The following is a 57,671-nucleotide window of genomic DNA, read 5'->3' as shown; positions in this document are numbered from 1 at the left end:
GCGAAGGCGGCCTCGACGGTGTCGCCGTCCGCGACGGTGGTCCCGGCGAGATCGAGGCAGGCGACGGTGATCGGCTCTGCTTCGTTCACGCCGGGGCCTGTCGCCGGCGTGTCAGTTGTCGGACGACGTGGCCTCGGTCCACAGGTCCAGCTCGGCGCGGTCCTGCTGGAGCTTGCGCCAGACGGCGAAGCCACCGAGTGCGACGACGGCGAGGACGAGCAGCTTCTTCACGGTGGGACCCCTTCACCTTCGACTATCAAGTCAGAGCCCGGGAACGGCTCATCAGTGTCTGATTCCCCCAGGCTCTCCGCAGCCTAGCAACCGCGGCCGGGCGATCAGCACCTAAGGGCCCCTCACGGACGGCACATTCGAAGAAGCCTCGCATTTCACCCTCTCGTCGGAACGCCGGAACGGCCGCATAATCCGGGTGGACGACCTTCGGGAGTGCCGATGGCAGAAGACGACTTCCGGCGCTGGGAGCGCGAACTGGAGCCGGACGCCCCTGACGAGGGGTCGTCCGGGGCTCGCGGGCTGGTGCTGGTCGCGGGGCTGACCGCCACGGCCTGCGCGGCCGTGATCGCGTTGGGCGACGTGCCGCTCGGCACGGCCGGGCTGGTGCTCTCGTCGGTCATTCTGCTGCTGTGGCGCATCGGAATGTGATCCGCCATCATCTCGGCATGGATCTGCGCGGAGCGAACGTCCTGCTGACCGGCGCGACCGGCGGAATCGGCCAGGCGCTGGCGAGGGCCCTCGCGGGTCGCGGCGTCCGGCTGGTGCTGACGGGGCGCCGGGCCGACGTCCTGGAACCGCTGGCAGAGCGGCTCGGCGGCCGCGCCATCGTCGCCGACCTGGCTGATCGGGCGACGGCCGAGAGCCTCCTGGACGAGGCGGGCCGGGTGGACGTGCTGGTCGCGAACGCGGCGCTGCCGGCGTCCGGGCTGCTCTCGGAGTACTCGATCGGGGAGATCGACCGGGCGCTGGACGTGAACCTTCGGGCGCCGATCGTGATGGCGAAGCTCGCCGCCGCGCAGATGGCCGATCGTGGCCGCGGCCACCTGGTCTTCGTATCGTCACTGTCCGGTAAGACGGCATCCGGGCACGCTTCCCTCTACAACGCGACGAAGTTCGGTATGCGGGGATTCGCCCTGGCCCTGCGTGAGGACCTGCGCCCGCACGGCGTCGGCGTCTCGACGGTCTTCCCCGGCTTCATCCGGGACGCGGGCATGTTCGCCGAGGCCGGGGTGACCCTGCCCAGGGGGGTCGGGACGCGGTCGCCCCGGGACGTGGCGCGCGCGACCGTCCGGGCCGTCGAGCGCGACATCGCGGAGATCGACGTGGCGCCGCTCGGGCTGAGGATCGGCGCGCGGATCGGCGGGGTCGCGCCGGTCCTGTCGGCCGCCGTGCAGCGGCGCGCGGGCGGGCACCGGATCTCGCAGGGCCTCGCGGACGGGCAGCGCGGCAAGCGGTAGCGACAAATCGGGATCTTCCGGCGATAATCCGGGCGGGCCCGCTTGATCAGCGGGACGAGCCGGCGCAGCGCCCGGGCCGTACCCCGCCCGCCGCACGCGCCCCCGCGCGAGGAGGGTCTGCGCATGTGGACGGGCAGGAATATCGTGATCGGGACGGCCGCCGCGGCCACCCTGACGCTGGTGGCGGTGCCCGCGCGGGCGGCCGAACCGGCGGACGCGACCGTGGTGCCGGTGCAGGTCACCGGCGACCCAGCGAAACGCTTCAACCTGGTGGTACTGGGGGACGGCTATACGGCGGCGGACATGCCGAAGTTCCGCGCGCACCTTGCCAAGCACCTCAACGACCTGTGGACGATCGAGCCGTTCAAGTCGTATCGCAGCTACATCAACGTGTACGCGGTGGAGATTCCGTCAGGTGAGTCCGGCGTGAGCTGTGACGCGGCGTTGTCCTCACCGCGCCGCAACACTCCATTGAGTATGGCCTTCTGGAGCGGCTGCAGAGATGACGGCATTCAGCGTCTCCTTGTCATGAACTCTGCGGCCGCCAAGACATATGCGGACCTCGTCCAAGGCACGACTGTAGGAAACCGTCAGATCCTCGCGCTCGCTAACAGCGACACCTACGGCGGCGCAGGCGGCGCCTATGCGACGGCGTCCGGTGGGAACGCGATGTCGGCTCTCATAGCGCCGCACGAACTCGGCCACTCGCTGGGTGGGCTGGACGACGAGTACGACTACTACCAGCGGGGCGTCCCGGGCGGGACGTACACCGGTCCTGAGCCCGGCTCCATCCACCACACGCTTCTGACCGAAGACGCGATGAAGGCGCAGAAGCAGAAGTGGTGGCGATGGCTCGGCGAGCGGAGCGAGGCCGGGGGCACCATCGGACGGTACGAGGGTGGCCTCTACTCAAGTAAGGGCGTGTGGAGGCCGAGCCAGCACTCGATGATGAAAACGCTCGGCTACTACTACGACCAGGTCGCCCGAGAACGGATGACCCAGCGGATCTCAGGCAAGGTCAACCTCGTCCAGGCGAACACACCCACGAATGCCCCGGTGGGCGACGACCGTGTGCTGTGGGTCGAAACGATGCATCCGACCGGCCACTCGTTGTCCGTCGCATGGACGGTCGATGGGAAGGCCGTCGGCCGGGGCGCGAACCTTGACCTGTCCAGGCTGCACCTACGGAAGGGCAAGCACACGGTCGAGGCGACGGTCACCGACCCCACCGGCTTCGTCCGGGACCCTGCCGTCCGGTCATCCGCCGCGCTCACGCAGGTGCGTACCTGGACGGTCGACACCGGCATGACCACCTCACCCGAGAACGTGCCTGCCGACTTCAGCTCGTCCACTCCAATCGACAAGCCCGTGGGAGGCGATTCCGTCGTCTACGTGGAGACGACCCACCCGGTGCAGAGCGCGCCGAAGGTGAAATGGGTGCTGGACGGGCGGCCTGTACGCGGTAGTGACCGAGACATCGATCTCGGACGGTTCCGCTTGGCGAAGGGCACGCACACGCTCGTCGCACGGGTCGGCTCCAAGACCCGCACCTGGACGATCGACGCGCAGGCGCCGACAGTGGCGTACGAGCTGTCCAAGGCAGCACAGAGCCAGGTTCGTCCTGGACGGACGCCCGAGTACGTCTTCGACGGGCCCTTCGCCATGCGGCTCACCGGCGCGGACGACCGTCCAGGCGTGGTCGTCTCGGAGTTCCGCGTGGACGGCGACGGCTGGTTCAACTACTTCGGCTGGCCGACCGACTCGTCCGCTCCCTGGCTGTTCACTGAGAACGGCACGGTCATCGACAGCCTCACCTACGGCAAGCTCGGGAAAGGCCGCCACACCATCGAGTACCGCGCGATCGACCCGGCGGGCAACGTCGGCAAGCCTGGCAGGTTCATCGCCACTCTCCGCTGACCCCTGGCACCCGACCATCTCACCGCACTCTGCTACCGGCCATCGGGCCTCTTCCACGCGACCCACCGTCCCCCGCGCCCGGCGACGACATCGTCGGCACCGCACGACCATGGCCGCCTGGAAGCGCACCGCCGCCTGCCGACCTGGTCCCCCAACTCGGGGCCAGGTCGGCCCGGCCTCGATCAGCGGCGGGGCAAGCTGGGTGCGGGTCGGGTGATGAGGTACCAGGTTCCGGCCTTGAGGACGACGCCGAGGGGAGACGATCGGCGACTGATCGGGGCGGGATCGTCCAGTGTCCCGGTCAACTGACGCTGCCAGAGGGCCTCGAACTGGCGTCGGGGATTTTCAACGTTCAGGGGCAGGCTTCACGGCAGGTTCCGGAGCGTGGGTGGTGGCGCCGGCGTCGAGCAGGGGCGTGGGGGCGGCGGCGTCAGGCAGGGGCGCGGCGGCGGGAGCCGGGGAGCGGCGCGCGGTGGCGAGGACGGAGCCGCCGAGGATCAGCACGAAGGACGCGATGATCGTCCCGGTGAGGGGCTCGCCGAGCAGGACGACGCCGGCCGCGACCGCCACGGCCGGGTTCACGTAGGTGAACACCATGCCCCGGGAGGTGCCGACCTCCCGGATGAGCTCGAAGAACACGATGAACGCCAGCGCCGTGCAGACCAGGCCGAGGGTGATGAGCGCGGCGAGGACGCGCCCGCCGGGCATGGCGCTCGGCCAGGTGGCGATCGCCGGACCGGTGTAGGCGAGCGCGGCGATCGCCAGCGAGAACGCGGCCATCTGGAGGCTCGGGAGGTCCTGGAGGCGCCGGGTGGCGATCATCGGGGCGATGGCGTACCCGACCGCGACCAGCATGACCTCGCCGATCGCCCAGGTGCTGCCGCCGCCGAGGTGCGGCCCGGCGAGCACGCCGACGCCCGCCAGGCCGACCAGCAGCCCCGCCCACCGGAGCGGTCCGAGCCGCTCGGCGTCCCCGGTGAGCCGGGCGAGCACCACGCCGATGATCGGGACGGCGGCGATGAGCAGCCCCGTCATGGAGCTGGTCAGCCGGTTCTCGGCGTCCGACAGCAGCGCCCACGGGCCGAGGATCTCCACGGCGGTGAACAGCAGGAGCGGGCGCCAGTGCCGGCGGACCACGTCCAGCCGCCCGGCCCTGACCGCCAGCGGCAGCAGGATGAGCGCGCCGAGCGCCGTGCGGGTGAACACCACCATGGGGACCGAGACGCTCTCGACCGCCACCTTGATCAGCAGATAGGGGATGCCCCACAGCACGCCCATCAGCGCGAACAGCATCCAGCCGCGGCGACTCAACCCGACCTCCGTTCTCGACCGCCCCCGCCCGGGCCGCCTTCCGCCCCCGAGACCTTCGCGGGGCCGGGCACGTTGGCGATCGGCGCGGGCACCCGGGGTCCGACCCGGGACGGACGTTCAGAATGAGGGTCGGCGAGATGTGCTGTCTTGAACGCTGTTGCGGTAAACGCCCGGGGTGACGCCCAGCACGCGCCGGAACCAGCGGGTGAGATGCGCCTGGTCGGCGAACCCGACGAGCGTCGCCGCCTCGGCCGGACGGTGTCCCGCGTCCAGCAGCGCCCGGGCCCGGGCGACCCGGTGCTGGGCGAGCCACGCGTAGGGCGGCATGCCCATCGCGTCCCGGAAGGCGCGCAGCAGCTGGTAGCGCGACAACCCCAGGTCGGTGGCGACTTCGGCGAGCGTCGGCGGGGCGACCAGCTCGTCGGACAGGCGGTTCGCGACCGTCCTCGCGATGCGTCCGGCTTCGGCCCCGCGGTGGGCCGGGACCGCCTTGGGGCCGGACGCCGCATGCCGCCGGACGAGCGCGCCCAGCACGCCGAGCAGCCGCGACTCGCCCTCGAGCGGGTCGGACCCGAGCCTCAGGGCGTGGTGGGCGAGGCGCAGCGCCTCGCCGAGCCCCCGGTCATCGATGATCGGGTTCGTGAAGTGCGGTTCGGCCGGGACCGGGCCGGGCTCCGCGGTCGTCGCCGCGCCCAGCAGTTCGGCGGCGGGATAGAGGCACAGGTACGCGAACCCCTCTGGGCGCGCCGGACCGCCGGTGTGCGCCTCGCCCGGCTCGACCACGACGACGCTGCCGGCCGCCGAGTAGATCCTCTCGCCCCGGTAGAGCATGGTCTCCGTGCCGTCGACGGTGACGCCGATGGCGTACTCGTCGTGGGTGTGCGGCGCGTAGTGGCGGCTGCCGATGCGGGCCGTCAGCAGATCGAGCGGCGCGCCCTGGATGCCGCCCACTCGCGTCCACAGCGTCCGGTCGACTCCGCGGGCGCCGGGCGGGACCCCGCCGTCCGGACGCCGGTCAGGCCGAGAAGACGTGCCGGAGCCGCCAGCGGTCCTCGTCACGGCCGAGCTCCACGACGGCCACGCCATCCGCGCCGGTGACCCGGAACCGGTAGACCCTGCCCTCCCGGGCCGATCCGTAGGTCTTCAGCACCGCGTCGACCGCGTAGCGCGTCCCCCGCCACTCGTACGCGGTGAGCCGCCCCGCCGGGTCGTGCTCGGCTCGGACCGGCTCGTTCAGCAACTGCCCCATGCGGGGAGAGTAGCACGCGTTCGAACAAATGTTCGCAGGTCGGAGAGGCCTTCCCGCGCGGCCGGGCACCGCCTCCGGGCCGATCGGGGCGCGAAATCCACCGTGCCGCCGGGCGTGGCGCACCGCTCGCCTCCATGGCGCCGAGCCGAATCACGCGGGTCATGAACAGACCAACGGCAATCACCCCCGACCTCATCCCGATCACGCAGTCGCCACCCGCCGGCCCCGCGAGAAACCCCCTCGACGCCGTCGCCGACGCTCGGCGATTCCGAGCCCGCCGAGCAGCGGCCAGGAGAGTGTGGAGCCGTTACGACTGCCGCGCCATGATCGGGCGCGCCGCCGTGTCCGGCGAGGCCTCCAAGGGGAGTTGTCCACAGGTTGTGGGTAACCGTCGCACACACCTCCCTCATCGTCGCAGCAGGGCGTTCCGGGGTCGCGTCCACAGGCGGATCCCCAGAACAGCCGGGCTTTCCACGGTCCGGACGGCGCATCGGCCGCCGCCCTTCTCATCCTGGCCGAGGTCGCGCGTCCGTCCACAGAATCCACAACCTGTGGATAACTCTCGTGCACAACCTGGGTACGACCGCGCGGATCCGCGTCCACATTCTTCCCCAGCCCGCCCCCAACCCGCGTGCTCAGTTGTCCACGTCGTGGAAAAGCCGCTGACCAGCGGAAGAACCCCCTCTGCGCCGACCTTCTCCACACCCCGTTCACACCCTGTGGGCGAATTCTCTCCACAGCCCCACCGCACCGGTGGACAGAGTTGCCCACAACAATCCCCAACCGCGTCCCCAACGTCGCCCCCCACCAGGGGCGACACGAGGGTGAACGTCCTCCCGGCCCCACACCGGCCGCCGGCCCGGCGGTCGCACGCGGGACGATCAACATCGAGTGGCCCCACGCCAGGGCCCTCACCCGCGCGGGTCCGGTCAGCGCGCGTCTCCGGTCGATGAAGCCGGACCGTCGACGGGGACGGCGGCTTCGAGGTCGGCCAGGCGGCCGAGGTCGTCGGCCAGCTCGGACGGGTCGGCCGGCCCGATCGCGCGGGCCTCGGCCACGAGGGCGCGGACGAGAGGCCATTCCTCCAGGTGGGCGGCCGCGTCGGCGCGCAGGACCAGAGCTTTCAGACGCTCGGACGGGGACAGCGCCTCACCGGAGCGCAGGAGCCGGTCGAGGATCCGGGAAGCGGCGAGGTGGTCCCCCTTCGACTCGCCCAGGAGCGCGGCCATGTGGAATGCCCGGGCCACCTTCTCCTCCGGGATGGGCGCGTGCCGCGTGTCGTCCGAGATGGCCTGGCCGATGCGGAGCTGGAGCCCGTCCGGGTCGCTGAGCAGGAACTGCCGGACGCCGTACGACATGTCCCGCAACGCGCTCAGCCGAGGAAGCCCCCGGGTCGGGACCCGGCCGAGGGCCTCGCGGAGCCCGCCGCGAAATGCCTCATACAGGTCGTCCACCTCCGTCGTGGTGATGTAGCACATGTTCATGGACGCGGCCGGATCGTGCTTCTTCCACCCGAAGAACTGCAGTTCGACGTCGCCGCGCCGGACCGCGAGGTACGGGTTGGGACGCGTCTGCCAGGTGGTCTGCTCGAATCCGAGCGCCCGGTAGAAGTCCCAGGTCGACTGGATCGACCGGCACGGAAAGATCGGAATCGCCTTCTCACCCATGGTCGGGAGCGTAGAAAAGACAAGGGAGTTTAGTCAAGTTTGACTACATGCGATCCTGGTGACGATGAGCTGGTCGCCAGGCGCGAACCGCCGAGGTGGGGAATGATGTGCGTCATCGCGATCATGCGCCCGCCGCCCATGGGCGCACTTCACGGCGCGGGGACCGGAGGAGTCCACGAAGATCGGTCTCACCGTCCGGCGGGCGCCACTCCCGGGAGTGGCGACATCCCATCGCCAGAGTTTTCCACAGGCTGTGGAAAGGGAGGCATTCGTGGACTTCAACGAGCACACTGCGACGCGGGCCGTCCAGGACAGTTTCCGCGACACTCCCGACCCGCGACTCCGCGAACTGCTGGAGGCGCTCACCCGCCACCTGCACGCGTTCGTAGGCGAGGTGCGGCCGTCGATCCACGAGTGGGAAAAGGCGATCGGCTTCCTCACTGCGGTCGGCCAGACCTGTACCGACACCCGCCAGGAGTTCGTCCTACTGTCCGACGTCCTGGGCGTCTCCATGCTGGTGGAGACGCTGAACGAGAACGAGGAAGGGACAGAGAGCACCGTCCTGGGCCCGTTCCACATGGTCGAGTCGCCCCCGCGCACGCTCGGCGACAGCATCGACCTCGTCGGTGAGGCACCGCCGTGCGTGGTGGCTGGTCGTGTCCTGAGCAGCGACGGGACGCCCCTGCCTGACGCGGAGGTGGACGTCTGGCAGTGCAACGACAAGGGGTTCTACGACGTCCAGCAACCGGGGATCCAACCGTCCGGGAACGGGCGTGGCCTTTTCCACACCGACTCCGAGGGCCGGTTCCGGTTCCGGACCGTCCTGCCCAGCCATTACCCGATCCCGACGGACGGCCCGATCGGACGGTTCCTGGAGGCCACCGGACGCCATCCCTACCGGCCGGCGCACATCCATTTCATCGTGCGCGCGGGCGGCCACACCCCACTGACCACCCACGTCTTCGTGGCTGGAAGTCCCTACCTGGACTCGGACGCGGTCTTCGCGGTCAAACAGAGCCTCATCGTCGATTTCACCGAGTCGGACGACGAGGAGGCGGCCGCCCGGAACGGCGTCCAAGCCCCATTCCGCCACGCCGAGTTCGATCTCATCCTGAGCCGAGACCCCGTGTGACCTGCCCCGCGCGTCTCGGCATCGCCGCGCGCCACGGGTCAGCCGCATGATCGCGACTCATGCCCGGCGATGTGACAGGGTTCGAGTCGAACACCGCCCTCACCTCCATCGCCAACTCCGCAAAAGTTATCCACAGTCTGTGGAGAACTGCCCTTCTTATCTGGATAACCGTCTCCGGGCCGCGTAGCCCTCGTTCCGCAAGGCGCCCGTGCCGCCGCCCGTATCGGCCATTGAGAAGCCCGCCTGACCAGCGCCTTCCAGCCCCGTCGCGCGCACCATCGCCCATGCGCCGCCGGCCTCCGCCAATCGGAACCCACGTTTTGCCCCATCCCAGGCCAAGAGAGCATCACCCATGGTTTGCGACGGACCGCGCATTGGGGACTTTCAGGGCATCCCGACAGATCGCGCGGGTGGTCGGCACGCCGGGAACCGCCTCAACACAGCGACCACGCATCCTCCTGCTCCCGGCAGCAGGGGACACAACGGGGGAAAACATGAGCGACCTGATCGCCGTCGCCTACGACGACCTGCCTCACGCCGAGCAGGCGCGCGAGAAGCTGGTCCAGTTGCACAAGGAGCACATCATCGAGCTGGCCGACGTCGTCATCGTCGAGCGCAAGCAGGACGGCAAGATCAAGCTCCATCAGGCTCGCAACCTCGTCGCGGGCGGCGCCCTCGGCGGCGCCGCGTGGGGCGGGCTGATCGGGCTCATCTTCTTCATGCCGCTGCTCGGCATGGCCATCGGCGGCGCCACCGGGGCGGCCATGGGCTCCGCGGCCGACACGGGCATCGACGACGACTTCATGCGCAACCTCGGCGACCAGCTGCCGCCCGGCGCCGCGGCCGTGTTCGTCCTGATCGACAAGCGCAATCCCGAGAAGGCCGTCCCGGAGATGGCACCGCTGGGCGGCAGGCTCATCCAGACCTCGCTGTCCCCCGAGCAGGAGGAGCACCTGCGCGAGGCCGTCAAGGCCGCTCGCGCGCCCCAGCCCGCCTGAGAATCCGATCCGGCGGCGGCAGGCCCGCTCGCCGGCACGGGGCCATGCCACGCCGAACAGAGGCCGGTTTCGAGCCACTCGAAACCGGCCTCTGGCCGAGCAAGACCCGTAAAGGCCGCCGCCTGGCGACAAAGGCTGATGGGCGAACTGATCCGCACTAGCCTCGTCGCGTGAGTGATGACGTCCAGCAGGTTCAGCCGCTCGACTCTGGGATAGCCGAAGAGTGGATACGCAAGACAGATGAGCCGGACCTGCGCGCGGTCTCGGCCTCCAGACTTCGAGCCGGCCCGCTGTGGAACGTCAGCGCTTTGGTCATGGAGTTCATCCGTACCGACCCTCTCGAATCCGAACTGCGCCGCCGGATCGCAGACGCGCTTAACGGCGTCAGCGGCGTCACCAGTGTCGAGGAGGAGGACCGGGAAGTGTGGACAGTGACCGGCACTCCAACGGGCAAAGCGCTGGTAGAAGCAGTAGCCCGGGTAGTGGACGACCTAGCACCGCAGACTCGCGACGCTCTCTAGCCCACGTCACCACGACGCCCATCTCCAGGCGGGCTCGTGACGTTGATCGGGAAATTGCGGGTGTGGCAGGCTCACGCAATGATTGTCGAGCTGGCTCCCGGCTTTCTGAACTGGGACGAGGTGGACCCTTCCCGCCATCCGTTCGACCGCCCGTCCGCGGCGCGGGTGGTGAGGTCTCTCGGTCCGGCCCAACGTGTCCCCCGCCGTCCCGACGTGCCCCTCACCGACCCCGCGATGAGCGAGTGGGCAGACGGAGAGGCCGAGATGTGGGCTACCGCGATGTCGCACGCCCTGGCCGAGCGCTACGGCCGCTGGGCCGTCGGCTGGCGCTGGGCCCACGCCGAAGGTGACTTCGACGGCGGGCCCGTAGGCAGCTGGTGCTGTCCGCGGGACTCGGTCACCACACCCGAGGAGACCCTGACCCGTGTGGTCGCGGCACTGTGCGAGTGGCGCGGGTGGCTGGAGCGCCTTGCCGGCTGGTTCGAGACCTACCCGCTGGAGCCGGCCACGGCCGCGGACCAGCGGGTCCTGTGGGAGCGGGCGACCCGCAACCTGATCGATCAGGTCGTTGATCAGACCGGCTGCGGAAGCGGCTGGTACGGGCACTGCCACCAGGTCCTCACCTGGTTCCTCAGCCGCTGGCATGTGGCGGCCGGCGTCGCGAAGGAGATGGTCGACCAGGCGATCGGTGGCCGCTTCGACAGCTGGACCAGCCCCGACACGGTCCTGGTCGACGACGTCGCGGAGCGACTCGCCCTGTCGGTACGTCCTGACGTCGCCCTGAACCCCGCCGAAGCCGCACCGGACCATCTGGAACGCTGGCTAGCGGTACGTGCCTCCGTGCCCTGGCAGGACGCCGCAGAGAGCGGCTCCGACGAGCCGGTGACGCCGTCCCGAGATGGCGCCGCGGAGAGCATCCACGCCTTCGACGGTGCCATAGACCCAGCCCGTGCCGAAGGGCTCCTGACCGCTCTGGAACGGGCCCGGGCGGACGCGGCGCAGGACGCACCCCTCACTCTCGAACGGCTGTGCGACTGGCAGCAGCGCGTCCTCGGAGTGCCGCAGCCACCCCTGTTCCGGAACTCGGTCGCTTTCGCCAAAGGGGGACGGGAACGCTACGGCATCGCCCCTGACACTCCCGCCCGCCTCGAAGCCTGCCTCGCAGAGAGCGCGTCCGACGGCCGGCGGCCGCTTCCCCTGATCGCCCGCGCGGCACGCGCCTACCTCGACGTCTGCTTCTTCCACCCCTTCGATGACGGCAACGCCCGTGCCGGTTTCCTCACCCTCATCTTCGTCCTCGCCCGCGAAGGCGTCGCACTCGACGACGTGAGGCTGCTCCGGCGCGTCAGCTTCCAAGCCGACAGCCCTCAAGACCCGCTGACCCTCATCCGGTACATCGATCTCCACCTCGCGCAGACCCGGCAGAGGGCCGCGTCCCATGGCCGGGCCACGGACTGAACAAGGAAGGTGCCCCGGCCGTCGAGCGGGAGTACGCCCGGCGGCAACGCCGCGACCTCACGAAGTCAGGGTCGTTCAGGGCCTGCGGTCGTGGAAGGTGCGGCGCAGGTCGCTCACCCAGGCGTCGGGGTTCTCCCAGGGAATGAAGTGGCCGCCATGGTCATGGGCGTTGACATTGACGTGGTTGAACCAACCGGCCTGCGGACCTGCCTTGAACGCCTGGACGCGCTCGTCTGCGGTGTGGATGCCGGGCGGGTTCTCGTACGTGACGAAGGTGAGCCCGACCGGGGCCTGCACGACCGGGGTGCGGTCGTGGGCAGGGGCCCAGGGGTAGCGGTTGGCGTTGGCGTAGTACCGCATCGACGTGGCGATGGAGTTGTTCACCCAGTAGATCGTGGCGTGGGTGAGCAGGTCGTCCTTGGTGAAGACGGACTCGACGTCGCCGCCGTTGTCGCTCCAGGCGCGCCAGCGCTCCAGCAGCCAGGCGAGCAGTCCGGCGGGTGAGTCGCTCAGCCCGTGGGCCAGGGTGGCGCCGTCGAGCATGTGCACGGTCAGGTGGGACGCCGACCGGTGGTCCAGCTCGATGATGCGGGCCCGGACGTCGTCGGGCTGGTCGTCGCTAAGGGGCCGGTTCCGGGTGAAGCTCCAGGCGCGGGGCCCGTTGAAGAAGTCGAGCGGCAGCCCGGAGCCGATGTGGATGCCGTACAGCTCGCCGGCGTACTTGTGGCCGAGCTGGCTGGTGACGATCCCGCCGATGTCGCAGCCCCCGGCGGCGTACTTCTCGTATCCCAGGGTCTCGGTCATCAGGGTGTGCCAAAGGTCGGAGACCTTCCAGAAGTTGACGTCCGGGAAGCCGGTGAGGGGGCCGGGGAAACCGAAGCCGGGCAGGGACGGCACGATGACGTCGAACGCGTCGGCGGGGTCACCGCCGAACGCGGCCGGGTCGGCGAGCGGGTCGATCACCTTCGACCAGTGCCAGAACGTCCACGGCCAGCCGTGGGTGAGGATCAGCGGGATCGGGCGGGGCCCGCGGCCGGGCTTGCGCATGAAGTGCACCGGGACACCGGCGACGCTCACCTGGTAGTGCTCGTAGGCGTTGATGGCGGCCTCGGCCTTGCGCCAGTCGTAGCCGTCCCGCCAGTAGGCGACCAGCCCGCGGAGGTAGCCGTCCGGGACGCCGTAGGACCAGTCCTCGTTCCCCTCGTCCAGCGGCGGCCGGGTCAGCGTGAGACGGGTGCGCAGGTCATCGAGGACCTCGTCGGACACATGGATCGGCGTGGGCTCCAGAGGGAAGGCGTGCGGGCTGGTCATCACGTGGTTCCTTACTGGGTGAGAGAAGTGCCGTCGGCCCTCGGCAACGGGCCGGGGCCGCCGTCCCCTGGCGCGGCCGTCAGCGGCTGGGGACCGGCGCCTGCCGGTCGATCTCACGGCACAGAACAGTGATCACGTCATCGAAGACGGCGGCGCCGTGCTTCCGGATGAGAACACCGTAGAGGTCCTTGCGGCTGGCCTCCCTGACCACCCAGCTGAGGGTGGCGTGATGAACCCGGCGACCAGCGGCCAGATCGTCGTACGCGTCGCGCGCGACCCTCATCAACTCCGGACAGGCCGCAGACTCCGCCAGAATCATGCGCATCGCATCGGGGAGATTCATGCGAGGATTCTAGGTCCAGCCGGCACCACCGACATATGCCCCAGCCGCGCCCGACCGAGGATGCGCCAAGCTCACCAGCAACCGTTGAGCCTGGCGAAGCAGCCACCTGCCCAGCAACCGCAACCGACAGGGGGGCGTGGGGGCGAAGCCCCCACATCGGGGGTCCGGGGGTCGCCCCCCGGGCAGAACGACGAAGGAGTGGCGGGGAAGAAACCCGAAGGGCTTCGACCACACCACTCCCAACTCCGAAGTGGGCCTAGGTGGACTTGAACCACCGGCCTCATCCTTATCAGGGATGCGCTCTAACCGACTGAGCTATAGGCCCGGAGTGTGCCGCCGCCCCTGGCGGCGCAACGAGAGGTTACCCCATCTAGGCGGGCAACCGGAAATCGATAACCGGGGGCGGCGGGCAGGGCTACTCGGCTTCCTTGAGGGTGACCTCGACGCCGCCCACGAGGTCGGCGGCGAGGTTGTAGATGACGGAGCCGACCGTCGAGAGGGCGGTGATGAGCAGGACGTTCAGGGCGCCGACGAGGACGGTGTAACCGAAGACGCGGACGAAGGAGAACCAGCTTCCGGCGTCGACGCCGCCGGTGGTCTCGCCCTGCTCCTTGGTGAGGCTGTTGACGGTGTCGCTGATCGCGTCGAAGACGCCGAGCCCGGACAGGATCACGTACAGGACGATGACGGCGACCAGCAGGACGACGAAGCAGACCAGCGACATGACGAAGCTGAACTTCATCACCGACCAGGGTTCGAGCCTGGCGAGCTGGAGCTGGGCCTTGCGCGCGGGCTTGCCGGGCGCGGGCTTGGACGCGGCGCCGGCCGGGGCCATCGCGGTGGACGGACGGTCCTTGAGGACGGTGCCGGCGAAGCCGCGCCCACCCGACCCGGACGAGCCGGACGAGTTGCCGGAGGGCCCGCTAGCCGAATTGAACCCCTTGCCGGGACTGTCCGTACGTCCTGCCGAGACCGAACCGGACGGCTCGGCGGGTTTGGCCCAGCCCGCCGAGCCGGAGCCGCCCCCAGGGCTTGAGGCGGGACCGGCCGGGGCGCCTGCGGCGCCGCCGACCGGAGGCGCCGGCTTGGCGGCCGGCTTGGGCGGTTCGGCCGTGTCCTTGACCGGGGCGATCTCGGGTGTGCCGGCCGCCTTGGCCGGGGCGTCGTCGATCTGGGTGAGATCGGACCGCGTCTCGTCGGCCTTGCCCGCCGGGTCCGTCGCGCCGGTGTCGATGTCGACGGTGGTCTCGTCCCGCCCGGACTTGGCGGACGCGGCGGCCACCGTCTTGCCCGGCTTCCCCCTGGGCTTGCCGGTGGACTTGGCGGGGCCGGGCTTGGCGCCGGGTTTCCGGTCGCCGCCCTTGCCGGCGGCGCCGGCCCCGTCGTTGTCCTGGCCGGGCTCGGTGCTCACGTGTCCTCCTGGCCTAGTGGCTCGGTGAGGGTGCAGGATACGTCACTCACCGTCGCCCCCTTCGGCTTCGTCAGAGTCCTCCATGGACTCTACGTTCCTCGCGATGGCCACCACGCTGTCCCCGTCGGCGAGATTCATCAGACGGACGCCCATGGTCTGCCTGCCGGACTGCTTGATCTCGGCGGCGGTGGTACGGATCACGCCACCGTTCGACGTCATCGCGAACACCTCGTCGTCCAGGCCGACCATCAGGGCCCCGACCAACATCCCGCGAGATTCCACGATCTTAGCGGTGAGAACGCCCTTACCCCCACGTCCCTGCAGCGGGTACTGGTCCACCGGGGTGCGCTTGGCGTAGCCGCCCCGGGTGGCCACCAGGACGTCCTGCGAGGTGTCCTGCACGACGAGCATGTTGAGGACCTCCTGGTCCTCCTCGAACCGCATGCCGATGACGCCGGAGGTGGCGCGTCCCATCGGGCGCAGCGACTCGTCGTCGGCGCGGAACCGGATCGCCTGGGCGCCGGTGGAGACCATCAGCAGGTCGTCGTCGGACGACACGAGCCGCGCCGCGATCACCTCGTCGTCGTCGACGAGGTTGATGGCGATGATGCCGCCGGTGCGGGGCGAGTCGAAGTCGCGCAGCGCGGTCTTCTTGACGCGGCCCTTCTTCGTGCCGAGCACCAGGTAGGGGGCGACCTCGTAGTCGCGCAGGTCCATGACCTGGGCGATGTGCTCGTCGGGCTGGAAGGCGAGCAGGTTCGCGACGTGCTGGCCGCGCGAGTCGCGCCCGGAGTCGGGCAGCTCGTAGGCCTTGGCGCGGTAGACGCGGCCCTTGTTGGTGAAGAACAGGATCCAGTGGTGCGTCGTGGTGACGAAGAACTGGTCGACGATGTCGTCCTGCTTCAGCTGCGCGCCGCGGACGCCCTTGCCGCCGCGCCGCTGCGCGCGGTAGTGGTCGGTGCGGGTGCGCTTGGCGTAGCCGCCGCGGGTGATGGTGACGACGACGTCCTCTTCGGCGATGAGGTCCTCGTACGACACGTCCCCGTCGAACGGGATGATCTCGGTGCGCCGCTCGTCGCCGAACTTCTCGACGATCGGGGCGAGCTCGTCGCCGACGATCCGGCGCTGCCGCTCGGGCGAGGCGAGGATCTCGTTGTAGTCGGAGATCTCTGCCATGAGCTTGTCGTACTCGTCGATGATCTGCTGCCGCTCCAGGGCGGCGAGCTTGCGCAGCTGCATGTCGAGGATGGCCTGCGCCTGGATCTCGTCGATCTCCAGCAGGTTCATCAGGCCCTGCTGCGCCTGCGAGGCGGACGGCGAGCGCCGGATCAGGGCGATGACCTCGTCGATGCGGTCGAGGGCCTTGAGCAGGGCGCGCAGGATGTGGGCGCGCTCCTCGGCCTTGCGGAGCAGGAACCGGGTGCGGCGGACGATGACGTCGATCTGGTGCGCGACCCAGTGCCGGACGAACTGGTCGATGCGCAGGGTGCGCGGCACCCCGTCCACGAGCGCGAGCATGTTCGCGCCGAACGTCTCCTGCAGCTGCGTGTGCTTGTACAGGTTGTTCAGGACGACCTTGGCGACGGCGTCCCGCTTGAGGACGATGACCAGGCGCTGCCCGGTCCGGCCGGACGTCTCGTCGCGGACGTCGGCGATGCCGTCGAGCTTGCCCTCCTTCACCCCGTCGGCAATCTTGAGGGCGAGGTTGTCCGGGTTGACCTGGTAGGGGAGCTCGGTGACGACGAGGCAGGTGCGGCCCTGGATCTCCTCGACCTCGACGACGGCCCGCATCGTGATGGAGCCGCGGCCGGTCCGGTAGGCCTCCTCGATGCCCTTGCGGCCGACGATCAGGCCGGCGGTCGGGAAGTCGGGGCCCTTGACCCGCTCGATCAGCGCTTCGAGCAGCTCCTCGTCGGTCGCGCCGTAGTTGTCGAGGTACCAGCGGACGCCGTCGGCGACCTCGCGCAGGTTGTGCGGCGGGATGTTCGTCGCCATCCCGACCGCGATACCGGCGGACCCGTTGACCAGCAGGTTCGGGTACCGGGACGGCAGGACGTCGGGCTCCTGCGAGCGGCCGTCGTAGTTGGGGGAGAAGTCGACGGTCTCCTTGTCGATGTCGCGCAGGAGCTCCATCGCCAGGGGCGCCATGCGGCACTCGGTGTACCGCATGGCCGCGGCGGGGTCGTTGCCGCGCGAGCCGAAGTTGCCGTTTCCGTCGACCAGCGGGTACCGCATCGACCACGGCTGGGCGAGCCGGACGAGCGCGTCGTAGATGGCCGAGTCGCCGTGGGGGTGGTAGTTCCCCATGACGTCGCCGACGACGCGGGCGCACTTGAAGTAGCCGCGGTCGGGCCGGTAGCCGCCGTCGTACATCGCGTACAGGACGCGGCGGTGAACGGGTTTGAGGCCGTCGCGCACCTCGGGCAGCGCGCGCGCGACGATGACCGACATCGCGTAGTCGAGATAGCTCTTCTGCATCTCGACCTGGATGTCGACCGGTTCGATCCGTTCGCCCGGGTGGCCGCCCTCTGTGGTCACGTCCGTCACTCTCAAGACCTCTTCTGCTCGGTGGGAAGGAAGTACGTCCGCCTCTGGGAGTCAGGCCGGGGAGCCGGCCCTGGCGCGTACCTCAGATGTCGAGGAAGCGCACGTCCTTGGCGTTGCGCTGGATGAACTCCCGGCGGGGCTCGACCTCCTCGCCCATGAGCACGCTGAACAGCTCGTCCGCCTGGGCGGCGTCGTCCAGCTGGACCTGCAGCAGGACCCGGTTGTCGGGGTCCATGGTGGTGTCCCACAGCTCGTTGGCGTTCATCTCGCCGAGGCCCTTGAACCGCTGCACGAGGTCGCGGGGACGGGGGTCGCGCTTGCCCGCGGCGATCCCGGCCTCGATGATCGCGTCCCGCTCGGAGTCGGAGAAGGCGTAGTCGGCCTCGGTGCCCCGCGCGTCCCACTTGATCTTGTAGAGCGGGGGCTGCGACAGGTACACGTGGCCGGCCTCGATCAGCGGCTTCATGAACCGGAACAGCAGCGTCATCAGCAGGGTGTTGATGTGGTGGCCGTCCACGTCGGCGTCCGACATCAGGATGATCTTGTGGTAGCGCAGCTTGGAGATGTCGAACTCGTCGTGCACCCCGGTGCCGAGGGCGGTGATGATCGCCTGCACCTCGTTGTTCTTCAGGATCTTGTCGATCCTGGCCTTCTCCACGTTCAGGATCTTGCCGCGGATCGGGAGGATCGCCTGGAAGTGCGGGTCGCGGCCGCCCTTGGCCGAGCCGCCCGCCGAGTCGCCCTCCACGATGTAGAGCTCGGACCTGGCCGGGTCGGTGGACTGGCAGTCCGACAGCTTGCCGGGCAGGGACGTCGACTCCAGCAGGCTCTTGCGCCGGGTCAGGTCGCGCGCCTGCCGCGCCGCGACACGCGCCCGCGCCGCCTGCGAGGCCTTGCTGATGATCTCCTTGGCCTCGCCCGGGTTCTCCTCGAACCAGTCGCGCAGGTAGACGTTGCAGGCCCGCTGCACGAACGACTTGGCCTCGGTGTTGCCGAGCTTGGTCTTGGTCTGCCCCTCGAACTGGGGGTCGGCCAGCTTGATCGAGATGATCGCGGTGAGGCCCTCGCGGACGTCCTCGCCGGTCAGGTTGTCGTCCTTGTCGCGCAGCAGGCCCTTGTCGCGGGCGTACCGGTTGACGATCGTGGTGAGCGCCGCCCGGAAGCCCTCCTCGTGGGTGCCGCCCTCCGCCGTGTTGATGGTGTTGGCGAAGGTGTGGACCGACTCGGAGTAGGACGAGTTCCACTGCATGGCGATCTCGATCGACATGCCGGTGGTGTCGTCGCTGAAGTAGATGACCGACTCGTGCGCGGAGTCCTTGCGCGCGTTGATGTAGCGGACGAAGTCCTCGATACCGCCTTCGTAGTGGTACCGGACGACGTGCGGCTCACCGTCGGCGTGGTCGGGACGCTCGTCCCGCAGCGTGATGGACAGGCCGCGGTTGAGGAACGCCATCTCCTGCATGCGGCGGGAGAGGGTCTCGAAGTTCCACTCGAGGGTCTCGAAGATCTCAGGGTCGGGCCAGAACTTGATGAGCGTCCCGGTCTCGTCGGTCGCCTCGCCCTTCTGGAGCTCGATCTCGGGCCCCTGCCACGTGTAGGACTGGCGCCACACGTGGCCGTCGGCGCGGACCTCGGCCTCCAGCCGGGTGGACAGCGCGTTCACCACGGCCGAGCCCACACCGTGCAGACCGCCCGACACGGCGTAGGACTTGCCGTCGAACTTGCCGCCCGCGTGCAGTGTGGTGAGCACCAGCTCGATGGCCGGGCGCTTTTCCACAGGGTGCATCCCGACGGGGATACCGCGGCCGTTGTCGAGGACGCCGACGCCGCCGTCGGCCATGAGCGTCACCACGATCTCGTCGGCGTAGCCGGCCAAGGCCTCGTCGACCGCGTTGTCCACGATCTCGTAGACGAGGTGGTGCAGGCCGCGCTCACCGGTCGAGCCGATGTACATGCCCGGGCGCTTGCGAACCGCCTCAAGCCCTTCAAGGACAGTGATCGAACTAGCGTCGTACGCCAAAGGAGATCCTCCTGCCGGGGATGTCTGCCGCTCCGCGCCCGAGGGAGGCGCGGTGTGCCCCGTAACACACATGGGGGCGCCCGGTGGTGCTCTGGTCGTGCCGGTCAGAGCCCCGGGCACCCGTTGGCGGCGCAGCATCCTGAACCCACAGTCATTCTACCGGGTGACGAGGCGAAAAGTGGCACTCGCGAGCGCTGTGTGCGCGTGTGGCGGCCGAGAGGGCCCGGAGACACATCCCCCCATTGGGCCAGGGGGGTTATTTGGCCTACGTGGCGCTCGCCGCTGAACTGGACGTCCCGTCACCGAACAGATGTTCCCACCCGCCACTGACACTCGCCGCGGCCCCGGGGCATCGGCTCAGCGGGCGCGCCACGCGCCCGTCCGGCGCGGCCCTGACGAGGGCCCCACGACCTTCACCCGGCGGACGGTGCCGTGGCCGAGCTCCTCGTTCAGCCGCCGCACGAGCGTGGACGACAGCAGGCGGAGCTGCGTGGCCCACGTCGTGGAATCGGCCGCGACCGTGAGTTCGCCGTCCTCGAAGTGGTCGGGCCGGGTGTGCTCGGCCAGCTCCGGGCCGACGATGCCGGCCCAGTTGCCGAACACGCCCCCGACGGCGGCGCGCTGCTCCCACCCGCGCGACGCCATCAGCTCGCGGATCGCCGCGCTGAAGAGCTTGGGGTCGCCGCCCCGCCCGGGGTCGCGCACGCGCCCGCCCCGCCCGGCGCCCTTGCGCTTGCCGCCCTGACCGGGCATCGTGCCGCGCTTGAGTGCGTCCGCCTTCGCCTGGGCGAGCGCCTCGCGGGCCAGCTCGATCCCCGACTTGGCGGGCGGAACCCCGTCTTCGGCGGACTTGTGCACATCCTGTGGATCACTCACTCGCTCGCCCCCTCGGACTCACGAACGACCAGGCCGTCCGAGACGGTATACGAGCCCCCCGTCAGTTCTGCGGGGACGTCGGCGGGAACCGCCGCCGTGATCAGGACCTGCTCGGCCGGCGCGACCATCTCAGCGAGCCTGCTGCGACGCCCGGTGTCGAGCTCGGCGAACACGTCGTCCAGGATGAGGACGGGGTCGTCGCCGTCCGCGCGGAGCAGGTCGAACGCGGCCAGCCGCAGCCCGAGCGCGAACGACCACGACTCGCCGTGGCTGGCGTAGCCGCGCGCCGGAAGCTCCCCGAGGCGCAGCACCAGCTCGTCCCTGTGCGGGCCGACGAGGCTCACGCCGCGCTCCAGTTCCTGCTTGCGCGACTCGGCGACCGCCTTCAGGATCTGCTCGGCCAGTTGTCCACGGTCTGTGGACAACTCCGCGTCCCCGAGGGAGCTCTTGTAGATGAGGTCGGCCGCGCCGCTGTGCGGAGCGAGCGCCGCGTAGGCCTGGACCACGAGCGGACGCAGCGCCTCGACGAGATCGAGCCGCGCCGCCAGGAGCTCCGAGCCCATGCGCGCCAGATGCGAGTCCCACACGTCCAGGGTGGCGAGCACCTCCGGGCCGGGGGAGCGCCTGTGCGCGGCCGCCGATTTCAACAGGGCGTTGCGCTGCTTGAGGACGCGGTCGTAGTCGGACCGCACACCGGCGAACCTCGGCGCCCGCGCGGTCAGCAACTCGTCCATGAACCGGCGCCGCTCCCCCGGGTCGCCCTTCACGAGCGCGAGGTCCTCCGGGGCGAACAGCACCGTCCGCAGCATCCCCAGGATCTCGCGCGGCCGGGGGATGGGGGACCGGTTGAGCCGCGCCCGGTTCGCCTTGCCCGGGTTGATCTCAAGCTCGATCAGCGCCTTGCGGTCGTCCTTCACCACCCCGGCACGGACGATCGCCCGCGGCGCCCCGTGCCGGACGAGCGGCGCATCCGTCGCGGCCCTGTGACTGCCGTGCGACGCGACGTACCCGATCGCCTCGACCAGGTTCGTCTTGCCCTGCCCGTTCGGCCCCACGAACGCGGTGACCCCCGGCTCCAGCGCGACCTCGGCGGCCGGATACGAGCGGAAGTCCTGCAACGAAAGGTGGGCGACGTGCACAACACACGAGCGTAGAGCCTCCCCCGCCCCCACCACACACTTCACCCACACCCGCAGGCCGACACGCCGCCGAATGCCCCCGGGGCAGGTCCGCGGGTCACGTCCGCGCAGGACACGTCCGCGCAGGACACGTCCCCGCCCTCCCAGGGGGGCCGACCCCACTCCCAGCCTGAAACACATCGCGGGGAGGCGGGGTCGGAACCCACAACTGTGGATAACTAAGGGGTCAGACCGAGGGAGGGTTGACGTCGGCGCCGGGGGAGTCCGCGCCCTTGGAGGACTCGACGGCGTGGCCGCCGAACTGGTTGCGGAGGGCGGCGACGACGCGCATCGTGGGGGAGTCGTCCTGGCGGGAGGCGAAGCGGGCGAACAGGGACGCCGTGATGGCGGGCAGCGGGACGGCGTGGTCGACGGCGGCCTGGACCGTCCAGCGGCCCTCGCCGGAGTCGTTGGCGTAGCCGCGCAGGTCGTCCAGCTCGGGGTCGCCGGCGAGCGCGCGGTTCAGCAGGTCGAGCAGCCAGGAGCGGATGACGGTGCCCTCCTGCCAGCTCAGGAACGTCTCCGGCACGTTGGTGACGATGTCGCTGGCCTCGATCAGCTCGTAGCCCTCGCCGAACGCCTGCATCATCGCGTACTCGATGCCGTTGTGGACCATCTTCACGAAGTGGCCGGCGCCGACCTTGCCGGAGTGGACGAACCCGTACTCCCCCTCCGGCTTGAGCGTCTCGAAGATCGGCATCAGCCGCTTCACGTCGTCCTCGTCGCCGCCGACCATGAGCGCGTAGCCGTTCTCCAGGCCCCACACGCCGCCGCTGACACCGCAGTCGAGGAACCCGATCCCCTTGGCCGCCAGCTCCTCGCCGTGCTTCCGGTCGTCCACATAGTGTGAATTACCGCCGTCCACGACGAGGTCGCCCTGCTCCAGGATTTCCCCCAGCTTGTGGATGGTCTCCGCCGTCGGCCCGCCCGCGGGGACCATCACCCACACGGCACGCGGCGGGGACAACCGCTCCACCAGCTCCTCGACCGAGCCGACGTCGCTGACCTGCGGGTCGCGGTCGTAGCCGATGACGGTGTGGCCGCCGCGGCGCAGCCGCTCGGCCATGTTGCCGCCCATCTTGCCCAGGCCGATGATGCCAAGCTCCATGAAACGCTCACTCTCCCCTGTGCGTGCCTGCCTGTGTCCGCCTGCTCTGCCTCGACCGCGGGGCGCGGCTCCCCGTGGACAACGCCACGGTGCCATGCCCCAGAGGTCGGTACTTATCCGGACAGACGAACCGGCATGATCAGGTAACGGTAGTTCGGGTTCTCGCCGTCCTGCGGCGGCTTCCCGGTGAGGACGGCGGGCTTGGTCGGGGTGGTGAAGGACAGCCGCGCCACGTCCGAGCCGATCGCGGAGAGCCCGTCGAGGAGGAACCCGGGGTTGAACGCGATGTCGATGTCCTCGCCCTCCAGGGACGCCTCCAGCGCCTCCACGGCCTGAGCCTCGTCGCCCGTCCCGGCCTCCAGGACGACCTCGCCCTGGCTGAACGAGAGCCGGACGGGGGTGTTGCGCTCCGCCACCAGGGACACGCGCTTGACGGCCTCGATGAAGGAGGCCGTCTGGACCTCGGCGAGGCCCGCGTACTCGCTCGGCAGCAGCGAGCGGTACTTGACGAAGTCGCCGTCCAGCAGCCGGGACGTGGTGCGGCGGCCGCCGCCCTCGAAACCGATCATGCCTTCGCCGGTGCCGCCCGTCCCGCCGAGCGCGATCGACACCTCCGCGCCGGCCGTCAGCGACTTGGCGGTGTCGGCCAGCGTGCGGGCCGGGACGAGAGCGACGGCGGAGAAGTCCGGGCGCTCGGGCTTCCAGTGCATCTCGCGGACGGCGAGGCGGTAGCGGTCCGTGGACGCCAGCGTGACGGTCTCACCCTCGATCTCCACACGGACACCGGTCAGCATGGGGATCGTGTCGTCCTTGCCCGCGGCGATCGCGACCTGGGACACGGCGGCGGCGAACTCGTCGCTGCCCACCGACCCCGCGGCGGGCGGCATCTCCGGCAGCGTCGGGTAGTCCTCCACAGGCATGGTGAGAAGTGTGAACTTCGCGCTGCCGCAGCGGAGCATCACCTTCGCGCCGTCCGTCGTCACCTCCACAGGGTGGGGAGGAAGGCTGCGCGAGATCTCGGCGAGGAGCCGTCCGGACACCAGCGCCGTCCCGGCCTCCTCCACGTCGATGTCCGTGGACACCTGGGCCGAGACCTCGTAGTCGAACGCGGAGAGCTTCAGCCGGTCGCCGTTGCCCTCGCCCCCGGCGACGATGTGCATGCCCGCGAGGACCGGCACCGGGGGACGGACGGGGAGCGTGCGCGCGGTCCAGGCGACGGCGTCGGCCAGGGCGTCTCTGTCGATGCGGAACTTCAAAGGGACCCGCCTCCTGCAGGTGTCGGACAAGGGTGAGCTGATCTCGTCCGGGCCGGGGCGCTCGGTGCGCGTTGTCCCCAGGCCCTGACTTGAGATGGATCTTTTCTTGGATAGAGATGTAGAGCAGTACTAGTAATAGGGGCCGTGGATAGTGTGGACAACGCCCGTTGTCGCAGGTGAGACCCCGTTTCTCTGTCCACCGGCGCTGTGCATGGCCCGTGGACGGCGCGGCGCCGCCTGGGGACGGCGAAAACATCCCCACACGTCATCCTCATGTCATCCCCCGGTTATCCACGAGTTCTCCACGGGTATACAGCCCGTTCGCCCTCCCTGGGGATGACGGGGCCGGTGATCTTCGTGACCGTCCCCAGGTCGTCCCCAGGCCGTCCACCGGTTTTCCCCAGAAGGCCGGGCGGTGGTGCACACCCGGTCCACACCCGTCCACCGTTCATCCTCAGCTTCTCCAACGGTTGCCCACAGGGTTATCCGCGAAAATCCCCAGAGTTTTCCACAACTTGTGAGTAGCGCCGTCGATTCTCGGGGGACGCGTGCCTTTTGTCGGTTCTTTGCCTCGGCGAGGGTGTGGACGGCGCGGGCGGGGTCCGTCCACAGGCGTGACGCGGGTCTGTCCACAGTGTGTACGAACAGGGGGATCAGCGCTTGCGGGCCTGGTGCTTGATGCGCCCCGTCAGCTCCGTGACCTGGTTGTATATGGCGCGGCGCTCGGCCATCAGCGACCGGATCTTGCGTTCGGCGTGCATGACCGTGGTGTGGTCGCGTCCGCCGAACTGCTGACCGATCTTCGGGAGGGACAGTTCGGTCAGCTCCCGGCACAGGTACATCGCGATCTGCCGGGCGGTGACGAGCATCCGCGAGCGGGACGGGCCGCACAGGTCGTCGATCGTCGTCCCGAAGTACTCGACGGTCTGCGCCATGATCATCGCGGCGGTGATCTCGGGACCGGAGTCGTTGGGGATGAGGTCCTTCAGGACGATCTCGGCGAGCTTCATGTCGACCGACTGCCGGTTCAGGCTCGCGAACGCCGTGACCCGGATCAGTGCGCCCTCCAGCTCGCGGATGTTCGTCGCGATCTGCGAGGCGATGAACTCCAGCACGTCGGGCGGCGCGGCGAGGCCCTCCTGCCGGGCCTTCTTCTGCAGGATCGCGATCCGCGTCTCCAGCTCGGGCGGCTGGACGTCGGTCGTCAGGCCCCACTCGAACCGGTTGCGCAGCCGGTCCTCCAGCGTCACCAGCTCCTTGGGCGGCCGGTCGCTGGAGATCACGATCTGCTTGCTGGCGTTGTGGAGCGTGTTGAACGTGTGGAAGAACTCCTCCTGCGTCTGCTCCTTGCCCTCAAGGAACTGGATGTCGTCGACGAGGAGGATGTCCACATCCCGGTAGCGGCGGCGGAACCCGTCCGCCTTGCCGTCGCGGATCGAGTTGATGAAGTCGTTCGTGAACTCCTCGGAGCTCACGTAGCGGACCCGCGCCCCGTTGAAGAGGCTCTGCGCGTAGTGGCCGATCGCGTGCAGCAGGTGGGTCTTCCCCAGGCCCGAGTCGCCGTAGACGAACAGCGGGTTGTACGCCTTGGCCGGCTGCTCTGCCACAGCAACGGCGGCGGCGTGCGCGAACCTGTTCGACGAGCCGATGACGAACGTCTCGAACGTGTACTTCGGGTTCAGCCGTGCATGCTCGGACGCGCCGGACTGCTGCGCCGGCGCAGGGGCGGGCGCCCGTGGGTCGGACTTAGGGCCTCGGGGGTCGGACCCAGGAGCCCTGGAATCGGAGCTCTCCTCGTCCCGAAAGACGCCTTCACCCCTGTAGGACTGCTCACCGCTTGAAAAGGGCTGCTCAGCCCCTGGGAAGGACTGTTCGCCGTTCTGGAACTTGTCGTCCGAGTGCCCGAGCGGGGCCTCGTTCCCAGCGTGCTGAGGTTCGCGGCCCTGGGCCTCCCCGCGACCGCCAGGACGCAAGGGGCCGAGCGTGCGGTCGTTGAGATGAGAGTGCGGAGGGCGTCCTGGAGGCTCGCCGCCGTAGCCTTCCTGCCCCCCGTAGCTCGGGTAGCCGCGGCTTTCGTAGGGCGCCGGACCGCGCCCGCCGGGGCCCGCACCGTACGCGGGGGGACGGGTGGCAGGCGGGTACGATCCACGGTCGTCGTCCTGAGCCTGTGGATAACCTCCGGGCGAACCGGGGTTGTGGGTAACTCCCGACTGCGGCCGGTATCCCTGGTCTGTGTACGGCTGCTCCGGATACGGGCGGTCGGGACGTTCCGTGTAGGACGACTGGTCTCCGTACGGCTGCTCCCCGTAGGACTGCTCCGTATAGGAACGGTCTCGATCCCGGTCGCGGTCGTCGCGCGCCCGCTCCCCGTACGGCTCTCCATAAGAGGGAGTGGGCTCGTGCATACCGAGCCCTACGCCCGGCCCGGGAATCGGCGCGGAAAGGGGCTCGCCTGGACCCGGACGGGCGCCCGCCGGAGGGTCCGGCTGGACGGTCACCGCGACCCGGATCTCCCTGCCCAGCTCGTGGGAAAGAGCCTGCGTGATGAGGTTGCGCAGGCGCGTCTCCAGCGCGTCCTTGGCGAACTCGTTGGGCGCCGCGAGTAGTGCCGTCCCCTCGACGAGCGCCAGGGGGCGGACCATGGGCAGCCATGCGCGGTAACTCGGCGACAGATCGCTCTCGGACAGTGCGGTGAGGGTGCGGGCCCAGACCGATCCGAGATCCTGACCGTCCATGCGCAAGGTCCCCTCCCCACAACTCCGCCGAACGGAGCACCTGACTGCCCGGCTTTCCCGCGGGATGCCACACGCCTCACAGGACACTGCCGCGACGCGGAAGACTTACTCTCTCACGAGTTGTCCACAGAGTTGTCCACATGCTGTGCATAGGCATGGGGACCCTGTGTAAAACCCACGAGGCGGGCTCAGGGATATGCGGTCGACAAGGGGCCGGCCTTCATCAGGGCCGGTACGGGGGTGGTTCTCGAACGGGGGCTTGAGGGCTGAACGCCGACATCGGATTCGTCGAAGGAAGTGTCGGCTCGCCTCGTCGACCTTAACCGCTCCCGGACACAGCCGCAACACGGTCACCAACGATCCCGCCCGTCCACAGGAGCCCTGCGGTGGCCGCCTCCGTTTGACCGGCCGCCTGAATACCCCGTAACGTTCTGAGGTCGAGTCGCATCGACGGAGATGCCGCGTGCCCGCCGGCAGCCCCTCAGGAATGCTCGGGTGGGCCCCCGCTGCGGGGGACCGTACGCGGCCCTCGGTGCGAGCCTTCGAGCTTCAAGTCCTCAGACGATCCGACCGCAGCACTGGAGCCTCAAGTGAGCAAGCGTACCTTCCAGCCGAACAACCGTCGTCGCCACAAGAAGCACGGCTTCCGGCTGCGCATGCGCACGCGCGCGGGCCGCGCGATCCTGTCGAGCCGGCGGAGCAAGGGCCGCGCCCGCGTCGCGGTCTGACCCACCTTCATATAGTGCTGCCGTCCGGAAACCGGATGCGGCGGCGGGACGACTTCTCGTTGGCCGTCCGGCGCGGTCGCCGCGCCGGACGGCCAACTGTCGTCGTTCATCTGCTGCGCCCGGAAGAGGTCCGGCCGGCGGCCGCGCGGCCGCTGGTCGGGTTCATCGTGGCGCGCACCGTCGGCAACGCGGTGGTCCGCAACACGACCCGGCGCCGGCTGCGCCACCTGATGCGCCCGCACCTCGACCGCCTCCCAGCGGGTAGCCTGCTCGTAGTGCGCGCCAACCCCCGTGCGGGAGCGGCGCGACCAGACGAACTGGCCGCGGATCTGGAGTCGGCGCTCGACCGGCTGCTGCGGCCCGCGTCCAAGGGGCGAAGATGAGGAGTCCGCAGGGGACCGAGTTCCCCGCGCAGCACAGGACGGGCCGCCCAGGTCCCGTCGCGGTCGTGCTGATCCTTCTCGTCCGCGCCTATCGCCGCTTCTTGAGTCCCCTGCTCGGGCAGCAGTGCCGCTTCCAGCCCAGCTGCAGCGCGTACGGCCTGGAGGCGCTCCAGGTGCACGGGGCGCTGCGCGGCACGTGGCTGATCGTCCGCCGAATAGCGCGGTGCCATCCGTTCCACCCCGGCGGTTACGACCCGGTACCGCCGAAGAAGACGCCGGATCAGCGCGCGGCGGCTTCCTCGAACTCCGGCCGCGAGGAGAGCGGCCCCGCCCTAGCAGAGCCCAAGGAGCTGCCCGGTGCTTGATTGGTTGTACGAGATCGTCTCTCAGCTCATCGTGTGGATCCACACGGGGCTCAGTACGGTCGTCCCCAAGGACAGCGGATGGGCGTGGGGCGGTTCGATCATCCTCCTCACCGTCCTCCTGCGGCTGCTCCTCGTCCCCCTCTTCGTGAAGCAGATCCACGCTTCGCGCAAGATGCAGGAGCTGAACCCGAAGGTTCAGGCGCTGCGCAAGAAGTACAAGAACGACAAGCAGCGCCTCAACCAGGAGGTCATGAAGCTCTACCAGGAGAACGGCGCCAACCCGCTGTCGGGCTGCCTGCCGCTCCTGGTGCAGATGCCCATCTTCATCGGGCTGTTCCAGACGCTGAAGCGGATCTCGGACGCCAAGCCGGGGCAGAGCGTCTTCGCCGTCTCGTCCGACCTGGTGTCGAGCGCGCAGAACGCGAACATCTTCGGCGCCCACATCCCGGACACGTTCCTGAACGCCTGGGGCACCGACCCCAAGAGCTGGACGGCGATCGTCATCACCGGCATCGCCGTGGTGATCAGCTCCGTGACGACGTTCTTCACCGTCCGGGCCAGCATGAAGCGGCAGCCCGTCGCGGACGAGGCCAACCCGATGATGCAGGCGCAGAAGATGATGGTCTTCCTGGCGCCGCTGTTCGGCCTCTTCGGCCTCGGGTTCCCGCTGGGCGTCCTCATGTACTGGGTGACGTCCAACAGCTGGACCCTCGCGCAGCAGCACTACATCTACAAGCGGTACCCACCGCCCGGCACGGACGGCGCGGCCGCGGCGACCACGGCCAAGACGGGGGCGAAGACCGACTCCAAGACCGCCGGGTCGAAGCCCTCCGGCTCCAAGGCCGGGGCGTCCAAGAACGGCCAGGCGCCCTCGACCGGCATCAAGGCGAAGCTGAAGAAGGAGCCGGAGCCGACTCCCGAGCCCGAGGACAAGCCGAAGGTCGTGCGCAACCAGCCGACCCGCAAGTCGCGCAGCAAGCGCAGCGGTACCCAGAAGCGCTAGTTTGGACCCCGAGCACGTGCCGGAGAAGGAGAGCCCGTTGAGCCAGACCGACACCACCGAGGTCGACGTCCAGGCGCTCGAACAGGAAGGCGAGATCGCCGCCGACTACATCGAGGGTCTGCTGGACATCGGTGACTACGACGGCGACATCGACATGGACGTCGAGGGCGAGCGCGCCATCGTCGCCGTCGTCGGAGGTGCGCTGGACGAGCTGGTCGGCAAGCGCGGCGAGGTGCTGGAGGCGATCCAGGAGCTCACCCGGCTCGCCGTCCACCGCCAGACCGGCAACCGCACCCGCCTCATGCTGGACATCGGCGGCTACCGCGAGCGGCGCCGCGCCGAGCTGACCAAGCTCGGGACGGACGTCGCGAACGAGGTCAAGCAGTCCGGCGAGCCGAAGCCCCTCGCCCCGATGACCCCGTTCGAGCGCAAGATCGTCCACGACGCCGTCGCCGCCGCGGGCCTCCGCAGCGAGTCCGAGGGCGAGGAGCCCGACCGCTACGTGGTCGTCGCCCCCGCCTGACCCCCACGGCTTCCCACGGCCCCGACCGGAACCCCGGTCGGGGCCGTCGCCTTTCCGGACACAACCGGCTTCTCCAGGCATGAGAGGGCCCCGCGCCCTGGCCGGCGCGGGGCCCTGGGGAACTCGGTGTGCACCGCCGCCCTGGCACACCGAGCAGGTTCTCGGTGCTACCGCCGGGCGGTCCGGCGCCAGCGGCGCCGCGGTACGCCGTCGCCGGTGTCGACGGTGTTCTGCACGCCGGGGTCCTGCGCGTTCGCGGGATCCTGCGCGTACCCCGGGTCCTGAGGATGGTTGTGGGTGACGCCCCGGTCCACCGGGTGCTCGACCACACGTTCGACCCGCTCGGCGGGACGGCCACCGGACGGGGGCGGGTCTTCGATGATGTGCTCCTCGCGGACCACCGTCCCCGGCTCGTCGCCGTAGGCGGGATCGGCCCCGACCACACGTCCGGCGGCGCGTCGCGGCCGGGTGTACTTGAGCGTGAACCCCATACTGATCAGGCCGACCAGGATCAGGATCCAACCGACCATGTGGATGTCGAGGCCGCTGAGGTCAACGCGGATGGCGAAGGCCAGGATCGCCCCGAGGGCGATGAATGCGAGACTGACTCCGATTCCCATGTGTCGGAGCTCCTTCCGGGGGGCGGACGGGCGTCACGGCAGCCTCTACCCGCCCCTCGGCGAATATGCGGCGGGGTCATGTGGTTCTCGCCATAACGCAAGGGTCGTCCCACCCCGGCGTCCTGTTGTCCACGGGAACGTTTCGCGTGCACGGCCGCACCGGGTTTTGTGGAACGATTCGTTCGGTGGGGACTGCACGTGAGGTTTTCGGTGACGCGCTGCCGACCGCGGAGCGCTACGCGGCGTTCCTCGCCAAGGCCGGGGTCGAACGCGGGCTCATCGGCCCGCGCGAGGCCGACCGGCTCTGGGAACGCCATCTGATCAACTGCGCGGTGGTCTCGTCGGCGATACCGCAGGACGCCCAGGTCGTCGACATCGGCTCGGGTGCGGGGCTGCCCGGCATCGTCCTGGCCATCGTCCGGCCCGATCTGCGGATCACCCTGCTGGAGCCGCTGCTGCGGCGCACGGCGTTCCTGAACGAGTGCGTCGAGCTGCTCGACCTGCGGAACGTCGAGGTCCGGCGGGCCCGGGCCGAGGACGTGACCGAGGAGTTCGCGGTGGACGTCGCCACGGCACGCGCCGTCGCACCCCTCGAACGCCTGACCAGATGGGCGCTGCCGCTGCTGCGCCCGGGCGGCGAGCTCCTCGCGCTCAAGGGCGAGCGGGCCGCGGTCGAACTGGAGGAGGCGGGGCCGGTCCTGGAGCGCTTCGGGGTGCGCTCGACGGAACTGCTGCAAGTAGGGCGCGGTATGGTCGATCCGCCGACAACACTCGTCCGTGTGGTCGCCGGACGAGGAGAGGTTGTCGGGCGACGGCAGCGCGCCCCCCGGCGCGCCAAAGGGTCGAGGAAGAGGTCTTCATGAGCACGGGACCAGGACTGGGCAGGCCTGACCGCGCCGACGAATCCCCCGACGAACAGCCGTCCGGCCCGGGCGGGCCCGGCGCGGACGAGGGCGCTGCGGCGCCCGCCTCCGGTGGGACGCGGCCGGAATCATCGCCGGGCACCGCACCCTCCGGGCACGCGATGTGGGGTAACACGACGTCCGGTACCGCGGAGAACGTCGGCTACGTGCCGACGAACGCCGGCGCGCAGCCGCCGGGCTCGCGCAACGGACCAAATCAGGGGGAGTCAGAACTCGTGCGAGAGGCGCTGCGGGACGCCAAGGTTTCACATGAAACAGCCGTCACCGCGCTCAAGGCGATGGCGGGCCGCAGGGATCGGGAGTGGCCGCGGCCCGACCGATGCCGGGTCATCACGATCGCCAACCAGAAGGGAGGCGTCGGCAAGACCACCAGCTCGGTGAACATCGCCGCCTCCCTCGCCATGCACGGCGCGCAGGTGCTCGTCGTAGACCTCGACCCGCAGGGCAACGCGTCCACCGCCCTCGGCGTCGACCACCACGCCGAGGTCCCGTCGATCTACGACGTCCTGATCGAGGACATGGCGCTGGCGGACATCATCGTCCCGGCGCCGGAGATCCCCAATCTCTTCTGCGCGCCGGCCACGCTCAACCTGGCCGGCGCGGAGATCGAACTCGTCTCCAAGGTCGCCCGCGAGTCGCGCCTCCAGCGCGCGCTGGACGCCTACGACATCGAGAAGTTCGACTACGTGCTGATCGACTGCCCGCCGTCGCTCGGCCTGCTCACCGTGAACGCCCTCGTCGGCGGCGACGAACTGCTCATCCCGATCCAGTGCGAGTACTACGCCCTGGAGGGCCTCGGCCAGCTCATCCGGACGGTCGACCTCGTGAAGGCGCACCTCAACCAGAAGCTGAGGGTGTCGACCATCCTGCTGACGATGTACGACGCCCGAACCCGCCTCGCCGCGCAGGTCGCCGAGGACGTCCGGAGCCACTTCGGCGACGTCGTCCTCAACACGGTGATCCCCCGCAGCGTCCGGGTGTCCGAAGCGCCCAGCTACGGACAGTCCGTCATGACCTACGACCCCGGTTCGAGCGGCGCTCTCGCCTACAGCGAGGCCGCCTCGGAGATGGCCCACGGAGGAGCTGTCCAGTGAGCCAGCAGCGACGCGGTCTGGGCAGGGGCCTTGGTGCCCTCATTCCCACCGCCCCGCCCACGCCGACGTCCACCGGGCCGAACGGCGCGGGAGAGCCGGGATACCCCGGCGGCCCCGTCTCGGACGGCACGGTCGCTCCCGCACCACCGCTCGAACCGGTCGCCGGAGCCCATTTCGCGGAACTGCCCGTCCGCTCCATCACGGTCAACCCGCGCCAGCCCCGCGAGCACTTCGACGACCAGGCCCTGGAGGAGCTCGCCGAGTCGATCGGCATCGTCGGCCTGCTCCAGCCGGTCGTCGTCCGCAGGTCCTCCTCGGACGAGCACGACTACGAACTGATCATGGGCGAGCGCCGCTGGCGCGCGTCGAAGATGGCCGGGCTGGACGTCATCCCGGCGATCGTCCGCGACACCGGCGACAACGACCTGCTCCGTGACGCGCTCATGGAGAACCTCCACCGGCAGCAGCTCAACCCGCTGGAGGAGGCGGCCGCGTACCAGCAACTGCTACAGGACTTCGGCGCCACCCACGAGCAGCTCGCCACCCGGATCGGCCGGTCGCGCCCGCACATCACCAACACGCTCCGCCTGCTGAACCTGCCGCCCGCCGTGCAGCGCCGGGTGGCGGCGGGAGTGCTGTCCGCCGGCCACGCCCGCGCGCTGCTCTCCCTCGACAGCGTCGAGGCTCAGGAGCACCTGGCGCAGCGGATCGTCCAGGAGGGCCTCTCCGTCCGCGCGCTGGAAGAGATGATCGCGCTCCGCGAGGTGGACGACGAGCCGAAGGCGCCGCGCCAGGGCCGCCGCAAGCAGCCGGTGGCCCCCCGCCTGGTGGAACTGGCCGACCGCCTCTCCGACCGCTACGAGACCAAGGTCCGCGTCGACATGGGACGCAACAAGGGCAAGATCGTCGTCGAGTTCGCCACCCTGGAGGACCTGGACCGCATCATCAAGTCCATGGCCCCCGAGGACGAAACAGACGACTCCTGAAACCTGCCCGCTCCTCAGCGCCCCGGACCCCCAAGGTTCCGGGGCGCTTCTCGTTCCACCCTCCCCCAACGTTTCCCGTGAAACATCCCACCCGAGTCCTCCACCTAGGCAGAGGTCCTGGCAAAGAGGCCCCTAAAGACCGACCCCAGGACCCCCCAACCCCCGGCCACATGGAGACCTGCCGGACACCCCGCGTCTATGCCGACGGCCCCGCGTCGCGCTCAATCTCGCCAGACCAACCAGCCACCGCCCCCCAACTTCTCCAACCCGCCGCTGAGCCAGGCCCGACCCTGGCGACACGTCCCTGGAGTCCTCCGTTCCGCAGATGGAGCGATGCTGTGCTCCCGAAGCCGTCGGGGGCTCGCTCGCTCGGAGAGGCCGATCGCCTCCTGCGGACCCGCGCACAACCAGCCGAGTGCAGTGAGACACGACGGCGCGGCTCAGACGCGCCAGTGTTGATACCGACGGCCCTTCTCGTCTTGTCGCGCAGAGGATCTCCGGACTCGCTAGGTGCCCGCCTGACTCCTCTCCAGATCTGCTGGTGAGACAAAGCCGATCTCGGCGCCACGGTCCCAGGCTGTCTTTCCAGAGGAAGCGTCGCCGTGCCCGTAAGTCGCGCTACCGGACTCGCCCGTAGGCGGCCAACCGCTCCTGCGGACCCGCGCCCAGTTGAGTGCAGGGAACTCCGACGAGTCCGGCCGCGGCAACGGGCCCTCTTGTCGCCTCCGACAATCGCATGCCCTTCCCTGACGGGCGGCGCTATCGCCGTAGCCCGGGGGGCGGCCGTCGTGCCCAGTCTGCGGCCTTTGCCCACGGCGCGGCCGACCCTTCCGCGAGCCGGCGTGGGCCAGACGCGTGAAGCCAGCCGAGTGCCAGCAGTGAGACTCGACGGCCAAGCCGCCCCAGCGTTGATCCCGACGGGGCCCTCTCGTCTAGGCGCGCCCGGAGTCGCCAGACTCGGCTGGCCACCTGTGCCCGACTGGGCCAGTGTTGCCCGATCTGCGACCAACACATGCTGGGGCAAGCCCGGCGCAGTTCCCCGCTGTGCCGCCGTTGTCGGCCCGAGTAGTGAAGGAGCAGCCCGCTCGTTACGGGGCTGACAAGGTTCTTGCGTAGCGGCCCCGTAGATGGGTCGAGCAGCCAGGCAGCTCCGCGAGAGGCGCCCCGTGATCGATTCGAGCGGCGGTGAGGAGCAGCGCCGCCCAACCGCCGGAGGGCCCAGGCTCGCCCACGGGCAAGTTTCACGTGAAACCGTCCCCCTGCAACTCATCGAACCGGGAGCAGTTGGACGGACGACCTCCCCCACACATGATGCGGCAGCCACGTGCGTCGGCGCGTGGACGCGACCTCAGAGTCTCCGATGCAAGGCATCAGTCGGGCATTCAAGGCCTCTCGATTGGCCCGCCCTCCTGGCTGAAGAACCTTGGGCGCCGCACTGGAGCACCGCCCCGCTCCTCAGGCCGGTGCATCCTCTCACCCCGCACCGGCTCTTCCCGCTGAGGGCCTCGAGAGGGATGTGACGAGTCGACAGCTCCCATCGCGTGCGGTGGTCTGGCGGCCGCTTGCCAAAGGTCTGCGGGTCCGGCGCTGTCTACAGGCCGTCGATGATGCGGAGGACGACGCCGCCCGTAGACGCGAGTCGGCGGCGCTTGGCTTGCGCGGGTCACGCATCGATCCGTGAGCAGAGGCCTTGCCCCGGCGCTCCTCAGTACGTTCGGCGGCGCCGGCAAGCGCCTGGCCCGCGGCACGCCAGCGGCATCGAGTTGGCTGTCCTCCTAAGCTTCCGGCGCCCTTTACGCGATGCGCGGGCTGAGGACGCAGCCAGGCGTGACAGGGACATGAGCCTCTCGCTCTTCCCTTACCGCCCTCAAGCGGACGGGGAAGGGCCTAGACGGACGCATGGCGGGCGAGGCCGGCAGCGACAGGCCAGGGAACCTGGGACTGAATGACACACTTTCGCCAGCCGACCTGGACGGGCCTTTGCCTTCCTTGGCGCTGCTGTGGAGGCGGCAGGGGCGAATAAGCGCTCCGTCGGGGCGTCCCCTCGTACGTGCAAGAAGCGCGCTGTTTCACGTGAAACGAGGTGCCCCTGTCCCGCGAGTGGTCACCTTGTGGCGAAGTGCGGACCTAGCTGCTCAGCATCCTTTGGACCTCTGGAGTTGGAGCTTCCGAGTTCTTAGGGGGTGCACCACGCCCTCGCGGCCTCTACGCCCCCACGCCCGTAGAGTTCCGTGCCCCTGCGGCCCTGCGGCCCTGCGGCCCTGCGCTCCTGTGGCCTTGCGGCCCCACGCTCCCGAGGTTCTGCGCGCCTGTGCTCTGCGGCACCACGGCCGCGCGCTGCGCTTCTACGGCCTAACGGCTGCCGTGCGGCCCTGTCGCCCTGTGCGCCCCCTGCGGCCCCTGCGCGTCTGCGGCATCGGGTCTTCGTCGGTGCGGCACCGGTTCCGTGGTGCCCAGCCAGCGCGGGGCGGTGGGCTGCCCCCCGAGCTCCGCAGGGATGAGGGGCGGACCGAGAGATCGCCTCTAGTTCCGGGTCCGATGCTGCCTCGATCGCACGACCGCGCGGAAATTAGGCGATGCCACCACCCGCGCCAGGTCGAGCGACTGAGCGACCGCACTTTTGCCAGCAGACCAGACGGGCGCTTTGCCTAGCCTGGAACCGCCGATGGCCGCATCGGGTGGAAGAGGACTTGGGCTTCCGGTGGGCCGAGCGTCTCGGTCTCCGGTGCCCGGGCAACTCCTGACGACCTCTTTGATCGCGGATGCCCTCAGAAGACGCCTGAACGCAAGGAGGCGGCATAGCGTGAGACGGGCAGAGCCCTGGACCGCCTTCGCGCAATGATCGCTAGGACGCAGATCTGGGGCCATATGTGGGTAGTTGAGAAGCGGCTGGAAGGATCGGCCACCCCCTTCACCCCCTGCTTTGGTCAGCCAGCGGTAATGAGGCCAGTCCATCGCTTACTGCGGGGGTGAGGGCCCAGAACCGCTCGGACGCCTATCGCAGCAGTCGGCCGCTATCGACCGTGAAAGCTCATGCCGAGCGCCTGAATCTTCGGAGGCACCCAGCCAAGACGTAGATGATCTACGGAGTTCGTCGTGATCGATGGAGGACCCCATTGAGTGGGGCTGCATGGCTTACCCCGCATGCACGCTTGACCGTTCACCGCCGCTGCGTCCTGGTCGAGCGAGTACACGTCCCGGGCCGTCCCGTCGCGCATTGGGTGAAGGATCTGGAGCCTCGCGCCAGCGCGCACCCCCTGTGGGTGCGCCCCTGCAACGCCGTCCGTGCGCGAAGGCCCTGCGCCCGCGCCATGCCCAAGGCCCGCTCCTTGCGCGCCCTCCTCACGCACGTCCCGCACGCCCGCGCTCAACGCCCGCGCCACATGCCCGCTCTCACCCCCGCGCCACACACGCGCGCCACAGACCGTTGTCGTGTAGGTCGAGGGGCGGGTGCTGGAGTAGCAGTAGTGGCGGCGGTGCTGGGAAGCGGCCTTTTCTCCGTCGCGGCTGGAATGCGAATGCGTCGTTACCCGCAGCCTGCGTGGCCACCGCCTTCGCGGCCAGCCGTCTGTGACTGGTCACCGGGCCGGCCGATCTAAGTCACCTTCCAGAACCACTCGAACATCGGGTACCTGCCGGTGTCGAGCAGCGCGCGGACGTGGGGGCGCTCTGCGCGCTCGGGTGTCATCGCGTCCTGGCGCATCTCCCACATCCACTCGATCTCGCCGCGTGCCGTGCGTTCGACGTAGCCGTTCAGCATTTCCAGCGTGGCGACACCGTGTCGTCGATCGGGATGCCGACGTCCAGCGCGCCGAAGGCAAACTCGGCCAGTTGTAGAGCGCCGTCCCCACCATGGCGCCGGCGCGCCTGCAACCGCCGTGGCTTCTGCTCAACCGGCCGCGTGGAAGTTCGCATCGGTTGTGGCCTCGTCCACCACGCCGTCGTCGGCGACCACACCAGGTGAAGCCACGCCCAAATCCAGCCCGACGAGGAACCCCAGAGCCTCCAGCGCATGACCGTCGGCCTGCTAAGCCACCCAAGCTGGTGTCGCCGTCGCCGTCGCCGTCGCCGTCGCCGTCGCCGTCGCCGTTCCCAGGCCCGTTCTCATTACCGTCACACGGGGTTCCCACTACGACTCATCCGAGCGCCCCACGACGATCAGGGCGGTCTCACGGCGTCCGAGCGGGCCACGGCGTCCCGGCGGTCGTGACGGCGGGACGGTCCCGCGGCGAATTGCGGTTCCACGGCGAGTGGGCGGCCCCACTCCGTCCGGGCGGCCTTACGGCGTTCGAGCGGCGGACAGACGGCGAGGGGGGACCACAACGATTGGGGCCCACGGCGCCCGGGCGTTCAGAGCGAGCGGGCTGCCCCCACCGCGAGCGGCCGCCCCAACGGCGAGCGGGCGAACTACAACGAGCGGGCGAGGTACGAGGAGCGGAGCGGTTCCACGACGGTCGGGAGCCTACGGAGTCCGGGCGGCGCCACGGCATCCGAGCGGCGCCACCGCGAGTGGGAGGGTTCCGCGGCGATTGGCGGTTTCACGGCGTTCGGGCGTCCCACGGCGAGCGACGCGGTTTTACGACGGCCAGGGGGCCACGACGGCTGGGGTCATGGTGTCCGGGGGGTCACGGCGTCCGGGGGGTCACGGCGTCCGGGGCACGGCGAGCGGGGCGGCTCCATGACGCTGGGGGCCACTGCGTTCGGGCGGTCCCGCGGGGAGTGGGACGGGGTGATGGTGTTCCTGGTTTCGCGCTACCCGCACGCGCGCGGTGAGCTTCGCCCACCAGTTTCAGAGGGCACTGCCGAGTCGCGGGATTGCTGTGGTGAATGGGTGCGTCGCCGGCTTGCCGTGCTGGGGCTTCCACGCCACATGCACGTCATCCCCCGCCACCGGCTGCTGGGGTCGTGGCTGTGCTGGCCGAGTTGGCTGTCGGTCGCGGCTCATTCGCCCGCTTCGCCGCCCTTGGCGGAGCGGTGGTTGAACGGCTTCACCGGATTCTGGCCTCCGGGTGCCCTGCTGGCTGGTGTTCATCAGCAGCACCGGCGCAGCGTGCACTCGGCACCTTGGGCGGTGTGGGGCACCACACGCGCGCATCCCCACGCGGCCATGCGTCGGTCAGCCGTCTGTCGACAACGCCGTGAGTACAGCCGGATGGGGCTTGTGTAGGTGGCCCTGGGTCGCGGGCGTTGCGTGGTCTTGGGGCGGTTGTGGCGGTGGCGTTTTGCTGAGCGGCGGTCGCTGCACTGGGGGCCTAGTGAACCCCAGCGGGGTGCGTGGGGACGGTCGTCAGCGGAGGTGGCGTTGGAGGAGGGATTCGCAGACTTCGCCCAGGTCCAGGTCGGCGACGCTGATGGCTCGGGGGAGGAGGCTTGTCTCCGTCATGCCGGGGGCGACGTTGACCTCCAGGAAGTGGACCTCGCCGTCGGGGGAGACGATGAGGTCGGTGCGGGAGAGGTCGCGCAGGCCCAGGGCGCGGTGGGCGGTGATGGCGGCTGCGGCGGCGCGGGCGGTCGCCTCGGGGGTGAGGCGGGCCGGGGTGATGAACTCGGTGTCGCCGGCGTCGTAGCGGGCCGTGTAGTCGTAGCGGCCGCCGGGGGCGACGATCTCGACGGCGGGCAGGGCGATCGGGGCGCCGTCGCGTTCGATGACGCTGACCGCGACCTCCGTGCCGCTGACGTGTCGCTCGACGAGAGCGGCGTCGCCGTAGGCGAAGCAGCCGACCATGGCGGCGGACAGTTCGGACGCCTCGTGGACGACCGACGCGCCGAGGGCCGAGCCGCCGCGGGTCGGCTTCACGAACAGGGGGAGGCCGAGGCCGCGGACGATCTGATCCAGGACGGACGCCGCGCCGAGGTCGTGGAAGACCTCCTTCGGCAGGGCGACGGAGTCGGGCGTCCGCAGGCCGGCGCGTCGCACGACGGACTTGGCGGTCGGCTTGTCCCAGACGACGCGACACGCGTCCGGACGGGCGCCGACGTAGGGGACGTCCAGCAGTTCGAGGACGTCGCGGATCGAGCCGTCCTCCCCCGCCGCGCCGTGCAGGACGGGGAAGACGACATCCGGCGGGTCGTCGGTCAGGGAGTCCAGGAGTGTCGCGTCCGCGTCGCGGAGTTCGACCGGGATGTCGCGGGCGCGCAGCGCGTCGGTGACGCGCCGGCCGGAGCGGAGGGAGACCTCCCGCTCGTAGGAGAGCCCCCCGGCCAGGACGACGACATGCCCGAGTTCCAAGATGCCCCTCGTTTCACGTGAAACAGTCAGACGATGCCCGGGCCCGGCGTCTGGACGCCGGTGGACGAACCGCCGGTGGTGCTCCCGAAAGTGTCCCGGAGACGGATCTCCTGTTCCACCACGCCGGCGAGCCGGCGGACGCCCTCGCGGATCCGGTGCGGCTCGGGGAAGCAGTACGACAGGCGCATGTGCCGGTGGCCCGTGCCGTCGGCGTAGAAGCCGGTGCCGGGGACGTAGGCGACGCGCTCGGCGATCGCGCGGGGGGCCATCGCCTTGGCGTCGAGGCCCTCGGGAAGGGTGAGCCAGACGAAGAAGCCGCCGGCGGGGCGCGTCCAGGTGCAGCCGTCCGGCATGAGCTGGTCAAGGGACTCCAGCAGCGCGTCACGGCGCGTCCGGTACAGCTCCCGGAAGTCCTTGATCTGCTCCCGCCACGGCTGCGTCGCGAGGTACTCGCGGACGGCGAGCTGCGAGAAGTTCGACGGGCACAGGATCGCGGACTCGGCGGCCAGCACGAGCTTCGCCCGCACCGCGTGCGGCGCCAGCACCCAGCCGACGCGGAGCCCCGAGGCGATCGTCTTGGAGAACGAGCCGAGGTAGATGACGCGCTCGGCGTCGTCCGCGCGCAGGGCCCGCATGGGCTCGCCGTCGAAGCCGAGGAGCCCGTACGGGTTGTCCTCGATGACCAGCACGTCGTACTCGGCGCAGATCTCCAGGATCTGGGCGCGGCGGGCGGTGGTGAGCGTGACGCCAGCGGGGTTCTGGAAGGTCGGGACGGTGTAGAGGAACTTGACCCGGCGTCCTTGGGCGCGGAGGCGGGCGAGGGTCTCGCGCAGCGCTGACGGGACGAGGCCGCCCTCGTCCAGCGGCACGTGCACCACGTCGGCCTGGTAGGAGGCGAACGTGCCGAGCGCGCCCACGTAGGACGGAGCCTCCGCGAGGACGACGTCGCCGGGATCGACAAAGATCTTCGTGATGAGGTCGAGCGCCTGCTGCGCGCCGACGGTGACGACGACGTCCTCCGCGGACGCCTGGACGCCCTCCAGGGACATGACCTCGCAGATGTGCTCGCGGAGCTGCTCGTCACCCTGGGCGGAGCCGTACTGGAGGGCCTCGGCGCCCTTGCCGGCGACGAGTTCGCCGACCATCCGGCCGACGGCGTCGAGGGGGAGCGCGGAGACGTAGGGTGCGCCACCCGCCAGCGAGACCACCTCGGGGCGGGCGACCATCGCGAACAGGGCCCGGATCTCCGACGGCACCATGCCGGCGGCACGGGCGGCGTAGCGATCGGCATAGGCGTCTGTACGCGAGTGCTGTTCCACGAGGCACCTCCGGGGTGGATCGGCTTCCCTGCAAACTACGTCATGGCGGCCACGAAGGGGCCTTCGGGTGTGGCGTGCCGCGGCTTTGGGGAAACTCCTGTCCGATACGATGCCCGCGGGTCCCGGAGGGTTGCCGGGAACTTCCGCCGCCACGGGTCCCAGGCCGGCGGGCGAGGATCGCAGCAGGGGGTGCCGACCCGGTGTCGCGTCGTCTCGTCAACATCACACTGGACAATCTCGATGATCTACCGCACCGCTGCCGCGGCTGCGTGTTCTGGGAGCTGGATCCGGTGAGCCGGGACCGCGCCCACGAGAGCGGTGACGCCGGCCTGGAGAAGGAGGCGTGGGTCTCCTCGACACTCCTGGAGTGGGGCAGCTGCGGCAAGATCGTCTACGTGGACGACGTCCCGGCGGGGTTCGTCATGTACGCGCCGCCGCTGTACGTCCCGCGGTCGGTGGCGTTCCCGACGAGCCCGGTGAGCGCGGACGCGGTGCTGCTGATGACGGCGCACATCCTGCCGGAGTTCTCGGGTGGCGGCATCGGCCGGATGCTCGTCCAGGGGGTCGCGAAGGACCTGACGCGCCGCGCCGTGAAGGCCATCGAGGCGTTCGGCGACCTGAAGGGCGAGGAGGGCGGGTGCATGGTGCCCGCCGACTACCTGCTGTCGGTCGGGTTCAAGACCGTCCGGCCGCATCACCGGTATCCGCGGCTGCGGCTGGAGTTGAAGTCGGCGCTGTCGTGGCGTGAGGACGTCGAGGTGGCACTGGAGCGGCTCCTGGGCTCCATGACCCCGGAAGGGGCGCTGCGGCCCGTCTGAGGCGCTCTGAACGGCGCGTGGCCCGTACTCCGGGTCGAAGTACGGGCCACGCTTTCGCGCTCGCCGCGGGAGACGGGAGGCGGTCCGTGAAGGCTCAGATGAACTCGGCGAGATCCCTCAGCAGGGCGGCCTTCGGCTTGGCGCCCATGATCTGCTTGACGACCTCTCCGCCCTTGTAGACGTTCATCGTCGGGATCTGCATGACGCCGTACCGCTGCGGGACCTGCGGGTTCTCGTCGATGTTCAGCTTGACGATCTGGAGCTTGCCGCCGTGCTCCTTGGAGATCTCCTCCAGGATCGGCGCCACCATCCGGCAGGGGCCGCACCATTCCGCCCAGAAGTCGACGAGAACGGGCTTGTCGCTCTCCAGGACCTCGGACGCGAAGTCGGCGTCGGTCACGGCTTTCATCGGTCTCCTTCGGTTCTCGCGTGGGGCGGGACGCTCCCCCGCCCGGTGCGGCCCATCGCGATGCCACCGGCCCGGCGTCCGCGCCGGGCCGGGGTCGCGTGGCCGGTCAGGCCTGCGGGACGGTCTCGGCGGCGTCGCGGTCCTGCAGCCAGCGCTCGGCGTCGATGGCGGCCGAGCAGCCGCTGCCCGCGGCGGTGATGGCCTGCCGGTAGATGTGGTCGACCACGTCGCCGCAGGCGAACACGCCGGGGATCTTCGTCCGCGTGGTGGGGGCGTCGACCAGCAGGTAGCCGTCGGTGTCGGTCTCCAACTGGCCGGCGAACAGGTCGCTGCGCGGGTCGTGGCCGATCGCGATGAACAGTCCGGTGATCTCCAGGGCGGACTCCTCGCCGGTCCTGGTGTTGCGGACGGTCACGCCGGTCACCCGGTCGTCGCCGTGGATCGCGGCGACCTCGCTGTCCCACAGGAACTTGATCTTCTCGTTGGCGAACGCCCGGTCCTGCATGATCTTGGACGCGCGCAGCTCGTCGCGCCGGTGGACCACGGTCACCGAGCGGGCGAACTTGGTCAGGAAGATCGCTTCCTCCATCGCGGTGTCGCCGCCGCCGACGACGGCGATGTCCTGCTCGCGGAAGAAGAAGCCGTCGCAGGTGGCGCACCAGGAGACGCCGCGGCCGGACAGCCGCTTCTCGTCCGGCAGGCCCAGCTCGCGGTACCCGGAGCCGGTCGCGACGATCACGGTCTTGGCGAGGTAGGTCTCGTCGCCGACCTTGACGACCTTCGGGTCGGCGGTCAGGTCGACCTCGGTGACGTCGTCGGTGATGAGCTCGGCGCCGAAGCGCTCGGCCTGCTTGCGCAGGTTGTCCATCAGGTCGGGGCCCATGATCCCGTCGGGGAAGCCGGGGAAGTTCTCCACGTCGGTGGTGTTCATCAGCGCACCGCCGGCCGTCACCGAACCCTCGAACACCAGGGGCTTCAGGTCGCCGCGGGCCGCGTAGACGGCGGCCGTGTAACCCGCGGGGCCGGAGCCGATGATGATGACGTTACGGACGTCGCTCACAGTTCTTGCCTCTCCTCGTTGGCCGTCGGTGCCGCACGACCCGGCCCGACAGTCGCGTCAACCGATCCTAGGGCCCGATGATTCCCCGGCATGCGGCGCCGGGCCGTCCACCAGCGGCCCGGTGCCGCTCTAGGCTGTGGCCATGGCACGCATTCTCCTCCTCCACTCGATGTACGGGCTGCGGCCCGCGGTGCACCAGGCGGCCGACCGGCTCCGCGCCGCCGGGCACGAGGTGCACACCCCCGACCTCTACGACGGGCGCGTCGTCGACGAGGCCGAGGCCGGACTCGAGATCAAGGACGAGATCGGGCGGGACGAGCTGCTGCGCCGCGCCGTCGTGGCGGCCGCGCCGCTGACCGGGGAGGGCGGGCTCGTCTACGCGGGTTTCTCGCTCGGCGGCTCCATCGCCCAGAACCTCGCGTTCGCCGACGACAAGGCGGGCGGGCTGCTGCTGATGCACGGCACGTCCGACATCGCGGAGGACGCGTCCACCGACATCCCGGTGCAGCTGCACGTCGCCGACCCCGATACCTGGGAGCCCGTCGACTGGCTCAACGCCTGGTATCTGCAGATGCGCAAGGCGGGCGCCGACGTGGAGGTGTTCCGCTACCGCGGCGCGGGCCACCTGTTCACCGACCCCGACCTGCCCGACTACGACGCCGAAGCCGCCGAACGCGCCTGGGCGACGGCCCTCGACTTCCTCGCCTCCCTGTAAACACCGCCCCAACAGACACGACCTAGCGGACGCGGCACCGCGGACGGGATACGGCGGACGCGGCTAACGAACTCGCCCAACGGACGCGACACGGCCCCGCGACACGGCTGCCGCGACTGGCATGGCGGACGTTGTATGACGGTCGGGCACGGCGGTCGTGCCCCACGGACGCGACATGGCGTCGCGACATGGCGGGCGTGGTGTGGCGGCGTGGGGGTTTGGTGTGGCTTCTGCCGTGCTGGTGTGAAGGCCGGGACTGCCGCTGCCGCGCCGCGAACTTCGTCGAGAAAGTGGGCGTCACATAGAGGACAGGACGTCTCGGGGAGGTCATGGCGTCATGTGAGAGGCCATGGACGGGGTCGGCCGCCCATGGCCTTCAGATGTGCGGGTGCCCAGGTCAGGGCGTGGCGGGTCAGGCGTTCTTCAGCTGCTTCAGCAGGTGGTGGGCCTGAGGGGAGCAGTCAGGTCCGACGACCCAGATGTTGCGCTTGCCGGGCTGGTCGCCGTTCACCGCGATGATGATCGCGGGCTTTCCCTCGTATTTCGCCTGGTCGACGAGCAGGAGCGACTGCTCGCCCGCGACGCCGGCGACGCAGCCGCGGAGCCGGGCGCCCGGTGCGGCGCCCTCGGCGCGCATCTCCTGCCCGCCCGTCACGACGCCGCCGACCTGGTCGCCCAGCGTGCCCGACCGGTAGTCGGTGCCGCTCTGGGCGACCTTGAACGCGGGGGCCGGTTCTCCGGGGGCCACCTTCGGCACCTCCGAGCCCGAGCCGGGATCGGTCAGTGAGCGGTGCGGGGCCGGATGCCGCGCCGCGCTGTCGCTGCTGCTCGCGCCGTCCATCGCGATCTTGCTGACCGTCGCTCCGCCGCCGAGCACGACCACCGTCGCCGCGGCCGCCGACAGTATCCGCCAATGCCGCCTTCCGCGCCGTTGCTCCAGGCTCGCCACGGTGGCGGTGTGCATCGATTCCGCCGCGATGGCGGTGTCGATGCGCTCGGCCAGTTCGGCGGGCATGGACGGCACCGGGGCCTCCGCCAGGATCCGGGAGACGTCCGCGAGGTCGGCGGACAGGTCACGGCAATCGGCGCAGGTTTCGAGGTGTGCGTTGACGGAGGCGGCTTCGTCGTCTTCGAGAAGTCCCTCGGCCAGGTCGGCCAAGACGTCGTAGTCAAGGTGCGCGGGGTTCACTTGGGCATGCCACCTCCTTCCACACCTCCGACGTTCCTGGACTCCCGTCGGTTCCGGTGGTGGATGAGAAGGGGCGCGAGCCGGGCGCGGCCACGCGCGCACCGGCTCTTGATCGTTCCAGGCGGGACTTCCATGACCTGCGCGGCGTCGTCGACGGAGTAGCCCATCATGTCGACGAGGACGAGGGCCGCCCGCTGCTCGTACGGCAGCTGTTCCAGGGCGGTGCGGACGTCGAGGGAGACGCCGTGCGCGTCGGTCGGGTCGGGCATCTTGGGCGCGACGGCGTCGAACGTCGCGTCGTCGCCCATCGGCGTCGCGGGGCGGACGGACTTGCGCCGGACGCGGTCGAGGCAGGCGTTCACCACGATGCGGTGCAGCCACGTGGTGACGGCGGCGTCGCCGCGGAACCGTCCGGCGGCGCGGAACGCCGAGAGGCACGCGTCCTGCAGCGCGTCCGCCGCCTCCTCCGGGTCGCCGAGCGTGCGCAGCGCGACCGCCCACATGCGGTCGCGGTGGCGGTGCACGAGTTCGGCGAAGGCGTGGGGATCCCCCTGGGCATGCCGGGCGAGGAGCTCCTTGTCGGGCACTTCGCCTACGCGACTCATGCTCACCGACGTCATGAGCGACCGCTTTCTCGTTCGGGACGCCCGGTTGGCGCCGGGCATCCGCGACCGGCTGCTGAGGTAGGCACCACGTGATCCTGGGGGCGAGGGGACAAACTGCTCACAGGCACGATACAGACATGCGCCGCTCCACGTCACAGCTCACATCGGTCCCCTGCCGGAACGTGATCAGCCGGCCGCCCCGTAGACGGCGACCTCGCCGAGCCGCCCCTTGAACGGCCCACCGGGCAGTTTGGTGAACCAGACGAGCACGTACCGGCCGCTGACCTGCGGATTCGCGGCGACGGTGACCTCTGCGCCGTTCGGGGTCTGCTCCCCGACGCGCTTCAGGTCGGTCGGGGACTTCGAGTCGCCGACGCGGACCTGCAGCACCCCGCCGCTCACCGGGGCGTAGATCTTCACGCTGGCGACCTTGACGGGCTTGCCCATGTCGAGCAGGACGCCGAGGCCCTTCGACAACCGGCCGAAGTCGGCGTCGTAGTAGCTCTGGGTCTCCCAGTCGCCGCTGGGCCTGCCGTCGATGACGGACGGCAGGTTCTTGCCGATCGTGCCGTCGCCATGGCCCGGGCCGGCGGGGCGTTCGGCCTGGAAGATGCCCTGCGGGGTGAGCTTGGCGACCGTCGGTTTGGGCGGCGCGCTCGTCTGCGAGTTGTCGGTGGCGCCGCCGCCCTTGGGCTTGTCGTCGCCGCCGGGGCCGGACAGAGCCCAGGCGCCGAGCCCCACGATGACGGTCAGCGCGGCCGCGGCGACGCCGATCAGGGCGCGGTTGGCCGGACGCTTGGGGCCGCCGTGGCTGTGCGCGGGCGTCGTCCGGGTGGAGGTGGACGGCGGCGGGGGCGGGGCGGCGTGCTGCTGGGCCCGGGTACGCGGCGGCGGGACGTGCGAGGCCGCGGCGGGTTCGGGCGCGGGCCGGCGGTGCTGCTGCTGCGTCGCCTGCGGCGGCGGCGCGGGGCGCCTCGGCGGCGTCTGGCGCGGGTTCGCCGGTGGGGCGTTGCCGAGGCCGGCGAACAGCGGCAGCGGGGTGCGCGGAACGCCGCGCAGCGCCTTGGCCAGGTCGGCGGGGGACGCGAGCGGTTCGCCCGAGCCGATGCCGAGGCAGCGGCAGACGATCGCGTCGATCGCGTGCGAGATGCCGGCCTGGACCTGGCGGGGCGCGTGCGGGACGCCGTCGGACGCCGGTGCGGCGGGCAGGGCGGAGCCCTCCTCGTCGCCGGGCCAGTGGGCGGTGAGCGCCGCGTACAGCATCCGGCCGAGGCCGCGGACGTCCTCCGCGGCGGCGTCGTCGGACTCGCGGTCGCACAGGACGGCGTCGGTGGCGACACCGAGGATCTTGACGGTGCCGCCCGTCGTCCAGACCAGGTCGCGGGGGGTGAGGCAGAGGTGCGAGAGCCCGGCGGCGTGCGCGGCGGAGATCGCCTCGGACGCCTCGTACAGCAGCGTCGCGGCGCGGCCCGGCTCCAGCGGGGCCTTGGCGAGCATGCCCTCCAGGGGCTCGCCGGCGACCCATTCGCTGACGATGTAGGCGCTCTCCCCCGAGTCGTCGGCGTCGAACACCTGGGTCAGCCGGGGGTCGTTCAGCCGGCTGGCGGACCGCGCCGACGTGACCGCCTCGGCGATCCGGGGGAACTCGGGGTCGAAGGTGCGGACGGCGACCGCCCGCGCGAGGATCTCGTCGATGGCCTTCCAGAGCGACGAGCCGCCCGAGTCGCTGATGCGCTCCTCGAGCCTGTAGCGGCCGGCGAGACGGGTGCCGGGCTCGATGACTGACGTGCTCACGGCAACGTCCTGCACAGGTGGTCAGATCCCATGTTCGTGGCGTGGCAGCTTACGCCTCCGACCCTCCTCTTTGCGTTCCCCAGGGTGTCGCCCCGCAAGCCGTAGTCCCCCACATGGTAGTGGTTACTCGCGCGAGTGGCCGCCTTATCGCCGCGCGTCCTTTTTTACTTTGCGCGCCCCGGCAGCCGGCGGGCGAACGTGGCGATGGTCGTCTGGATCTCCTCCACGCGCATCAGCTTGGCGAACAGCACATACAGCAGACCGCCGCCGACGGACCCGGCCACCAGGGTCGCCAGCGCGGGCAGCATCGTGTCGGTGCCGCCCAGCGCGTCCGCGACGGTGTGCGCGGCGTAGGCGAACCCGATCAGCGGCCAGATCGCGACGAGGAGCTTGAGGTGGCCGCCGACGATGCGGCGGCCGTCGATGCCGCCGAGCTTGCGGCGCAGCACCAGCCAGCAGGTGATCGTCCCGACCAGGTTGGTGATCGCGAACCCGCCCGCGATGCCGACCACGATCCACTTGACGTCGAGGACGTTGTAGGCGGTGAACGCCATGATGATGTTGCAGGTGGTGACGACCAGGCCGACCAGGGCGGGCGTCCGGGTGTCGCCGTGGGCGTAGAAGACCCGCAGCATCAGCTGGTAGACCGAGAACGGGACGAGCGCGATGGCGAACATCTGCATGACCCGCGCGATCACCAGGGCGTCGTCGGCCGTGGCGTTGCCGTGCGCGAAGAGCACGGTGGTGATCTCCGGTCCGAGCACCAGCATCAGCGCCGCCGCCGGCATGATGATCACCGAGGAGAGCCGCAGCCCGCTGGAGAAGGCGGCGCGCACGTCGGCGGTCTTGCCCTCGGCGGCGAACCGGCTCATCCGCGGCAGCAGCGCGGTGATCACCGACACCCCGACGATCGCGTAGGGGAGCTGGAAGAGCTGGTAGGCGTTGAAGTACGGGGTGTACCCGTAGCCCTCGCCGAGCCCCTGGTCGAAGGCGGTCTTCCCGGCCCGGTTCGTCAGCGCGGTGACGACGGCGAGGGCGACCTGGGTGGCGACGACGTACAGCAGCGTCCAGCCGGCCATCCGCCCGACCTCGCCGAGCTCGCCGCGGCGGAAGTCGAGCCGGGGCCGCCACCGGAACCCGACGCGCCGCAGCGACGGCCACAGCGCGACCGTCTGCAGGACGATGCCGCCGGTCGTGCCGACGGACAGCAGCATGAGCTGCTGGTCGGAGATGGTGGACGGGTCGACCTTCCCGGTGGTGATCGCGAGGAACGCGCCGCCGACCGCGATCACGACGATGTTGTTCAGGACGGGCGCCCACATCGGCGCGCCGAAGCTGCCGCGCGAGTTGAGGACGGCCCCGGCGAACGCGCCGACGCCGTAGAAGAACAGCTGCGGCAGGAAGAACCGCGCGAACAGGACGGCGACGGCGCGCTGGTCGCCGGTGTAGCTGCCCGCGAGGACGTCGATGAACAGCGGCGCGAGCAGCACCGCCACGACGGTGAGGACGCCGAGCCCGATCACCGCGAGGGTGAACACGCGCTGCTCGTACTGCTCCCCCGCGACCTGGTCGCGCTGCTTGGCCCGCACCAGCAGCGGGACGATGACGCTGGTGAGGATGCCGCCGAGCAGCAGGTCGTAGATCTGGTTGGGGATGGTGTTGGCGGTGTTGTAGGCGTTGGCGACCAGCCCGGTGCCGAGCGCGGCGACGATGACCGCGGTGCGCAGGAACCCGGTGACGCGGGACGCGAGGGTGCCGATCGCCATGATCGCGCCGGACTTCAGGATCCCGGACGAGCCCTTGCCCTCCTGGGGCGGGGGCGTGTCCACGACCGTGCTGTCGGCGTCAGGCGCGCTTCCGCCGGGGAGGGGGATGTCAACCACCGTCTCGGCGGCGAGGTTCGCCGCGCCCGGCGGCCGGCCCGTCGGCGCCGGGGCCGGGTACTGCGGCGGGGTCCTCGGGCCGGGTGCCTGCGGGCCCGGCCGCATGCCCGGCCGGCCCTGAGGCGTCGGTCCCTGCGGGCGCGGCCCCTGGGGCGGGGGAGCCTGGGGCGGCGGGCCCGGCGGGTATCCCTGTGCCGGGTAGCCCTGTCCCGGGCGCCCCGGAGTATTCGGCGGAGGGTATGCCGGGCCCTGGGAACCCGGGCCCGGGGAGCCCGCCCCCTGGTTCCCCTGTCCCTGCCGATCCCATTCCGGTCGACCCGTCACCGGCTGCCTCCGCTTTCCGGCGGCGCCTCGCTCTGATGGCCCGCACTCCGACGCCCACGAAGAGTACGGCAAGTCCGCCGCCCGTGATGAGCAGGGCGAGCCGCCCATACCCGGTCGTGGTGACCGTGATGGTCTCGCCGTCACCGTACGTCCGGCCGCTCGCACCGGGAATCTGCAGATCGAGGCGGACGCCGAAGTTGCCGTTACCGGCCGCCTGCGCCGGGATCCACCGCTGGGCCCGCTCCCCGGGTCCGAGCTCGATCACCGCGTCGTCGGGCTCCAGCCCGCCGAGCTTGAGCTTGGCGGAGTTCTCCGAGGTCACCACGAGCCGGATCTTCACCGACTGGCCGCTCAGCCTGTTCTCGACCAGGACGGGAAGCTTGCCGGAGCTGCCCCCCATCAGCACGCGCCTGTTCTTCGGGAGGACGACGCGGACCCGGTTCATGTCGTCCTTGAGCTCGTCATCGAGCTCCTCGCGGGCCCGCTTGGCGCGGCTCGGCGACGTCCGCCAGCCGACCGACTCCAGCCGCAGCACGGCGCGCTCGTAGGAGATCTTCGCCGGGCCCGTCATCACGGCCTGGAACGTCGCCGCGCGCTTCGCGATGGCCCGGGTCTGGTCCAGGTGGACGTCGCCCAGCTCGTACTTCTCGTAGTCGTCGGAGTAGCCGTGGAAGGCGCGGTCCTGCGGCTGGGCCGACTCGATCGAGCGCAGCGGCGTCTCGCGCATCCAGGACGCGGCCTTGGTGTAGGTGAGCAGGTTCTTGGCGAGCCCCCCGGAGGGGCTCCACAGCCGGTCGGGCGCGACGACGACGGTGCGCTGGACGCTCGGCGCCTCCGCCGCGATCATCGCGGTCTCGGCGAGGAAGCGCTGCTCGCTCATCAGCGCCCGGGAGGCGGACCGCGACCCCTCGTCGAGTATCTGGGTGACCGTCTGGTCGTAGAGGAGGGCCTTCTTGGCGCCCAGGTGCGTCTGGAGCGCGGTGGTCGCGTTCGGCTGCGCGCCCGTCGCGGGGTTCTCGAACTGCGAGCTGCTCATCAGGAACGAACCGCCGCCCTTAAGGGCGTACCGGGCGAGCTGTTCGAGCGTGCCGGGCCCGCCGACGCCGGACGCCGGCCAGGCGACGTGCGCGTCGGGCTGGCGGCCGAAGATCTGCGACACGAAGCCGGTGTTGCGCGCGTCGAAGGCGACGCCGATGTCGCGGGTCGTCTTGCGCCGGACCAGGGCCGTGACGTCGGGGTCGCCATAGGGGAGGACGAAGTAGGGGTCGCCCTTCGTGGCGGTCTTGAGCGACGCCAGCCACGTCGCCGCGACCTTGCTCTTCTCCTTCCGGACGCCCTTGCGGGCTCCGGGCGGCTTGACGTAGAAGTCGCCCGACGCCATCTGCTGCACGTCGTCCAGCAGCGCCGGGTCGACGGCCCACGTGACGGGCGTGCTCGTGGTTGCGGCGGCCTCCACGAGCCGGTGGAGACGGCCGCCGGGCGACAGCTCCTTGGTGAGGTCGTCGTCGATGAACGTGCGGTCGTTGGCCCGGTGCATCCGGTCGATCAGCGGCAGGACCCAGCCGACCGCCACCGGCTTGAAGCTCCGCTGCTTCGGCATCAGCGTCAGGAATGTCGTCATGCCGCCGACGACCTGCTGCGCGGAGTTCAGCACTTCGACGCGCATCGGGTACACGCCGGGGGTGGCGGCGGGGGCGCGCAGGCCCAGTTGCTGGGCGGTGGTCCGGAAGCTCCAGCCCTGGGTCACGCCCGGCCTGGTCGCCTGCGCGAGCGACTGCTGCTGCGGGGCGACGTTGGGCAGCGCGGTCTGCTGCCCGGACGCGAGCTGGTCGACCTGGCTCCGGCTGGTCAAGGGCTGGGCGCTGTAGCGCAGCCGCAGGGTGAGGCCGGGGAGCGCGTGGCCGGTGCGGTTCCGCGCCGCCCCGGAGATCTCGATCCTGGACTTCGCGGTGAGGGTCTTCGGCGTGACCTTGGTGAGCGCGAGCGCCACCTGTGCGCGCGCCTGGGCCGCCGCAGGGACGCCGGCAGGAGCCTGCGCGGGGGTCCGCGCCCGGGCCCCGGCGGGGGACGCCAAGGCCGGGGAGGCCGCCATCGCGAGACAGGGCAGCAGCGCGGCCAGCGCCAACGCGCGTCCGACCGCTTTCACGCCGCGTCCGCCCTCACGCCGTGCCCGTCCAGAACCCGTCCGGCGGCGCGAGGACAGGCCGAGGACGGCGGGCGTCGTTTTCCCGCACCACGGCCCCGATGGTAGTCCGTCGGTGTTCATGGCGTTGCCTGGTGCCACCCTCCTGCCGGCCCACGCCGGGCCGCGCAGGGCGGGCGGCTCAGGTCGTCACGTGGTCCCGTCCCGGGGTGGACGCGGCGCTGAGCGGGGCCAGCAGATCGACGGGTTTCGGACGGCAGAGGGAGTACAGGGCGCTGGCCTTGATCCCGAGCGCCGTGGACGCCTCGCCGGTCGCGGTGTAGACGACGCCGTGGGCGTGGAGCCCGTCCACGAGGCCGCGGTCGATCAGCAGGGGCATCGACTCCGGCAGGAGCAGCGGGCAGACCAGGCCCGCGGCGTACTCGGTGACGGCGTTGACCACGTCCGCGTGGGCGGGCCGGACGCCACGGGCGCCCACGCCGAGCCGCACCGCCTCGGTGGACGGCCGCCGCCCCGCGGGGACGATCGCCCCGGCCAGGAAGGGGCGGCCGCGGTGGGCGCCCTCGCAGGAGTAGACGCGCGTCACCAGGCACCGCTCGGGCGGAAGGCCGAGCGCCCTGGGCAGTTCGTCCGCCCGGGTCATCGCCAGGGGCAGCCGCACGATCTCGTGCGGCGTCTCCCAGCCGAGGAGCGCGCGGTGGATGGTGAGAGCGTCCTTCATGTTCGGCTCCATCCCGCGGGGGGCGGCCCCGCTCACCCCCGGATCTGGTTTCCCTAAGGCCCCGTGCGTCGCACGCCGCGGGGGGAAGACCCCACATACCCGGAACGGCAGGTCTCATCCCTGCCGCGCGGCACGCGAACCCTCGAACGCGCCTCAACCGCACGTGCGGCGGACCGTGGCCCTTTTGGATCCCGCTACCGTTGTCGTACGGGAGGCTCACCGGGTCGCGCAGGTCGTCGTCGGGGTGCCCGAAACGTAACCCGGGGATCGCGGCATGTGAAGGGCCCCGTCCTTCTTCGGCCCCGAAAAGACTCCCGTGCTGACCCCGGCGCTCGCCAGAAAGTCCTTTGTCAGCCCGTCAACCAAGGAAATACGCTCGATGGCCGTGCCTGACCAGAACGTGACCCCAGAGTCCTCGCGGCGTACCGCGATCGCCGAGCTGCTGCGCGGGATCGCGCCCGTCGCCGACGACCTCGGCGCCCGGTTCGCTGCGGCCGGTCACGAGCTGGCGCTGGTAGGCGGGCCCGTCCGGGACGCGCTGCTGCGCCGTCCCACCAAGGACGTGGACCTGACCACCGACGCCCCGCCCCAGCGCACCCTTGAGATCATCCGCGGCTGGGCGGACGCGCACTGGACGATCGGCATCGAGTTCGGCACGGTCGGCCTGCGCAAGGACGGCGTCGAGCTGGAGATCACCACCTACCGCAGCGAGTCCTACGACCCGAAGTCCCGCAAGCCGGAGGTGTCCTACGGGACGTCCCTGGTGGAGGACCTGCGCCGCCGCGACTTCGCCGTCAACGCGATGGCGGCGCGGCTGCCCGGGCACGACTTCGTCGACCCGTTCGGCGGCCTCACCGACCTGCAGCGCAAGGTGCTGCGGACGCCGGGCCGGCCGGAGGACTCCTTCAGCGACGACCCGCTGCGGATGATGCGCGCCGCCCGGTTCGCCTCCCAGCTCGGCTTCACCGTCGCGCCCGACGTCGTCCGCGCGATGAAGGACATGGCGGACCGCATCGAGATCGTGTCGGCCGAACGGGTCCGGGACGAGCTGTCCAAGCTGATCTGCGGCCGGTACCCGCGGGAGGGCCTGGCGCTGCTGGTCGAGACCGGCCTCGCCGCGCACGTCCTGCCCGAACTGCCGAAACTGCGCCTGGAGATCGACGAGCACCACCGGCACAAGGACGTCTACGAGCACTCGCTGATCGTCCTGGAGCAGGCGATCGCGCAGGAGGAGGACGGCCCCGACCTCGTCCTGCGGCTCGCGGCGCTGCTGCACGACATCGGCAAGCCCAAGACCAGGCGGTTCGAGACGGGCGGCCGGGTCTCCTTCCACCACCACGAGGTCGTCGGCGCGAAGATGACCCGCAAGCGGCTGACCGCGCTGCGCTACCCGAAGGACGTCATCTCCGACGTGTCCCGCCTCGTGGAGCTGCACCTGCGCTTCCACGGCTACGGCACCGGCGAGTGGACCGACTCGGCCGTCCGCCGGTACGTCCGCGACGCCGGGCCGCTCCTCACCCGCCTGCACAAGCTGACCCGAGCCGACTGCACCACCCGCAACAAGCGCAAGGCCGACCGGCTGCGCCGCACCTACGACGACCTGGAGGTGCGGATCGAGCGGCTGGCGGAAGAGGAGGAGCTCGCCTCCATCCGCCCGGAGATCGACGGCAACGAGATCCAGGAGATCCTCGGCATCGCCCCCGGCCCCCTCGTCGGGCGCGCCTACAAGTTCCTCCTCGAACTCCGCCTGGACCGGGGCATGATCGGCAAGGAGGCCGCGGCCGGGGAACTGCGCCGCTGGGCCGCCGCCGAGGGCGTCGGCGCCCCCTCCGACGAGGGGAAGGGCGAATGATCCCCCTGCAACTGGGGCGGATGAGCCCCCGCGAGACCGAGCGGATGCTGGAGTTCGACCGGGAGCACATCTGGCACCCCTATGCGCCGATGCCCGCGACGGCGCCCGCGCTGCCGGTCGTGTCGGCGGACGGGGTGCGGCTGACCCTCGCTGACGGCACCGAACTGATCGACGGCATGTCCTCCTGGTGGGCGGCCGTGCACGGCTACAACCACCCGAAGCTGAACGCGGCCGTCACCGGGCAGCTCGGCAAGATGGCGCACGTCATGTTCGGTGGGCTCACGCATCCGCCCGCCGTCCGGCTCGCCGAGCGGCTCGTCGAGATCACCCCGGAACCGCTGACCAAGGTGTTCTTCGCCGACTCCGGGTCCGTCGGGGTCGAGGTCGCGATCAAGATGGCGCTGCAGTTCTGGCGCTCGCAGGGGCGCCCGGAACGGCGCCGGCTCCTCACCGTCCGCGGCGGCTACCACGGCGACACGTTCGGCGACATGGCGGTCTGCGACCCGGTGAACGGGATGCACCACATGTTCTCCGACGTCCTCGCCCAGCACGTCTTCGCGTCCCCGCCCCCGCTCGGCTACAGCGCCGAACCCGACGAGACGTACCTGGACGAACTCGCCGGCCTGGCCGCGAAGCACGCGGGCGAGCTCGCCGGGATCATCGCGGAACCGATCGTCCAGGGCGCCGGCGGCATGCGCTTCTACGCCCCCGAGTACCTGCGCGCCCTCCGCGACATCGCCGACGAGCACGGCCTGCTGCTGATCCTGGACGAGATCGCCACCGGGTTCGGCCGGACGGGCGAGCTGTGGGGCTGCGACCACGCCGAGGTCGTCCCCGACATCATGTGCCTCGGCAAGGCGCTGACCGGCGGCTACATGACGATGGCCGCGACGCTGTGCACCGACCGCGTCGCCCACGGCATCACCTCCGGCGAGGCGGGCGTCCTGATGCACGGACCCACCTACATGGCGAACCCGCTGGCCGCCGCGGTCGCGTCCGCGTCCATCGACCTGCTGCTCTCCCGCGAGTGGCGGGACGAGGTCGACACCATCGAGGCGGTCCTGACCAGCGAACTCGACGGCGCCGCGGAGTTCCCCGGGGTCGCCGACGTACGCGTCCTCGGCGCGATCGGCGTGGTGGAGGCGCGCGAGCCGGTGGACGTCCCGTCCGTCCAGGAGATCGCCATGGCGCACGGCGTCTGGCTGCGCCCCTTCGGCAAGCTCGTCTACACGATGCCGCCGTACGTGTGCACGGAAGACGAGGTGCACCACATCGCCGCCGCCCTGCACGCCATAGCGGAGTCGCTCTAACGCATTGCGGGCGCCGGCCGCCGCATGCGGGAGGCGGCCGTTCGGTAGGCGACGGCGCCCGCCGCGTAGGCCACGACCACCGCGAGGAGCGTGAGATCGGCGCGCCCGTCCGCGGGCAGCCACGTCGCGGCGGCGGCGGCGGCAGCGGCGAACGTCGCGTTGAACAGCATGTCGTAGACGGCGAAGACCCGCCCCCGGTAGGCGTCGTCGATGGTCTCCTGCAACGTCGTGTCGACGCACAGCTTCACGCCCTGCGACACCACGCCGAGCAGGAAGGCGCCGACCGCCCAGGGACGCTCCGCGAACGGCATGCCGAGGACCAGCAGCCCCAGCGCCGCCCCGCCGAGCTGCCATGCCACCCACGCCTGCTTGCTGATCCGCCGCACCACCGGCGGCGTGATCAGCGCCGCCGCGAAGTACCCGGCGCCGGACACTCCCAGCATCAGCGCGAACGTCTCCAGCCCCCGGTCTGGGTCGGCGGCGAAGTGGTTCCGGCACAGCAGCAGCGTCATGATCAGGACGACGCCGTACAGGAACCGGTGAAACGAGATCGCACCGAGCGCCAGCGCCGCCTGCGGCCGCCGCGCGATATGCCGCCCCCCGTCCACGAGCCCGCCCAGAACCCCCCGGATCACCTCGACCACCCGAGGCGCCGCCCCCGCCTCCGGCGCGACGTCCTCCGCCGCCCGGTGAGGGCCCAGCAACCCCTTCGGCAGCGTCGTCGCGATCAGCCCCGCCAGCAGGAACAGCGCCGCCGCGGCCGTGAGGATCAGCGCCGTCCCGTCCTGCCCGGCCCCGAACACCCGCCGGAGCCCGTAGCCGGCGCCCGCGCCGGCGAACGCGATGACCGTCCCGGACGTGACGCTGAACGCGTTCGCCGTGACCAGCTGATCGCGCCGCACCACATGCGGAAGCGCCGCCGACAGCGCCGCGAGAAAGAACCGGTTCACGCCCAGCACGACGAGCACGCCGAGGAAGAAACCGAGCCCGTCCTGCCCGGCCACCACGAGCCCGGCGACGAGCAGCACGAGCAGCGCGCGCAGCACCGGCGTCCACACGAGGATCTGCCGCCGCCGCCACCGGTCGATGAACACCCCGGCGAACGGCCCGAGCGCCGAATACGGCAACAACGTCACCGCGAAGGCCGCCGCAGCCTTGGCCGCCGTCGCCTGCCGCTCAGGCGAGAAGAACACGTACCCGGCCAACGCCACCTGGAACACGCCGTCCGTCAACTGCGAAGCAAGCCGAGTCCCATAAAGCCGCCGAAAATCCCGCTCCCGCAAGATCCCCCGCAACTCACCCGCTCGCATCAGATCAGCGTATGTCGTGTTTATTGCAGTGCTCTCCTCCTTCGGGCCTAGCGGCCCTCCATCGTCGAGTACTGCGTGCGATCGCTGGCATCGCTCCGGCTCGCCTTGCGGCTCGCTGCGCGATCAGGTTCTCGCTTCGCTCGAACCTGCCTTCGGACGCGATCGCAGTTGTCCGGTTGTTGCGTGGTTGCTGTGTCGGCTGAGGTTGGCGAAGGGTGCCGTGCTCTTCTCTGGCGGGCACAGAGGGTTCTCCGTCGCCGGGTGCTGGGGTGATCGCTGCAGACTTCGGCTCGCTGCGGGTGCATCCGGTGAAGCCGCGAAGGCGCGAGCGTGCGGGGCTTGTTCGCCTGGCGGGTTAATCGAGGTTGGACTAGGTGGCCAGCAGGGAGGCGATGAGACCAGCCGTCGGGCCGCGGGCGCGCACGGGGCTCAGCCGGTGCCGCAACCACGTGGCGACCCGGGGGCCGCGATCGCGTCCGAAGGCAGATTCGAGCGAAGCAAGAATCTGATCGCGCAGCGAGCCGCCAGGCGAGTCGAAGCGATGCCAGCGATCGCACGCGTAGTTGTGGGGGGTGGGGCGCTCTAGCGCCCCACCCCCCACAACTACGCAATAAAGACACGAGTTAGGTCGTAGGCGGCGGTGGTGGGGAGGAAGAAGGTGCCGTGGAGGCGGGAGGAGTGGTAGGTGGTCTGGGCGCGGTTCAGGAGGGGGACGATCGCGGCGTCCTCCATGATCTTCTGGTCGGCCTGCTGCCAGTAGCCGGCGGCGCGCTGGGCGTCGGGGGCGGTGAGGGCGGCGTCGATGAGGGCGTTGACCTGGGGGTTGTCGTAGCCGCCGTAGTTGGTGGAGTTGGGGCC

General features: G+C 70.4%; 49 protein-coding genes and 1 tRNA gene (2 of these 50 cut by a window edge). 19 read left to right on the top strand and 31 right to left on the bottom strand.

The features are described from left to right. Both AB0C84_RS24390 and AB0C84_RS24385 read right to left on the bottom strand, forming a co-directional pair. Positions 1-89 carry the 5' end (the start) of an HAD family hydrolase gene (locus AB0C84_RS24390; RefSeq protein ID WP_361070348.1) on the bottom strand. The gene continues 616 nt to the left of window position 1, outside the view, so only the first 89 of its 705 coding nucleotides appear in the window; its start codon is at positions 87-89; its stop codon lies off the left edge, out of view. Positions 90-111: 22 nt separating this feature from the next. After that, a complete protein-coding gene (locus AB0C84_RS24385; protein ID WP_021592723.1) occupies positions 112-231 on the bottom strand; it encodes a DLW-39 family protein in 120 nt (39 codons plus the stop codon). A 219-nt stretch (positions 232-450) separates the two neighbouring features. Between AB0C84_RS24385 and AB0C84_RS24380 the strand changes: the two genes are divergently transcribed. The 3 genes from AB0C84_RS24380 to AB0C84_RS24370 all read left to right on the top strand — a co-directional run bounded on the left by AB0C84_RS24380 (position 451) and on the right by AB0C84_RS24370 (position 3,386). Continuing rightward, a complete protein-coding gene (locus AB0C84_RS24380) occupies positions 451-660 on the top strand; it encodes a hypothetical protein (RefSeq protein WP_361070345.1) in 210 nt (69 codons plus the stop codon). A 17-nt stretch (positions 661-677) separates the two neighbouring features. After that, complete coding sequence (locus AB0C84_RS24375) at positions 678-1,469, top strand: SDR family NAD(P)-dependent oxidoreductase (protein ID WP_361070342.1); 792 nt, start codon at positions 678-680, stop codon at positions 1,467-1,469. 123 nt (positions 1,470-1,592) lie between these two features. Then, positions 1,593-3,386: a M64 family metallopeptidase gene (locus AB0C84_RS24370; RefSeq protein WP_361070339.1), complete on the top strand. Its 1,794-nt coding sequence runs from the start codon at positions 1,593-1,595 to the stop codon at positions 3,384-3,386. A 345-nt stretch (positions 3,387-3,731) separates the two neighbouring features. On the opposite strand, the gene AB0C84_RS24365 is transcribed toward AB0C84_RS24370, so the two are convergent. From AB0C84_RS24365 to AB0C84_RS24350, 4 genes are all read right to left on the bottom strand, one after another. After that, positions 3,732-4,697, bottom strand: a complete 966-nt coding sequence (locus tag AB0C84_RS24365) for a DMT family transporter (RefSeq protein WP_361070336.1) — start codon at positions 4,695-4,697, stop codon at positions 3,732-3,734. 117 nt (positions 4,698-4,814) lie between these two features. Beyond that, the gene (locus AB0C84_RS24360) at positions 4,815-5,756 is read right to left on the bottom strand and encodes an AraC family transcriptional regulator (protein ID WP_361070333.1); all 942 of its coding nucleotides are present in this window, start codon (positions 5,754-5,756) and stop codon (positions 4,815-4,817) included. Further along, complete coding sequence (locus tag AB0C84_RS24355) at positions 5,713-5,946, bottom strand: hypothetical protein (protein ID WP_361070330.1); 234 nt, start codon at positions 5,944-5,946, stop codon at positions 5,713-5,715. The genes AB0C84_RS24360 and AB0C84_RS24355 overlap by 44 nt, the downstream gene beginning before the upstream one ends. Before the next feature lie 929 nt (positions 5,947-6,875). Next, positions 6,876-7,613, bottom strand: a complete 738-nt coding sequence (locus tag AB0C84_RS24350) for a VOC family protein (RefSeq protein ID WP_361070327.1) — start codon at positions 7,611-7,613, stop codon at positions 6,876-6,878. A gap of 271 nt (positions 7,614-7,884) precedes the next feature. On the opposite strand from AB0C84_RS24350, the gene AB0C84_RS24345 reads away from it, so the two are divergent. From AB0C84_RS24345 to AB0C84_RS24330, 4 genes are all read left to right on the top strand, one after another. Continuing rightward, positions 7,885-8,745, top strand: coding sequence for a dioxygenase (locus AB0C84_RS24345; protein WP_361070324.1), 861 nt, complete (start codon positions 7,885-7,887; stop codon positions 8,743-8,745). A 494-nt stretch (positions 8,746-9,239) separates the two neighbouring features. Further along, entirely contained in the window at positions 9,240-9,743 is a 504-nt protein-coding gene (locus AB0C84_RS24340) for a DUF1269 domain-containing protein (protein WP_361070321.1), read from the top strand. A 170-nt stretch (positions 9,744-9,913) separates the two neighbouring features. Beyond that, complete coding sequence (locus AB0C84_RS24335; RefSeq protein ID WP_361070318.1) at positions 9,914-10,264, top strand: hypothetical protein; 351 nt, start codon at positions 9,914-9,916, stop codon at positions 10,262-10,264. Positions 10,265-10,342: 78 nt separating this feature from the next. Further along, positions 10,343-11,722, top strand: coding sequence for a Fic family protein (locus tag AB0C84_RS24330; RefSeq protein WP_361070315.1), 1,380 nt, complete (start codon positions 10,343-10,345; stop codon positions 11,720-11,722). A gap of 75 nt (positions 11,723-11,797) precedes the next feature. Here AB0C84_RS24330 and AB0C84_RS24325 read toward each other — a convergent pair whose 3' ends face one another. From AB0C84_RS24325 to dnaA, 11 genes are all read right to left on the bottom strand, one after another. Then, entirely contained in the window at positions 11,798-13,033 is a 1,236-nt protein-coding gene (locus tag AB0C84_RS24325) for an epoxide hydrolase family protein (protein WP_361070312.1), read from the bottom strand. A 79-nt stretch (positions 13,034-13,112) separates the two neighbouring features. After that, on the bottom strand, positions 13,113-13,376 hold the full coding sequence (locus AB0C84_RS24320) for a hypothetical protein (protein ID WP_361070309.1): 264 nt from the start codon (positions 13,374-13,376) through the stop codon (positions 13,113-13,115). 251 nt (positions 13,377-13,627) lie between these two features. Beyond that, a tRNA-Ile gene (locus tag AB0C84_RS24315) sits at positions 13,628-13,701 on the bottom strand. A 90-nt stretch (positions 13,702-13,791) separates the two neighbouring features. Further along, positions 13,792-14,787, bottom strand: a complete 996-nt coding sequence (locus AB0C84_RS24310; protein WP_361070306.1) for a DUF3566 domain-containing protein — start codon at positions 14,785-14,787, stop codon at positions 13,792-13,794. Between the two features lie 42 nt (positions 14,788-14,829). Then, positions 14,830-17,334, bottom strand: coding sequence for a DNA gyrase subunit A (gene gyrA, locus AB0C84_RS24305; RefSeq protein ID WP_361070303.1), 2,505 nt, complete (start codon positions 17,332-17,334; stop codon positions 14,830-14,832). Between the two features lie 82 nt (positions 17,335-17,416). Next, complete coding sequence (gene gyrB / locus AB0C84_RS24300) at positions 17,417-19,354, bottom strand: DNA topoisomerase (ATP-hydrolyzing) subunit B (protein ID WP_179845223.1); 1,938 nt, start codon at positions 19,352-19,354, stop codon at positions 17,417-17,419. Between the two features lie 357 nt (positions 19,355-19,711). Next, entirely contained in the window at positions 19,712-20,230 is a 519-nt protein-coding gene (locus AB0C84_RS24295; RefSeq protein ID WP_179845224.1) for a DciA family protein, read from the bottom strand. Next, positions 20,227-21,369, bottom strand: coding sequence for a DNA replication/repair protein RecF (recF, locus tag AB0C84_RS24290; protein ID WP_361070298.1), 1,143 nt, complete (start codon positions 21,367-21,369; stop codon positions 20,227-20,229). The genes AB0C84_RS24295 and recF overlap by 4 nt, the downstream gene beginning before the upstream one ends. Positions 21,370-21,595: 226 nt before the next feature. Next, a complete protein-coding gene (gnd, locus tag AB0C84_RS24285; protein WP_258940318.1) occupies positions 21,596-22,612 on the bottom strand; it encodes a phosphogluconate dehydrogenase (NAD(+)-dependent, decarboxylating) in 1,017 nt (338 codons plus the stop codon). 17 nt (positions 22,613-22,629) lie between these two features. Continuing rightward, positions 22,630-23,772: a DNA polymerase III subunit beta gene (gene dnaN / locus AB0C84_RS24280; protein WP_179845227.1), complete on the bottom strand. Its 1,143-nt coding sequence runs from the start codon at positions 23,770-23,772 to the stop codon at positions 22,630-22,632. 653 nt (positions 23,773-24,425) lie between these two features. Then, positions 24,426-26,507: a chromosomal replication initiator protein DnaA gene (gene dnaA, locus AB0C84_RS24275; protein WP_361070293.1), complete on the bottom strand. Its 2,082-nt coding sequence runs from the start codon at positions 26,505-26,507 to the stop codon at positions 24,426-24,428. Positions 26,508-27,097: 590 nt separating this feature from the next. On the opposite strand from dnaA, the gene rpmH reads away from it, so the two are divergent. Genes rpmH through AB0C84_RS24250 form a run of 5 tightly spaced genes read left to right on the top strand, consistent with a single transcriptional unit; the run spans position 27,098 to position 29,509 of the window. Beyond that, on the top strand, positions 27,098-27,235 hold the full coding sequence (gene rpmH, locus AB0C84_RS24270) for a 50S ribosomal protein L34 (RefSeq protein WP_179845229.1): 138 nt from the start codon (positions 27,098-27,100) through the stop codon (positions 27,233-27,235). A 14-nt stretch (positions 27,236-27,249) separates the two neighbouring features. Next, positions 27,250-27,618 carry a ribonuclease P protein component gene (gene rnpA, locus AB0C84_RS24265; RefSeq protein WP_179845230.1) on the top strand — a complete coding sequence of 123 codons (369 nt, stop codon included), beginning with the start codon at positions 27,250-27,252 and terminating at the stop codon, positions 27,616-27,618. Continuing rightward, on the top strand, positions 27,615-27,983 hold the full coding sequence (gene yidD / locus AB0C84_RS24260; protein WP_179845231.1) for a membrane protein insertion efficiency factor YidD: 369 nt from the start codon (positions 27,615-27,617) through the stop codon (positions 27,981-27,983). Before rnpA ends, yidD begins: the two co-directional genes overlap by 4 nt. Continuing rightward, positions 27,976-28,986 carry a membrane protein insertase YidC gene (yidC, locus tag AB0C84_RS24255; protein WP_258940320.1) on the top strand — a complete coding sequence of 337 codons (1,011 nt, stop codon included), beginning with the start codon at positions 27,976-27,978 and terminating at the stop codon, positions 28,984-28,986. The genes yidD and yidC overlap by 8 nt, the downstream gene beginning before the upstream one ends. Before the next feature lie 37 nt (positions 28,987-29,023). Continuing rightward, the gene (locus AB0C84_RS24250) at positions 29,024-29,509 is read left to right on the top strand and encodes a R3H domain-containing nucleic acid-binding protein (RefSeq protein ID WP_179845232.1); all 486 of its coding nucleotides are present in this window, start codon (positions 29,024-29,026) and stop codon (positions 29,507-29,509) included. 167 nt (positions 29,510-29,676) lie between these two features. Here AB0C84_RS24250 and AB0C84_RS24245 read toward each other — a convergent pair whose 3' ends face one another. Beyond that, positions 29,677-30,129 carry a DUF6458 family protein gene (locus AB0C84_RS24245; protein WP_361070286.1) on the bottom strand — a complete coding sequence of 151 codons (453 nt, stop codon included), beginning with the start codon at positions 30,127-30,129 and terminating at the stop codon, positions 29,677-29,679. Positions 30,130-30,314: 185 nt separating this feature from the next. Here AB0C84_RS24245 and rsmG point away from each other — a divergent pair, with 185 nt between their 5' ends. The 3 genes from rsmG (at position 30,315) to AB0C84_RS24230 (ending at position 33,132) form a co-directional block, all read left to right on the top strand. Next, entirely contained in the window at positions 30,315-30,992 is a 678-nt protein-coding gene (rsmG, locus tag AB0C84_RS24240) for a 16S rRNA (guanine(527)-N(7))-methyltransferase RsmG (protein ID WP_361070283.1), read from the top strand. Between the two features lie 338 nt (positions 30,993-31,330). Next, on the top strand, positions 31,331-32,146 hold the full coding sequence (locus AB0C84_RS24235) for a ParA family protein (RefSeq protein ID WP_258940350.1): 816 nt from the start codon (positions 31,331-31,333) through the stop codon (positions 32,144-32,146). After that, positions 32,143-33,132 (top strand): ParB/RepB/Spo0J family partition protein, encoded by a 990-nt coding sequence (locus tag AB0C84_RS24230; RefSeq protein ID WP_361070280.1) that lies wholly within the window; start codon positions 32,143-32,145, stop codon positions 33,130-33,132. The genes AB0C84_RS24235 and AB0C84_RS24230 overlap by 4 nt, the downstream gene beginning before the upstream one ends. Positions 33,133-36,727: 3,595 nt before the next feature. Here the strand turns inward: AB0C84_RS24230 and AB0C84_RS24225 are convergent. The 3 genes from AB0C84_RS24225 to AB0C84_RS24215 all read right to left on the bottom strand — a co-directional run bounded on the left by AB0C84_RS24225 (position 36,728) and on the right by AB0C84_RS24215 (position 40,680). After that, positions 36,728-36,892, bottom strand: coding sequence for a hypothetical protein (locus AB0C84_RS24225; RefSeq protein ID WP_361070277.1), 165 nt, complete (start codon positions 36,890-36,892; stop codon positions 36,728-36,730). A gap of 1,527 nt (positions 36,893-38,419) precedes the next feature. Next, positions 38,420-39,364: a D-alanine--D-alanine ligase gene (locus AB0C84_RS24220; RefSeq protein ID WP_179849525.1), complete on the bottom strand. Its 945-nt coding sequence runs from the start codon at positions 39,362-39,364 to the stop codon at positions 38,420-38,422. 23 nt (positions 39,365-39,387) lie between these two features. Continuing rightward, positions 39,388-40,680, bottom strand: a complete 1,293-nt coding sequence (locus tag AB0C84_RS24215) for a PLP-dependent aminotransferase family protein (RefSeq protein WP_258940326.1) — start codon at positions 40,678-40,680, stop codon at positions 39,388-39,390. 200 nt (positions 40,681-40,880) lie between these two features. On the opposite strand from AB0C84_RS24215, the gene AB0C84_RS24210 reads away from it, so the two are divergent. Continuing rightward, positions 40,881-41,498 (top strand): GNAT family N-acetyltransferase, encoded by a 618-nt coding sequence (locus AB0C84_RS24210; RefSeq protein WP_361070273.1) that lies wholly within the window; start codon positions 40,881-40,883, stop codon positions 41,496-41,498. A 94-nt stretch (positions 41,499-41,592) separates the two neighbouring features. On the opposite strand, the gene trxA is transcribed toward AB0C84_RS24210, so the two are convergent. Further along, on the bottom strand, positions 41,593-41,907 hold the full coding sequence (gene trxA / locus AB0C84_RS24205; RefSeq protein WP_179845237.1) for a thioredoxin: 315 nt from the start codon (positions 41,905-41,907) through the stop codon (positions 41,593-41,595). Positions 41,908-42,013: 106 nt separating this feature from the next. After that, positions 42,014-42,967 carry a thioredoxin-disulfide reductase gene (gene trxB, locus AB0C84_RS24200; protein WP_179845238.1) on the bottom strand — a complete coding sequence of 318 codons (954 nt, stop codon included), beginning with the start codon at positions 42,965-42,967 and terminating at the stop codon, positions 42,014-42,016. Between the two features lie 142 nt (positions 42,968-43,109). Here trxB and AB0C84_RS24195 point away from each other — a divergent pair, with 142 nt between their 5' ends. Then, entirely contained in the window at positions 43,110-43,682 is a 573-nt protein-coding gene (locus AB0C84_RS24195) for a dienelactone hydrolase family protein (protein WP_179845239.1), read from the top strand. Positions 43,683-44,094: 412 nt separating this feature from the next. Here the strand turns inward: AB0C84_RS24195 and AB0C84_RS24190 are convergent, their stop codons facing one another. The 6 genes from AB0C84_RS24190 to AB0C84_RS24165 all read right to left on the bottom strand — a co-directional run bounded on the left by AB0C84_RS24190 (position 44,095) and on the right by AB0C84_RS24165 (position 52,341). Continuing rightward, positions 44,095-44,871, bottom strand: a complete 777-nt coding sequence (locus AB0C84_RS24190; protein ID WP_361070267.1) for a zf-HC2 domain-containing protein — start codon at positions 44,869-44,871, stop codon at positions 44,095-44,097. Beyond that, on the bottom strand, positions 44,868-45,491 hold the full coding sequence (gene sigM, locus AB0C84_RS24185) for an RNA polymerase sigma factor SigM (protein ID WP_179845241.1): 624 nt from the start codon (positions 45,489-45,491) through the stop codon (positions 44,868-44,870). Before sigM ends, AB0C84_RS24190 begins: the two co-directional genes overlap by 4 nt. A 171-nt stretch (positions 45,492-45,662) precedes the next feature. Then, on the bottom strand, positions 45,663-47,270 hold the full coding sequence (locus AB0C84_RS24180) for a protein kinase family protein (protein ID WP_361070263.1): 1,608 nt from the start codon (positions 47,268-47,270) through the stop codon (positions 45,663-45,665). A gap of 164 nt (positions 47,271-47,434) precedes the next feature. Beyond that, positions 47,435-49,153: a murein biosynthesis integral membrane protein MurJ gene (gene murJ, locus AB0C84_RS24175; RefSeq protein ID WP_361070260.1), complete on the bottom strand. Its 1,719-nt coding sequence runs from the start codon at positions 49,151-49,153 to the stop codon at positions 47,435-47,437. Continuing rightward, a complete protein-coding gene (locus AB0C84_RS24170) occupies positions 49,146-51,623 on the bottom strand; it encodes a DUF6049 family protein (RefSeq protein WP_361070257.1) in 2,478 nt (825 codons plus the stop codon). The genes murJ and AB0C84_RS24170 overlap by 8 nt, the downstream gene beginning before the upstream one ends. Positions 51,624-51,801: 178 nt before the next feature. Next, positions 51,802-52,341, bottom strand: a complete 540-nt coding sequence (locus tag AB0C84_RS24165) for a YbaK/EbsC family protein (protein WP_179845245.1) — start codon at positions 52,339-52,341, stop codon at positions 51,802-51,804. Between the two features lie 379 nt (positions 52,342-52,720). Between AB0C84_RS24165 and AB0C84_RS24160 the strand changes: the two genes are divergently transcribed. Then, positions 52,721-54,193 carry a CCA tRNA nucleotidyltransferase gene (locus tag AB0C84_RS24160; RefSeq protein ID WP_179845246.1) on the top strand — a complete coding sequence of 491 codons (1,473 nt, stop codon included), beginning with the start codon at positions 52,721-52,723 and terminating at the stop codon, positions 54,191-54,193. Beyond that, the gene (locus AB0C84_RS24155) at positions 54,190-55,503 is read left to right on the top strand and encodes an adenosylmethionine--8-amino-7-oxononanoate transaminase (protein ID WP_361070251.1); all 1,314 of its coding nucleotides are present in this window, start codon (positions 54,190-54,192) and stop codon (positions 55,501-55,503) included. The genes AB0C84_RS24160 and AB0C84_RS24155 overlap by 4 nt, the downstream gene beginning before the upstream one ends. Here AB0C84_RS24155 and AB0C84_RS24150 read toward each other — a convergent pair. Then, positions 55,500-56,735 carry an MFS transporter gene (locus tag AB0C84_RS24150; RefSeq protein ID WP_361070248.1) on the bottom strand — a complete coding sequence of 412 codons (1,236 nt, stop codon included), beginning with the start codon at positions 56,733-56,735 and terminating at the stop codon, positions 55,500-55,502. The two genes, AB0C84_RS24155 and AB0C84_RS24150, sit on opposite strands and share 4 nt — an antisense overlap. A gap of 681 nt (positions 56,736-57,416) precedes the next feature. Further along, positions 57,417-57,671: the 3' end of an ABC transporter substrate-binding protein gene (locus AB0C84_RS24145; protein WP_361070245.1), read on the bottom strand. It continues 1,518 nt past the right edge of the window; 255 of the gene's 1,773 nt are visible here — the last part of the coding sequence; the start codon falls outside the window, past its right edge; its stop codon occupies positions 57,417-57,419.

Origin of the sequence: Actinomadura sp. NPDC048955, assembly GCF_040649435.1 — a bacterium.
In the GTDB taxonomy this organism is placed as follows: domain Bacteria; phylum Actinomycetota; class Actinomycetes; order Streptosporangiales; family Streptosporangiaceae; genus Spirillospora; species Spirillospora luteofluorescens.
This window is presented reverse-complemented; position numbering and strand designations above follow the sequence as displayed.

Excerpts from the sequence above, each read along its gene's own strand:
- AB0C84_RS24380 (WP_361070345.1), top strand. The coding sequence starts at position 451 with ATGGCAGAAGACGACTTCCGGCGCTGGGAGCGCGAACTGGAGCCGGAC.
- AB0C84_RS24375 (WP_361070342.1), top strand. The coding sequence starts at position 678 with ATGGATCTGCGCGGAGCGAACGTCCTGCTGACCGGCGCGACCGGCGGA.
- AB0C84_RS24370 (WP_361070339.1), top strand. The coding sequence starts at position 1,593 with ATGTGGACGGGCAGGAATATCGTGATCGGGACGGCCGCCGCGGCCACC.
- AB0C84_RS24355 (WP_361070330.1), bottom strand. The coding sequence starts at position 5,946 with ATGGGGCAGTTGCTGAACGAGCCGGTCCGAGCCGAGCACGACCCGGCG.
- AB0C84_RS24350 (WP_361070327.1), bottom strand. The coding sequence starts at position 7,613 with ATGGGTGAGAAGGCGATTCCGATCTTTCCGTGCCGGTCGATCCAGTCG.
- AB0C84_RS24340 (WP_361070321.1), top strand. The coding sequence starts at position 9,240 with ATGAGCGACCTGATCGCCGTCGCCTACGACGACCTGCCTCACGCCGAG.
- AB0C84_RS24330 (WP_361070315.1), top strand. The coding sequence starts at position 10,343 with ATGATTGTCGAGCTGGCTCCCGGCTTTCTGAACTGGGACGAGGTGGAC.
- AB0C84_RS24325 (WP_361070312.1), bottom strand. The coding sequence starts at position 13,033 with ATGACCAGCCCGCACGCCTTCCCTCTGGAGCCCACGCCGATCCATGTG.
- AB0C84_RS24320 (WP_361070309.1), bottom strand. The coding sequence starts at position 13,376 with ATGAATCTCCCCGATGCGATGCGCATGATTCTGGCGGAGTCTGCGGCC.
- gnd (WP_258940318.1), bottom strand. The coding sequence starts at position 22,612 with ATGGCACCGTGGCGTTGTCCACGGGGAGCCGCGCCCCGCGGTCGAGGC.
- dnaA (WP_361070293.1), bottom strand. The coding sequence starts at position 26,507 with ATGGACGGTCAGGATCTCGGATCGGTCTGGGCCCGCACCCTCACCGCA.
- yidD (WP_179845231.1), top strand. The coding sequence starts at position 27,615 with ATGAGGAGTCCGCAGGGGACCGAGTTCCCCGCGCAGCACAGGACGGGC.
- AB0C84_RS24245 (WP_361070286.1), bottom strand. The coding sequence starts at position 30,129 with ATGGGAATCGGAGTCAGTCTCGCATTCATCGCCCTCGGGGCGATCCTG.
- AB0C84_RS24235 (WP_258940350.1), top strand. The coding sequence starts at position 31,331 with ATGGCGGGCCGCAGGGATCGGGAGTGGCCGCGGCCCGACCGATGCCGG.
- AB0C84_RS24225 (WP_361070277.1), bottom strand. The coding sequence starts at position 36,892 with ATGCTGAACGGCTACGTCGAACGCACGGCACGCGGCGAGATCGAGTGG.
- trxA (WP_179845237.1), bottom strand. The coding sequence starts at position 41,907 with ATGAAAGCCGTGACCGACGCCGACTTCGCGTCCGAGGTCCTGGAGAGC.
- AB0C84_RS24195 (WP_179845239.1), top strand. The coding sequence starts at position 43,110 with ATGGCACGCATTCTCCTCCTCCACTCGATGTACGGGCTGCGGCCCGCG.
- sigM (WP_179845241.1), bottom strand. The coding sequence starts at position 45,491 with ATGACGTCGGTGAGCATGAGTCGCGTAGGCGAAGTGCCCGACAAGGAG.
- AB0C84_RS24165 (WP_179845245.1), bottom strand. The coding sequence starts at position 52,341 with ATGAAGGACGCTCTCACCATCCACCGCGCGCTCCTCGGCTGGGAGACG.
- AB0C84_RS24160 (WP_179845246.1), top strand. The coding sequence starts at position 52,721 with ATGGCCGTGCCTGACCAGAACGTGACCCCAGAGTCCTCGCGGCGTACC.
- AB0C84_RS24155 (WP_361070251.1), top strand. The coding sequence starts at position 54,190 with ATGATCCCCCTGCAACTGGGGCGGATGAGCCCCCGCGAGACCGAGCGG.